The organism is Viridibacillus sp. NPDC096237 (genome assembly GCF_050278625.1).
In the GTDB taxonomy this organism is placed as follows: Bacteria; Bacillota; Bacilli; order Bacillales_A; family Planococcaceae; genus Viridibacillus.
The window spans coordinates 1-57,671 of the sequence record NZ_JBNNTI010000008.1 but is presented as its reverse complement, the minus strand read 5'-3'; the positions used below and the strand labels follow the sequence as shown (position 1 = coordinate 57,671).

Below are 57,671 nucleotides of genomic sequence, written 5' to 3'. Positions count from 1 at the left end.
ACTTTTATACCATCCATCGTCCCTTGGTCCAGGATCAACTTTTCTTCCCATTGATCAGGATTACGTGCAATAACAGTTGCTTGAATTGGGTTGAATTTCTTCAAATCCGCTTTTTTATCAATTATAGCTCTGACCTTGTCATTTTCAATCTTTAAATCATTGACTTCGCCCTGCAGTACTGCAAATTCTTCCAAACGCGATTTTAATCTTTTGTTTTCATCATACGTCTTTAATAATGCATCGACATTATTAAAGATTCCTGTTATATAATGCGCCGGCTTGGACACTATAGATTGTCCAAAACCGACCGTATCTTTAATGATTTGTTCAGGAAGCGAGGCGTTTTGACGATCGCGTAAGGAGAAGCTAATCAATGCCACGAGGAAAATTACACCGACAAGCAGCAAAATTAATCGCTTATTCGAGAAAAACTGTGGCATTGCCTAAACCCCCTTAACCTTTCGTTTGTTGACGACGTACTAAATCGATATGATCTAGCGCCATACCAGTACCAACTGCAACACAATCTAGAGGATTTTCAGCAATAAATACCGGCATATTTGTTTCGCTACTAATAACTTTATCTAAGCTTTTCAGTAAAGCTCCACCACCAGTTAATACAATACCGCGTTCCATAACATCAGCAGAAAGCTCTGGAGGAGTTTGTTCTAATGTTTTCTTCACGCCATCGATAATAGCAGAGATAGATTCACGTAATGCTTCAGCAATTTCGATAGAAGAAATTTCAATTGTTTTTGGTAAACCAGTTACTAAATCACGACCGCGAATTTCCATGCGCTCTTCTGGACCTTCAGTGCTAGCAGAACCAATTTCCATTTTAATAGCTTCAGAAGTACGTTCACCAATTGTTAAATTATATGATTTACGAATATAAGCTGTGATAGCTTGATCCATTGCATCACCTGCAACACGTACAGATTCACTTGTCACAATACCACCTAATGAGATAACAGCCACTTCAGTCGTACCACCACCGATATCAACAACCATACTACCTGTTGGTTCCCAAACTGGTAAGTTAGCACCAATTGCTGCTGCAAATGGCTCTTCAATTGTGAAAGCATCTTTCGCGCCCGCATGACGAGATGCATCTATAACAGCACGTTGTTCAACAGATGTAATACCATAAGGTACACAAATCATCACATTCGGCTTCTTCCAGTTTCCACCTGAAGATTTCATAGCCTCACGCAAATAATACTGAATCATAGTAGTAGTAATATCAAAATCAGCAATAACGCCGTCTTTCATTGGACGGATTGCTACGATTGAACCTGGAGTACGTCCAATCATATTTTTTGCATCGTTACCTACTGCTACGATTTCACCTGTTTTTGTATTTTTCGCAACTACAGAAGGTTCTCTGAGTACGATTCCTTTTCCTTTAATAAATACCAATGTATTTGCTGTGCCGAGGTCAATCCCGACATCTTTCCCACCTAATCCAAACACTATTATGTTCTTCCTTTCTCTATAGCCATAACTTTCTAGCTGTCATTAAATCATAAGTTTTATTATAACGGAAAGGAATGAAAAATTACAGTGTTACATGTACCCTTTCTCCTTTAAACTTATAAATTGGTGATCTCCAATTATGACATGATCTAAAAGCTCTATACCTATTATATAGCCGGCTTCTTGAATTCGTTTCGTCACTTCAATATCTTCTGGTGAAGGAGCGGGGTTGCCAGAGGGATGATTATGCGCACAAACAAGCGAAGCAGCAGATCGTTTAACAGCTTCACGAAAAATTTCGCGTGGGTGGACGATACTCGCATTTAAACTACCAATGAAGATCGTTTGCTTATGAATAATTTGGTTTTTTACATTCAAAAACAACACTACGAAATGCTCTTGTAATAAAGCAGTCATATCAGCCATTAAGTATGTAGCAGCATCTTGAGGAGAACGGATAGTATAGCGGTCTTCTATTCGCTGTTGCGACATCCTCCTACCAAGTTCAATAGCTGCAAGTAATTGAATCGCTTTGGCCTCTCCAATCCCTTTTACAGACATAATTTCCTCAATGGCTGCATGCTTTAATTCGTGAAGCTGTTCGAAAGAGGTTAACACTCGATTTGCAATATGTAAAACAGATTCTTCTTTTGTTCCTGTCCGTAATAATATTGCAATAAGCTCTTGGTTCGATAAACTCTCTGCCCCTTGTCGTTTTAAGCGTTCCCTAGGGCGGTCATCTTGATGTACATCGCGAATCATCATTGATTTAATAGTGTCAGTAGACATCGACTACCTCCCCTTCCTTTGCAACGAGAATCTTCTTGCTAATTAAATGCTCTTGCAAAGCGTTAATCGGTAATCCCGCGACATTATCAAAATCACCTTCAATAGATTGCGATAAATTTGCCCCTAATCCTTGTATATTATAACCAATATCATGTTCAAAAGGTTCCCCCGTTTCAACATAATGTTCAATTATTTTTTTAGAGAGCTTTTTCATCCTCACTTTAGACTCCACCACAAGCATTGTTACCTGCCCAAGATACCTAACAGCAATAGCTGTCGTTACAATATGTTGACAATTTGATAATTTAGCTAAATAACGATAAGCCGCCCGTCTAGTAGTAGGGGGGCATAAAATTTCCCCATCGATACTAATAGTTCTTTTCACTGAAATATATGCCTTATTATGATCGACCATAAATTGCCGCCACAAAGTCACAAAAGAACAATACACAGTAAAATCCAAAGGCGATGTAGTCGAAGGATAATCTATGGCTATATGATGATACTCAACCTCATAAGGTACCTGAATACTAGAAAAGATATCCTCTGCGTTGCCTCTTGGACTCACTAAAACAATAGTCGTAACTGGATTTAAAGTCATTCCAATTCCCTCCTTTTTTGACATCATAATCGAAACGACATTTTTTTCAAAAGTGTTAAAATCATGATTTGACCGTTATTAACACCTTAAAATCCAATTTTGAGACATTTGTTTTGAGCTGTATAATGGCTAATTAGCTGTAATCTAATCACTAGAATATCATCAGAAACCTTTGACACCGCTTCAATGTTAGAAGCCCAATTAGAAGGTGGCTCTATCTTTTTCTTAGAACCATCAAAAGTAAACTTTGACACTTTTGAAGCACTCAGTACTTTCGGCATTTCGACAAGTGCAGCATTTTCACACTTAGCACCGCTAAAGCTAATCTCTTTTACGAAAGAATCCTTATCTACTCTTTCTTTAATTTCTTTCTCTTTTGTCCCAACAGCAGACCATACAAAATATTGACCACCAAATGAAACGATAGCACTGTTATATAGCTTTGGATTAGTACCTAGGAATTCCGTTGCTGATTGCTCACTTGAAAAAACACCATACTGCTGCGCATAAAAAGTATATGCTTTGTCATCAACCTTAGCAGTTGTTGCCGTTTTTGTTGCAGTTTTCTTATTATTACTAACTTGTTCATCTGCTTGTCCATCAAAAAAATGCAATGCAATGAAAAATAGAAATACTCCTGCCACACCAATAATCACACCATGAACCATAGACAAGAGCAGCATTTTTTTATTATTTCTAGATTCAAATTTCATCTCATCACCCCTCTAATAACCGTAGCATGATGACCATAAAAAAAGACAAGACTCTTGTCGTCTTGTCTACAAAATTTATCTTGTTAAAATAACAAATTCATATACCATTCGAGAATTTGTTCACCATAGAAGTAAGCAAGTATACTTGCAACTGCAATCGATGGACCAAAAGGAATCGGCGTTTTACGTCCCTGCTTTCGGTAGATTAATAGTATAACACCCGCTATTAAACCAATGACCGAAGCTAAGAATAACGCAAGTAATGTCGAAAAAACACCTAACACTAGTCCTATAATGAAAAATAATTTAATATCCCCGCCCCCTATTCCACCTTTCGACAGGATAGACACAAGTAATAATATTAAAAAACCTCCAAATGCACCAACAATACTATTCCACCATGGATCCGACTGGATAAATATACGCCCCACCGCTAATAACACACCAAAAAACAATAAAATCCTATTAGGTATCAACATATACGCAATATCTGAAACAGTAATAATGATTAACATCGAAATAAACAATAGTGCGATAATTAATTCAGGCTTCAATCCCAATTCCAAATACGCCAAGGCAAAAAAAACACCTGTCAAGAGTTCCATTAATGGATATATGCAGCGAATTTTTTCATCGCAACTTCTGCATTTGCCTTTCAAAAACAAAAAAGATAAAACAGGTACTAAGTCCTTATATGTTAGACGCCTTTGACAATTTGTACAATGTGAAGGTGGTCGAACAATCGACTCCCCTTTAGGCACTCTTAAACCAATGACATTAAAAAACGAACCAAAAACTAAACCAAATATAAAAAAGAATAGCGCATAAATAGTTATCATTTATATCCCTCTTATTATAGTTTTATTCTCCTAGTGGGCCCTCATAATAGAAGAACCGTGAGTTGTACGGTTGCCTGAAGATCTTCCATTGTCTCTGAACTTTGTACATCTATATTTGGCACCTCATACTCAACAGAGTCAATACACATAATACGAGGCAATATTTTCTCCTTCTTCTATATAAGAAGAATATCTATATATAGTCCGCGGCCTAATACTCTTTTCGCCATTGTCAAAGACGGATACTTTTGGATTTCCTGGAAGTGAATATAGCTCAATTTTTAATTTACCTGATTTTACTTTGGCTACAATTTTTGCAGGTACTTTACTATGAGATACAAATCGAAAGTCCCTTTTAAATACTGGATTAACAACCGCCTCATAACCTGCATTCACATAGATTGGAATTTCGTTAGCTTGAGCCTTTCCAAAATTTCAAAGCTACTTTGCAGCACTGCACTATGTACTACACTAAGTTCATATTGCTTAATAGAGGCACTTACATCAAAAAGGAAATCTTATCCAGATAAAGTAATTTCTTTTTCTCCAACAGTTATATATATTTCACTACCTTGCCATTCAACTATAGCTGCATTTAATTTTTTCTTCATTTCTCCCTTAGACAAATCCTCGATAGATACATTACCAATAGTAGATCCTTTAGGAGCAGCTAATACTTTACCCCCCACATATACAAGAAAACTGAATACCAGTAGGGTAATTGTGATTTTCGTAAATAACCTCATATTCCAATTCTCCTATTATAAATATTTTTGTAGACAAGGCTTATCCTTATAGTAGAAAGTCGTGAGCTGCAATGTCGTTTGAATGGTTTCTTTTAGACCATTTAAAACTGCATCTCCATTTGGTACCGAAAAACTTATTTTATCTATACGAACTATGCGTTCTAATCTTTCTACTTCTTTAATAAAATCATAAACATCATCATAATTTGGAGAGGTTAGTAATGCATCAAATGTTATACACTCAGGCTTAATTAAGGTCGCTTCAGATGCATTTGTAAATACGGGAGTTTCATACTGCATTTCCTCAACTTGTTGTTTAGCTGACGGAAGATTAAGGGGTATTGTTTCATCAGTAGTTATTGATTCGCTATTATGATTAGTTATTCCTTCAAATAAATCTTTTTTAGACAAATTAGTTACAGTAATGGTCTCATCATTTTTTATCACAATGCGATTAATCTTGGTGATAGTTAATTGTTCAATATTCTGGAGTGCTCGAAGGACCTTTTCTAACTGTCTTTTTCCAGGATCTTTGCTTAGATATTCAAGTTGATTGATTTTAAGTACATCCTTTCATTTAAATTACACGTTTTCTTTATGCATTTCCAACAGTATATTAATAGTAATACAGGCATTCATATTTTAAAAAAATGTTTGACGGATATGTATACTACTATTCATTATATGCTGCAATAGCTAAGAGAATTCTAGAATCCCCTTAGCTTTTGTTTAGGTTTTTAGATACTCTGCTACGCGATTTCGACCTTTTTGTTTGGCTCCTACATACAAAGCTCTATCAGCATTTCGTAATAGCGCCATAGAACTATCACAATCCTCAGGAGCAGTTGAAACACCAACACTAGTCGTGATTGTGACATGTTCTCTTATATGATTCACACTCAAATCCGATTCAATTTCAAATGATTTAAATTGCACTTTCATACGAATTTCTTCTGCTAATTGAAGAGCCTCACTTTTAGACACGTTAGGCAGCAGAATTACGAACTCCTCACCACCAAATCTAGCAAGTACCCCTCTATTTCCCACTTCCTCCTCTAATGTTCGAGCAAAGTCACATAAGATATCATTGCCGCTTTGGTGACCGTATGAATCATTAATAAGCTTAAAATGATCAATATCCAGCATGATTAACGATAGCTGACGCATTTCTCCATCTAATAATTCTTGCATTTTAGATGTAAGTTGTTCCTCAAAGTACCTGTAATTATATAACCCAGTTAGCCCGCAACGTTCACTTTTGTTTAACGTTGCCTCAAGATATCGTGAGCGCTCCACAGAAACAGCGAAATACGAACATAGTAAGTCCAATATACGAATTTGATATTCTTCAAAGGATTTCTTCTTATTTGAAGCTAACAATAAAACCCCTACCATTTTTTGATTTCTCGAAATTGGCATCATGACTATACTTTGCGTGGCAAAGGGTAAAAAGCCAGCCCCCATACTTATCCATTCGGACTGTTGGTTATATACTATTGTTTGCTCTGTATTCATTATTTCTTTGATTGGAGTTTTTAAAATATTTTCGTGAGAAACATTAACAGCTGTATCTACACCATTTTCATGTGACCTGGCGAATTGTAGTTGACCATTAACTATATCGATAATGTAAGCATGATCTACAGGCATGATTTCAATTGTTTTACCCATAAATAAATCCACAACTTCATCACTCGTTAAGCTATCCCCTAACTGATGACCAAAATGCGCTGCCATCGATAAGTATTCATTTACTCTTTCTGAAGTACTATACATTCTTAAAATCTGAGTCACTATCAAAAATGGCATACCTAGTAAAACAAATGCTATTAATCCCACATATTCTGACAGTAGATATAGTGTTAATCCCATAGGAAAAGTGAATAGCATACTATTATAATCCCAATAATCATCTTTTGTTAGAAATGGAGCTCTTTTTTTCATAAAGATTAAACTTAATTTCAGTAATACATGATTTATAAAAGTATTCACTAATAAATAAATCATTCCGAATACGACAATATGAGGTATACTAAGCGAACCAAATTTTCCACCAATTAAGATAAAAAATAAACCACTAATAAATGATACGAGGAAAAACATAATCGAATTCCAAGGAATACGGTATAAGTCTGGCTTTAGTAGTTTAGCTCGATATAAAAATGGAATTAGTGCAATTTGGAATACAATTAATTCTATAAATAAACCATATTTCAAAAAAACCGCTAAGTTTACCCATTGCATAAAAAATAAAGGTACCCCGTTTATAACTATAGGAAAAATGGTTGTAATGATTGCCAACACTATTAAACCTATAAACTCAGACCAATCAATATTTGTTGGCGGAGGGAAATAGAGGTATACCACATATAAACTAATTGGTACAGTGGCCAACCATACTGCAAAGACGGTCCATTTGAACTTTAGTGACAAATTCACTTCTCACACCCCTCACCGTGAGTATTTATGCCTACTTTTAAGCAATTATAGCAAATCGTTTTACCAAAGTCATCCATTTAATGCAATTCAATTAAATGTTTCATGCAATATTTTTCGCCATTTTGCTAACAAATATAAGGAACCAGTCATGATAATTACTTCATTCAACAGCAACTTTTGTTGAATAGTAGTCAAAATGTCATATGTTGTCGATTTATTTTCTACATTACTCATTTTCACAATTTCATCAGCAGCCATTGCACGTTCATTAGCAACATCTACAAAGCTAAAAGTTGTACCCACTTTTTCTAATTCCTCAAGAACTCCTCGGACATCCTTGTCCTTCAACATACCAACGATAAAATGGATGGGTTCATTAGGAAATTGCTCATGGATCGCATCGACTAAACTTTTTGCACTTGCTGGATTATGTGCTCCATCAATATAGAGCTTCGGCGCGAGTTGTTCAAAGCGACACGATAACTGAGCGCCTTGCACCCCACTCCGAAATGCATCGACATTTGTTTTAACTCCATTCACTTGTGCAATGATATTAAATGCCTTAATTGCAAGCGCCATATTACTACGCTGGTGTAACCCCTGCATTTTACGTGTTAAATTCGTTATTCGTATATCATTAGCAATATATGTTTCCGTCGCATTTTCCTCAATAACATTGAAATCTTCCGTGTAGATAAGTAATGCCGCGTGATGTTTCTTGGCTTCTTGTATAAAAATATCCATCGATTCAACTGGTAGAATACCTGTCACTACTGGTTTTCCTTCTTTAATAATACCTGCTTTATGCATTGCAATACTTTCAAGGGTTGAGCCTAAAAAATTCGTATGCTCTAATGCAATACTCGGTATAACAGACACAATAGGCATCACAACATTTGTGCTATCAAAACGCCCCCCCATACCACATTCAATAATAGTAATGTCAGGTGCAAATCGCTCGAATGCCAGAAAAGCTGCTACTGTTAGAAGTTCAAAATCTGTTAACTTACCGTCTAACCCTGCATTCGCCATAATGCGAAATACTATATCCATCTCTGCTGGCGAAATCGGCTGTTCATTTAACCTAATTTGGTCATGTACATCTTCTATACACGGTGACATAAAAGTAGCAGTCGAAAGTCCGTGAGCCTTACTTATATGCTCTAAAAAGGTAATGGTTGAACCTTTCCCATTTGTACCCGCCACATGGACTACTGATAAGTTTTTATGTGGATTTCCTACTAATTGCAATGCTTCAGTAATTGCTGTTAACCCTGGTTTTATCGAGGCATCACTACATACTCCCCATCTGTCTTTATAATGATCTAATTTTGGAATCATGTCAGCACCTCATTTATTTTGCTTCACTTTATTGTTTAAAAACGCGCGCACTTCAGAAATAAAATACAGAGATCCTGTTATGACTAATACATGCTCTTCCTCTTTTTCCTCGGTTGCTCGTTTCACTACTCGTTCCCATTCACTATCAAAATGAGTATGGTGGTGTTGTGATAGTGCAGCTAATTCAGCAGCTGGTGCGGCATTAGGCATACTTATTTGCGTAAATGTCATAGAGGATGCTACTTCCTCCATCATTTGAATACTTTTCAGATGATCCTTATCCTGCAAAGCAGCATAGATAAAATCGTATTCCCTTGTTGGAAATTTCGCTTTTAAAGTAGTGATTAATGCCTCTGTACCTTCAGGATTATGCGCACCATCAATTATGATATGATGGGCATATTCTTCAAAGCGACCAGCCCATTTTGCTTCTTTTAAGGCTTTTCGAACGGCTTCTTCTGTAATATCAAAGTATCCAGCATCTCTTAATAATAATGCCGTCGTAATAGCTAATGAAGCATTGTTAATTTGATGGGGTCCTGCCATACGTAATTCAACATCATTTATTACGTATTCCTCTTTAGCATAATTAAAAATCTGCGCATGTACCTTTTGAGTGACTTTTGTAGCCACAAAGTCCTCTTTGAAGATTGCTATAGGTGCGTGCTTCTCTTCAGCTATTTTCCGCAGAACTTTTAACGCTTCTTTATTTTCTACCGTTGTCACAACAGGTCTATTTTCTTTAATAATGCCACCTTTTTGATAGGCAATTTCCTCATAAGTGTCACCTAATATTGCAGTGTGCTCTAAAGAAATCGTTGTAATAATTGAAATGAGAGGATTAATAACATTAGTTGAATCTAATTTGCCCCCAATGCCAGTTTCAATTAGAGCCACATCTACTTCTTCATCTGCAAAATAGAGGCATGCTACAATCGTCAAAATTTCAAAAAAACTAGGATAAACACCGTTCTTTTCATCTATAGCTGCAAATACTTTATTAACGTAATAGAGGAATTGCTCATCTGATATTTGCTTGTCACTTATTGTAATACGCTCATTTATCCGCTCTAAGTGTGGAGAAACAAAGCAACCTACTTTTTTAACTTGGCTGTACTTTAATATTTCCTTTAGTGCATTTAATGTAGAGCCTTTACCGTTTGATCCTGCTAAATGGATTGTCTTAAATGTATGTTGAGGGTCCCCAAACTGATGTAAAAGTGATTTAACGACTTCTAACGGAATCGAAGTACTACTACCTTTTTTTAATGAGGATAAAAACTTAACGCACTGTTCTATATTTGTAAACACTATTCAACACTCCTGGTATGTATATTGTGCTTGTTTTCTTCTTATTTACTTTCCTATTATAAGCCATTTTAAAGACTAATAACTACAATACATCCTGGTTATAGTTACCTCTTGATTTTTATGATAAAATCGTAATCAATGGAACTGAAATATCTATCAACTTATATCCAGAGGGTTTTACTTATTAAACGTTTATCGCATATCGTTTGTTTTAGTTAACAAAAAAACCGCTCAAGTTAAACACTTGAGCGATTTTTTTGATTACATATTTTTCAATTCGTTAATACGTTTCTCTACTGTTGCATATTTTTCAATATAGTCTGCTTCTTTTGCACGTTCAGCAGCTACTACATCATCTGGAGCTTTAGATACGAAACGCTCATTGTTCAGTTTACCTTGAACACGTTTCACTTCTTTACCCCATTTCTCAAGTTCATTTGATAAGCGCTCAACTTCAGCCGCTACATCGATTAATCCTTCAAGAGGTAAGAATAGTTCAGCACCAGATACAACAGCTGACATGCATTGACCAGGGGCTTCAATACCTTCGCCGAGCGTTAACGGCTCTGGGTTACAGAATTTTTCTAGATAAGCTTTGTTATCTTCTAGTACTGCAAGTGTTGCTGCATCTTTAGCTGAAACGTAAAGAGGTACCTTTTTGCTCATTGGCGTTTGTACTTCAGCACGAATGTTACGAACGGCACGAATAATGTCCATTAATAATTTCATGTTATCCGATTGTACTTGTGAAGTTAATGTTTCATCCACTGTCGGCCAAGCAGCTACTGTAATAGATTCACCTTGATGAGGTAGGTTTTGCCAAATTTCTTCAGTGATAAATGGCATAAATGGATGTAACAGGCGCATTGTATTATCTAAAACATATGCTAGTACTGAGCGCGTTGTTTTCTTCGCTGCTTCATCTTCACCGTATAATGGTAATTTCGCCATTTCGATGTACCAGTCACAGAAATCATCCCAGATGAAGTTGTATAATTGACGACCTACTTCACCAAATTCAAATTTCTCAGCTAAAGTGGTTACTTGTTCGATTGTTTCGTTTAGACGAGTTAGAATCCATTGATCTGCCACTGATTTTTTACCAGTTAAATCGATTTCATCGAAAGTCATGCCTTCCATGTTCATCAAAGCAAAGCGTGAAGCATTCCAAATTTTGTTTGAGAAGTTCCAAACAGCTTCTACTTTTTCATTTGAATAACGTAAATCTTGACCTGGAGAAGAACCAGTTGCTAAGAAGTAACGTAATGAGTCAGCACCGTACTTTTCGATAACATCCATTGGATCAACGCCGTTACCTAGAGACTTAGACATTTTGCTACCTTGTTCGTCACGAACTAAACCGTGAATTAATACGTCTTCAAATGGACGTGAATCAGTAAATTCAATACCTTGGAATATCATACGAGAAACCCAGAAGAATATAATATCATAACCCGTTACTAAAGTATTTGTTGGGTAATAACGTTTAAATTCTTCGTTTGCTTCATCTGGCCAGCCCATTGTTGAAAACGGCCATAACGCAGATGAGAACCAAGTATCTAATACATCCGTATCTTGATTCCAGTTTTCAGCATCAGCTGGTGCATCCGTACCTACGTAAATTTCACCTGTTTCTTTATGGTACCAAGCCGGAATTCGGTGTCCCCACCAAAGTTGACGAGAAATACACCAATCACGGATATTCTCCATCCAACGAGAATACGTATTTTCAAAACGTGAAGGTACAAAGTTTACTTTGCCCTCTTCATCTTTTTGAAGTTCTAGTGATTTATCAGCAAGAGGTTGCATTTTTACGAACCATTGTGTTGAAAGATAGGGCTCAACAACTGCATCAGAACGTTCTGAGTGCCCTACTGAGTGCACATGCTCTTCAATTTTGAAGCAAACATCCATGTCTTGTAAGTCTTTAACGATTTCTTTACGGCATTCAAAGCGATCCATACCTTTATATTTACCAGCATTATCATTCATTGAACCGTCTTCGTTCATTACTAGAATACGTGGTAAGTCATGACGGTTACCTACTTCAAAGTCATTCGGGTCATGAGCTGGCGTAATTTTCACAGCTCCCGTACCAAATTCCATTTCAGCGTAATCATCTGCTATGATTGGAATTTCACGACCTACAATTGGTAATGTTACTGTTTTGCCGATTAGATTTTGGTAACGTTCATCTTTAGGGTGAACAGCGATTGCAGTATCACCTAGCATTGTTTCAGGGCGAGTAGTTGCAATTTCAATTGTTCCAGTTCCATCAGTTAAAGGATATTTGAAGTGATAAAAAGCACCTGGAATGTCTTTGTAAATAACTTCAATATCAGATAACGCAGTTTTAGTTGCTGGATCCCAGTTGATGATATATTCACCGCGGTAGATTAAACCTTTTTCGTAAAGTTTTACGAATACTTCTTTTACTGCATCAGAAAGTCCTTCATCTAGTGTGAATCGTTCACGAGAATAATCTAGCGCTAAACCCATTTTCGCCCATTGCTCACGAATATGACCTGCATACTCTTCTTTCCATTCCCATGTTTTTTCTACGAACTTTTCACGGCCTAAGTCATAACGAGTAATGCCTTCTTCACGAAGTTTTGCTTCAACCTTTGCTTGTGTTGCAATACCTGCATGATCCATACCTGGTAACCAAAGTGCATCGTACCCTTGCATACGTTTCATACGAATTAGGATATCTTGTAATGTTGTATCCCAAGCGTGGCCTAAGTGTAGTTTACCTGTTACGTTTGGTGGTGGAATTACGATTGAATACGGCTCTTTACCACTTTCAGGTTGTGCTTTAAAGAAATCTCCCTTTAGCCACCATTCATAACGTCCTTGTTCGATTGACTGTGGATCATATTTCGTTGGCATTGATGTCGCTTGTTGTTCTGTCAAATTGACGACCTCCTTTTATTTTTTTGTTAACAACGAAGTATCTTGTAGTTTTTTGCAAATAAAAAACTCCTATCGCCTAAAAAGGACGAAGGAGTTGAATTCGCGGTACCACCTTTATTTCAACACAAAGAGACGTGCTGACACTTCATTGTATAACGGCTTCTAACCGGCTTCTGCTAGTTTTATCAGGTTCACAGAAACTGCTCCAGGGCGACCTTCAAATGTGTGTATGCGGAAACTCTCACCAAACGTTTCCTCTCTTTGGCAAACACAATGCATTTTACTCTTCCCTATCTATGCATCTATATTAAGATGACCTAATTGTATCGAAAAAAAGATGCATTTTCAAGTTTTTTAGAAAGGAGGGCTACATTTCATGTCACGTAGAAAATATAATCCTTATTTCCTCCCACCTTGGCTACGGAAAACAAGATTTTACTGTAGACATATTATCGTTCCTATTTGTCTCTTCCAAGGTATACGTGTAATTATTATCCCGACAACAGGAGACATTATCTTACTTTTTATTTTAGCGTTATTGTGGTGGTTACTGTTTACGGATTTCCTTTAAATGATAAGTTTTAATCGTATAGGCTTCTGCTAAATCCCATAAGAATGCATTGGATTCTAGTTTTTCTTCCGCGCTTGCCTCTGCAGTTGTAGTAGATGGACTTTCTACTACCTCTGCTTCTGCTTGCGCAGTAGCAACTTGCGGCTCTTCATACTGACATGTTGCCTGCCAGTTAAAATGACAGCTACCATCCTCTTGGAATGTTGTCGTTATATGATCTACTTTGATTTCCACAGGGACGTCTTTATTCACTCGTTCTCGTGGTAAATTTACATGTAATGGCACAGCATATTCAAAATAACCTGATTCACCTTGCATGTCTAGATCTTCTATTGTTGTCCAAGTTGAAGTCCCATGATGTGGTGCTTCTCCTTCCGCAAATGCTACATTGGCAGAAATATGATATATACCTGTTAAGAATACTGATTCACCTGACTCTTCCTGTGTCCAACGAGGTGTAATTTTAACATTTGACGTATCTTGCGGTTTACCAAAACTTTCAGGAAAGTTAAATCCTTCTGCAATTTCCCAGGAAATATGTTGCATAGCTTGACCTCCTTCATATATCTAATAGATTATATGCTAGGTAGTATAAAGATTATGCATTATGTTATGTTCATGGTTTGAAAGGTTGTAGTTAGTTAGTCGTTTGTCGAGTCTGAAATTAAAGAAGATGCTCTAAATGAAAAAGATTAGCTATTTTATGTACAATATCTATGTATTTATATGCATTGAAAAGGGCTTTCTCAAAATAGAGAAAGCCCTTTTCTTATAGTATAAAATTAGCGAGCAAGTTGTTTGAATACTTTTTGGAAAGCTTGGACTGTTTTTGCAATGTGTTCTTCAGTATGCTCTGTAGAAACAAATACACCTTCAAATTGCGACGGCGGTAAGAAGATTCCTTCATTCGCCATTAATCCGTAGTATTCAGCAAACAATTGTAAATCAGAAGTTTTTGCTGTTTCAAAGTTAATAACATTTTCATTCGTTAAAAAGTAACCAATCATTGAACCCGCACGATTTACTGTGTGAGGGATGTTATACGTTTCTGCAGCTTCACGGAAACCTGTTTCTAATTGATCACCTAACTTTGTAAAGTAATCATATGTTTCAGGTTTTAAATGACTAATTGTCGCTAAACCAGCAGACATTGCAAGTGGGTTACCTGATAATGTACCCGCTTGATAGATTGGACCTGCTGGAGCAATGTTCTCCATAATCTCACGCTTACCACCAAATGCGCCTACTGGCAGACCACCACCGATTACTTTACCAAGACAAGTTAAATCAGGTGTTACACCGAAGTGACCTTGAGCACTATGATACCCTACACGGAAACCGGTCATTACTTCATCAAAGATCAATAGTGAGCCAGCGTTTGATGTTAATTCACGTAATCCTTCAAGGAAGCCTGGAAGCGGAGGAACGACACCCATATTACCGCAAACTGGCTCAACGATTACAGCAGCAATTTCTTCTCCAAATTTTTCGAAGACAAGTTTAGCCGATTCTAAATCATTATAAGGAACGGTTAACGTGTTTTGAGCGATTCCCATTGGTACGCCTGGGCTGTCTGGTAAACCAAGTGTTGCTACACCTGAACCAGCTTTAATTAGTAAACTATCACCATGTCCGTGATAACTTCCTTCAAATTTTAAAATTTTGTCTCTTCCTGTAAAGCCACGGACTGCACGGATTGCACTCATCGTCGCTTCCGTACCTGAAGATACCATACGAATCATTTCGATTGAAGGAATACGATCAATTACTACTTTTGCTAGTTCATTTTCTACTAGTGAAGAAGCTCCAAAACTTGTACCTGTTTCAGCTACCTTTTGAATAGCAGCTACTACATCAGGATGTGTGTGACCAATAATTAGTGGACCCCATGATAATACATAGTCAATATAATCATTGCCATCGATATCAGTAATGATTGCACCTTTACCACTAGCCATGAAAATCGGATCCATATCCACTGCTTTAAACGCACGAACTGGGCTATTTACGCCGCCCGGCATTAAGTTCACAGCTTCTTTAAAAGCTTGTTTTGATTTTTCATATGAACGTGTCATGAATTATTTTCCCTCCATCCAACGAACTGCATCTTTTGCATGATAAGTAATGATTAAGTCTGCTCCTGCGCGTTTCATACCTAGTAGTGTTTCTAGAACAGTTTGTTTTTCGTCAATCCAGCCATTAATAGATGCTGCTTTGACCATTGCATATTCTCCACTTACATTGTAGGCAACAATTGGTAAATCGTAGTTATTACGTACATCGCGTACGATATCTAAGTAAGCTAACGCTGGTTTAACGATTAAGAAATCTGCCCCTTCTTCTACGTCTGAAGTGGCTTCACGCATTGCTTCCATACGATTTGAAGGATCCATTTGATATGTTTTACGGTCACCAAATTTAGGTGCGCCATCAGCAGCATCACGGAATGGACCATAGTATGCTGAAGCATATTTTACTGCATAAGACATAATTGGAACATCTTCAAATCCAGCATCATCTAAGCCTTTACGAATCGCTGTTACAAAACCATCCATCATATTAGATGGTGCAATAATATCTGCTCCCGCTTCTGCTTGTGAAACTGCTGTTTTTGCTAATAAATCTAGTGAAGGATCATTTAAAATTTGTTCTTTGCCATTCACAACACCACAGTGACCGTGAGAAGTAAATTCACATAGGCATGTGTCCGCAATAACAGCGATTTCTGGGTAATTCTTTTTCACAAAACGAGTTGCCTCTTGAACTATCCCGTGATTATGGAATGCTTGAGTACCAACTTCATCTTTTTCAGCTGGTAAGCCAAAAAGAATAACTGAAGGAATACCTAGTGATACTACTTCATCCATTTCTTCTCCTAAACGGTCAATTGAAAATTGGAAAACACCCGGCATTGAAGATACTTCATTTTTTATATTTTCGCCTTCCATGACAAAAATCGGATAGATGAAATCTTCCTTATGCAAGTATGTTTCTTTTACCATTGAACGCATAGTAGCAGATTGACGTAAACGTCTATTTCTTTTAAATGTTAAATCTTTCATTTTAGATGTTCCTTTCTATTAGCTAACTCTTGAACCAATGCTTTCATTGTATAAGTGGATGGCTTTACATCAACTTTAGCTCCTGCCTTAATTAGCGCTTGCTCAGTGATATGCCCTATGGATAGAACTTTAAATGAATGCCAACCAATCACCTTTGCAATATACTTTGTAAAAACCTCTACGGCAGATGGACTGGCAAAGGTAATACTTACATTTGTCGGTTCTTTTAAAAGAGTTAGCAGTTCTTTGATATGTTCTGTCGTTTGAACCGTTTCATAGATAGTCCATTCATCGACATGATAAGATAAACCTTTTACTATAGTACCCTTTGCCATCGAACCTTTAAAAAACTGACAAGATACTCCGTTTCCTGCAACAGCAGGGAACTCTTGTACAAATACATCTGCACTAAAAGTTGACGGCATAAAGTTTATCTCAAAGCCTATCTCCTCAAGAGCTTCCGCTGTTTTTGCACCAACAGCAGCTACTTTACATGACCACTCAGATAAATTGAAATGAAAACGCTGTATTTTACTTTTAAAAGCAAGGACCGCATTTTGGCTTGTGAAAATAAGCCAATCATACTGCTTACTTTTTTCAAGACACTGTCGGTCCATGTCACTTTTAATCTCATTAATAGTAATAAGCGGTAGGTGTATAGCCTGACCGCCTAATTGTTCAATTTGCTTTTCCACGGATGCTGTAACATGCGTGCCTGTTAAAACGATTTTGTCTCCGCTAAGAGGTAAATCATTTAGCATCTTGCTCAGCCTTAACTTTTTGAATTAAATCAAAGGCTCCTTGCTCTGTCAAAATACGAGCAACTTCCTCTCCAACTGCTTTAGCATCTTCCATCGTAAACGTTTCTTTATAAATAACAGAGGCATCTGGAGCTGCTACTAAACCCGTTAATTCAATTTGTTTTCCGTCATATTTTGCGTAACCCGCGATCGGTACTTGGCAACCGCCATCCATCGCTGCAAGATATGCTCGCTCCGCATGTGCTTCTTCCCAAGTTGCTTTGTCTGTTAATTTTGCAAGTTCAGCTAATAATTCTGCATCATCACTACGACACTCAATACCTAGAGAACCTTGTCCAACAGCTGGGATACACATTTCAGTAGATAAGTATTCTGTTACGACATCTTGACTCCAGCCAAGTCGTTTTAAACCAGCTGCTGCTAAAATAATCGCATCATATTCACCTGTTTCAAGTTTCTCCAAACGTGTATCTACGTTTCCACGAATCCATTTAATTTTGATATCTGGACGTTGAACTAATAATTGTGCACTACGGCGTAAGCTACTTGTTCCAACAACCGCACCTTTTGGAAGGTCCGCAAATTTCACATGGCCTTTTGAAATGAAAGCATCACGTGCATCTTCACGCGGAGGTATACAGCCGATTACAAGACCTTCTGGTAGAACAGCAGGCATGTCTTTCATACTGTGCACGGCAAAATCAATGCCTTTATCGAAAAGTTCTTGTTCGATTTCTTTTACAAATAGACCTTTACCGCCCACTTTAGAAAGTTGAACATCTAAAATTTGGTCACCCTTAGTCACGATTTCTTTGACTTCAAATTCAAACGGAACCCCCGCCTGTTTCAGTTGATTGATAAACCAATTAGTTTGCGTTAAAGCAAGTTTACTTCTTCTTGAACCTACTACTATTTTCCTCACAATAATCCAACCTCTCTATTAATACCAAAGATGAAAATCAGACAACCTGCTTCCTAAAAAGAAATTGATAATCACGAATAGAAATGCATACACATGAGCCCATGCATAATTCGTTGAATATAATTTTGCTTTTCGATTTCCATATATGATGAAACAATATATTAACAATGAAATAAAAGAACCGATAATTTTCACATCAAATACAGATACGTTATCTAATGTTAAATATGCCCATTGTAAGCCTAAAATTAAACTTATTAATAATAACGGTATACCCGTTAATAATGAAGCCGTCATCCCTTGCTCAGTTTGCTGTAATGATGGAAGCCTCGACCATTGTTTCGTCCATTTCTTTTTCTTTAATACATTATATAAGATCAAATATAATGTCGAAAAAACAAACGATAACGAGAATGCCACATACGAAAGTATTGCAAACGTAATATGGATAAATAAAAGTTCAGAACTTAAAGCTTCTCCTACTGGTGACTGTGCAATTTGCGATGGTGCAAATGTATGAATCGTCATGAAGATGAACCCAATTACGTTGATAAAGAACACAGGTAAATCTACTCGATACACACAATGTAAAAGAATAGAAATGGTAATTAATAACCAAGCATAGAAATATATCCCTTCAAACAACGATAGTATAGGGAAACGATGCGTCTCCACTATATACATTACTAAAAACACTGATTGTAAAACCCATACGATGGAAAGTAGCCAAAATGCAACACGGTGAGCTTTTGCATCCTTATTTAAATAATCTATAAAATAGAATACAAGACTGATTGCATATAAGACGACCATCGCTTCATGTAGTCTTGTCATCGTCAAATCAGCCATAACTTACTCCTTTATATTTAACTTTCGTCCGAAAAAAAAGACGATTTCGCATCTATTAGTTTACCATACAGATACGAAAACGCCTCCTAAAAAAATTTCATTAATATGATAATCCAGGACTAGAAGATTGTGCTTCTTCTGCTATTTTTTGCATTCGATTTTTTTCTTCAAGTTGGTGCTTTTCCACCTCATCTTGCACAGCATCTTCGATTCCGAAAATTTGTTGGAATAGCTGTAATTGTTCATTGGCTTTTGATGAACTCGCCATTTCCTTAGCTTGCAAAATTGGTTCTTTCAATAGTTGGTTAATGATTGATTTCGTATGCTTACTTAACACTTTTTTCTCTCGATCAGTTAAATCAGGCATTTTATTTTCAATACTTTGCATTGTTTCCTCTTGAATTGTTGCCGCTTTTTTACGAAGTGCAGCAATTACAGGGACAACACCGAGCGTTGTTAACCAATCTTGGAAGTCACCAATTTCTGTGTCAATCATTGACGAAATTTGCTTAGCAGCACGTTCACGCTCAGCAAGATTTGCCTCAACAATACCTTGTAAATCATCGATATCATATAAAAAGACATTTGGTAAATCGCCAATACTTGGATCTAAATCACGCGGCACAGCAATATCTACCATAAACAATGGTTTTCCTTTTCTTAAACGTTCTACAAATTGCATTAATTCAGAGTCAATAACATAGTTTGTCGCACCTGTTGAACTGATTAAAATATCCGCTTCAAGAAGTGTACATTGGAGCTCTTGCATTGATTTTGCTGTTCCTTCAAATTTAGAAGCAAGTAATTCTGCCTTTTCAAATGTACGGTTAACGACTGTCACTTTACCAACACCGCTACCATACAAGTTTTGAATCGCTAGCTCACCCATTTTACCTGCGCCTAAAATAGCAACATGCTTCTGTTCTAGTGAACCAAAGATTTTCTTAGCCAGCTCTACAGCTGCATAAGAAACAGACACTGCATTTTCGCCAATGGCTGTTTCACCATGTGCACGTTTTGCAAATGTAATTGCTTGTTTAAATAACTTATTGTATACCGTACCAGTTGCACCGATTTCTTGACTACTTAAGAAGCTTGTACGAACTTGTCCAAGGATTTGTGTCTCTCCAAGTACCATTGAATCTATTCCTGCAGTTACACGGAACAAATGCTCCATCGACTGTTCATCTTCACGAATATATAAATGAGCAGAAAAAGTTTCAACAGGCACTTTAAACCAATCTGCTAGGAATTGTTTTATATAGTGGCGTCCGGTATGCAATTGATCGACAACAGCATACACTTCTGTTCGGTTACATGTAGATACAATTACGTTTTCTAATATGCTTTTTTGATTTTGAAGAGCTCTCATAGCATTCGGTATTTCACTCTCAATAAATGAGAATTTTTCACGAATCTCTACGGGCGCTGTCTTATAATTCAAGCCTACTACGATGGTATGCATGAAATCATACACCTCTCACGTTCATCTAATTCACGATTTCTATTATAGCATAAATGTCTGTCACGGCTAGTTTTAATTGTGAACAGCGTATGAATGATAATAGAGTGTTTCTTATTTAGAATAATTATAATGTAAGTGTATCAAAAAAATTGTCGAACAACAACTATGTTGCTTTAGAAATTATTTTCCCCCAACGAACACATAACTATTCAATACATAATAAAAGAGCACAAGAAAATAACCTTGCGCTCTTTATATGAAACTCTTACATTCTTTTTTCTATCTCTGCCCAAGCTTGGTCCATACCCATACTTTTTTCAGAAGAGAATAAAATAAGTGGATCATTTGGATCCATATCTAAAACTTCTTTAACAACTTTTTTATGCTTGTCCCACTTACCTTTTACAATTTTATCTGCTTTCGTTGCAACAACGATAACTGGAATATTATAATGCTTCAAGAAATCATACATCATACAGTCATCAACTGTTGGCTTATGACGAATATCTACAATTAACACAACTGCCTTTAAAATTGGGCGACTTGTGAAATATTGTTCAATCATTTTGCCCCAAGCCTCACGCTCAGATTTCGAAACCTTCGCATACCCATAACCTGGAACATCCACAAAAAATAGCTGCTCTTCAATTTTATAAAAGTTTAGCGTTTGCGTTTTCCCGGGTTTAGATGAAATACGCGCCATGCTTTTACGTCCAATCATTCGATTGATAAAAGATGACTTCCCTACATTTGAACGTCCTGCCAAAGCGAACTCTGGCAGACCATCCTCTGGATATTGTGCTGGTCGAACTGCACTAATGACCATTTCTACATTATTAACTTTCATATTTCTCCTCCGTCTAACGCTATTTCCAGTACTTCATCTGCGTTTGACACTATCTTAAATGAAAGCTGTTCACGAACACTATCTGGTATATCATCAATATCGCGTTCATTGTCTTTCGGTAAAATAATTGTCGTTAAGCCTGCACGATGCGCCCCTAACGTTTTTTCTTTCAAACCACCAATTGGTAATACTCTTCCTCGCAACGTCACTTCTCCTGTCATACCAACTTCTCGTCGGATTGGACGTTTTGTAATAGCAGATGTAATAGCTGTTACGATTGTAATTCCCGCTGATGGACCATCTTTTGGTACGGCTCCTTCGGGCACGTGAATGTGAATATCATGTTTGTCGAAGAATTCCGAGTCAATATTCAGATCCTCTGATTTTGAACGTACATAAGATAATGCCGTTTGAGCAGATTCCTTCATCACGTCACCAAGTTTACCTGTTAACTGTAATTTACCTTTACCAGGAGTTAATGATACTTCAATTTGCAAAGTATCACCACCAACCGTTGTATAAGCTAATCCAGTCGCCACACCTATTTGGTTTTCTGTTTCAGCTTGTCCGTAATGGAAACGGTGTTTTCCAAGAATATCTTCAAGGTTTTTTGCCGCCATTACAACACGCTTTTTATCACCTGCAACTATTTGCATCGCCGCTTTACGGCAAAGTGTTGCAATTTGACGTTCTAAGCCTCGGACACCTGCTTCTCGCGTGTAAAATCTGATTAAATCAATAATAGCATCGTCACGAATTTGCAATTGAGTTTTCGTTAAACCATGCTCTCTTAGTTGCTTCGGAATGAGATGTTTTTTCGAAATTTCATGCTTTTCTTGCTCTGTATATCCCGCTATTGTAATGATTTCCATACGATCAAGCAATGGTCCAGGAATCGTACTTAAATCATTTGCTGTTGCAACAAATAATACGTTTGATAAATCATATGTTTCTTCAATGTAATGATCACTAAATGTATTGTTTTGCTCTGGGTCTAATACTTCAAGCATAGCAGCTGAGGGATCTCCTCGAAAATCATTTGACATCTTATCTATTTCATCAAGTAAAAATACAGGGTTTACTGTACCGGCTTTTTTCATACCTTGTATGATACGACCAGGCATTGCACCCACATATGTTCTTCTGTGACCTCGAATTTCAGATTCATCTCGTACACCACCAAGTGAAATACGGACAAATTTACGATTTAAAGCTTCAGAAATCGATTTAGCTAAAGAAGTTTTACCTACTCCAGGAGGCCCCGCTAAACATAAAATTGGACCACGTAAAGATTGTTTTAATTGTCGAACTGATAAGTATTCAAGAATTCGTTCTTTTACTTTATCAAGCCCTTCATGATCACGATTCAAAACTTTTTCTGCCATCTTAATATCGTGTCTATCTTCCGTCTTTTCCTTCCATGGTAAAGCAACAAGCCAATCAATATAACTACGAATAACGCCACTTTCAGCTGCTGCTGCAGGCAATTTTTCGTATCGATCTAATTCTTTATACGCTGCTTTTAATGTAGATTCAGGCATTCCTGATTCTTGAATTTTCTTTTTCAACTCAGAAACTTCACCGGTTTTACCTTCACGATCACCAAGCTCTGTTTGAATCGCCTTCATTTGTTCGCGTAAGTAGAATTCTTTTTGCGCTTTTTCCATTGCACGTTTTACTTTAGAGCTAATCTTTTTCTCAAGATTCAAGACTTCTTGCTCATCATGTAAACGTTGGATTAATATCTCTAAACGTTCCTTAACGTCGATGATTTTAAGAATCTCTTGTTTACCATTAATTTTCAACGGCAAATAAGAAGCAACCATATCTGCAAAGCGGCCTGGTTCTTCAATATCAGCAACAGTATCATATGTTTCTGTTGTTACTTTACTCGAAGCTTTTGAGTACTTTTCAAAATAAGTAAGAAGAGTGCGCATTAAGGCTTCTGTTTCAGCATCTACAGTGTTGGAATCTTCGAAGTTTTCTATTTCCACAACTGCAAATTCTTCAGCATCGCGATAATCAACGACTTTCGCACGATTTAACCCTTCAACAAGTACACGAATAGTTCCATTTGGTAACTTTAGCATTTGTTTTACATATGCGACTGTACCGACTGTATATAAATCATCCGGCGTAGGATTTTCAATGCTCATCTCTTTTTGAGTGACTAAGAAGATAAGATTATCTTCCAGCATTGCATGTTCAAGAGCTGCAACAGAACGCTCACGACCTACATCGATATGTAATACCATTGTGGGATAAACGAGTAAACCTCTTAAAGGCAATAATGGGATATTTTTCGTTTTTTTCACTTCAGTCATGCGGGTGATCACCTCCATTAGATTTTGTCCGATTTACCCGCAAATCAAACATTATTAATTGCAGAAATGATTACCATTTCAATTTTACTCTTCATAAGTGTTTATCGACTGAATTTTATTTAAAAAAAGCCGGCTTTCGAGTAGTGCTGATTGGCACTTATTCGAAGCCAGCTTTTCAATCAGTGATTAGGCAGATGTTTTTTCGCTGTCTGATTTTAACTCAGTTCCATCTTCAAGTAGAAGTTTTGGACGAGCTTTTTCTGTAATCGTTTCTTTCGTAATGATACATTTTGAAATATCATCACGAGAAGGTAGTTCAAACATAACATCTAACATAATGTTTTCGATAATTGAGCGTAAACCACGAGCACCTGTTTTACGTTCGATTGCTTCTTTAGCAATTTCCAATAATGCATCTTGATTGAACTCAAGTTCAACATCATCAAGAGCCAGCATTTTTTGATATTGCTTAGAAAGCGCGTTTTTAGGCTCAGTTAAAATTTGAACAAGCGTTTCAGCATCAAGCTGTTCAAGACTTGCTAATACCGGAAGACGACCAATAAATTCAGGGATTAATCCAAATTTCAATAGATCTTCTGGGATTAAATACTTCATCAAGTTATTATCTTCCGGTTCGTTTTTCTTACCATTCGAACCGAAGCCAATTACTTTTTGGCCTAAACGTCGTTTAATGATAGATTCAATTCCGTCGAATGCTCCACCAACGATGAATAGAATATTTGTAGTATCAATTTGGATAAACTCTTGATGTGGATGTTTACGTCCACCTTGTGGAGGAACGCTAGCAACTGTGCCTTCTAAAATTTTCAGAAGAGCTTGTTGTACACCTTCACCAGATACATCACGTGTAATCGATGGGTTTTCTGATTTACGGGCTACTTTATCGATTTCATCAATATAAATAATCCCTTTTTCAGCACGTTCGATATCGTAATCTGCAGATTGGATCAGTTTAAGCAGAATGTTCTCAACATCCTCACCTACATAACCAGCTTCAGTTAGAGATGTAGCATCCGCAATAGCAAACGGTACATCAATAATACGTGCCAATGTTTGAGCTAGTAATGTTTTACCACTACCAGTTGGTCCGATTAATACGATATTCGATTTTGAAAGTTCTACATCGTCAATTACACTGTTTGAGTTCACACGTTTATAGTGATTATATACCGCAACAGATAGGGCTTTTTTCGCACGCTCTTGACCGATGACATAATCATCCAAAATTGCAAGAATCTCTTTTGGTTTCGGAATATCTTTTAGTTCTACTTCTTCTTCTGTACCTAGTTCTTCAACTACGATTTCAGAACACAACTCGATACATTCATCACAAATATATACACCTGGTCCTGCAACCAGTTTACGAACTTGTTCTTGTGGTTTGCCACAGAATGAGCATTTTAAATTGCCTTTTTCGTCATTAAATTTGAACAATTATTTCACCCCTATTCAAGCAATAATGTTACAAGATTACGTTAACATTATCAAATATAATGATTTCGTAACTCATGTTTCAATTTGCTTTATGATTCTCTCTATGTATTACAAAGTATTACAGAGTGTTAATTATGTATGTGATAAAACAAGGTACGCTAAAAACCACGTACCTTGTCCTATCAATTCATGGTGCTATTTAAATATTACTCAGTAATATTTGCGTTATTAGCTAAGAACTCAACTGTTTTTTGGATTTTGATATCGTGTTCTAAAACATGAGTACCACCTAAAGCAGTTTTAATTTGTTCTGCGTCCATACCGAATTGAGCAGACATTTTTTCTAACTCAGCAGTTAAATCTTCTTCAGTTACTTCGATTTTTTCTGCTTCAGCAATTGCCTCTAGAACTAATGATACACGTACGCGGCTTTCAGCGTCAGTTTTCATTTGTCCACGAAGAGCTGCTTCGTCTTGACCTGAGAATTGGTAGTAAAGATCAAGATTCATACCTTGCATTTGAAGACGTTGAGTGAATTCTTGCATCATACGATCAATTTCAGTGTTAATCATAGCTTCAGGAATATCCATTGAAGCATTAGCTGCTGCTTTTTCTACTAGTTCATCACGTAAAGCTGTTTCAGAAGCAGTTAATTTTTCAGCTGCAGTTTTTTCTTTTAGTTTAGTACGTAGAGCATCTAAACCTTCAACTTCGCTATCGATTTCTTTTGCAAGATCATCGTTTAGCTCAGGAAGTTCTTTACCTTTAACTTCGCTAATAGTTACTTTGAAAGTTGCTTGTTTACCAGCTAACTCAGCTGCATGGTATTCTTCTGGGAATGTTACTTCAACTTCTTTTGCTTCGCCAGATTTTGCACCTATTAATTGTTCTTCAAATCCTGGGATAAATGAACCAGAACCGATTTCAAGAGAGTAGTTATCGCCTTTTCCGCCTTCGAATGCTTCGCCATCAACGAATCCTTCGAAATCGATTACAGCAGTATCGCCATTTACGATTGCTTCATCTTCTTTAACAACTAGCTCAGCAAGACGTTGTTGTTGTTCTGTTAATTGAACTTCGATTTCTTCATCAGTTACAGCAGTGTCTTGTTTAGTCACTTCTAAACCTTTGTAGTCACCAAGAGTTACTTCTGGACGAACAGTAACTTTCGCTGTGAATGTGAAAGCTTCGTTTTTATTGATAGCTTCGAAGTCGATTTCTGGTTGATCAACTGGTTCTACTCCAGCTTCATCAAGAGCTAATGGATAGTTACCATTTACTAAGATTTCTAATGCATCTTGGTATAATGATTCAACACCAAAGCGTTGTTCGAACATTTGACGAGGCATTTTACCTTTACGGAAGCCCGGTACGTTAATTTGTTTTACTACTTTTTTGAAAGCTTGATCTAAAGCTTCGTTTACTTTTTCAGCAGATACTTCTACTGTTAATAATCCAGTATTACCTTCTTGTTTTTCCCATTTTACTGACATTTATTCTACCTCCAAAAATAATTTCAAATGTTAGACATTCATTCGTTTTTACGATTTTGACAACCATTTTAGTATATCATAGATAGCTATACTTTCAACTTATTTCATACATCAGGCAGTTCAGAAAGTTGCTCAAGCTTGTGAAAAAAGTCCATCAAGTCATAGTCAGTTTCTTTTACTTCTCCGAACATTGCATGTACAAAATCTATGTAGCCATCCGCTATTTCCCGTGCTTCATAATCGAACCATTCGAATGGATAAGTTACGACAATATGTCGTTGTATTAAATATTGTACCATATCTAGTGCCGATGGTTCTTGCTGTAGGTCATCTTCAACAACAGCCATTACTACTTTTGTTACTGGTAAAGCAGTTGGTTCAGTTAAGTCAGCGGGATTAACCGTACACTGAACATTGAATTTAGTAACCGTTACAGTAGTATCTACCTGTTGATTTACTAATAACAGCAATGCCTCACTTTGAAGTAATGGATGAATCCGCTCATCTTCAATAATAGCTACAATTTCCTCTTTTATATGACGAATATTCACTTGTCGAATACTCTGTAACAATTGAAATTGTTTCATATAAGATAAAGAGAAAAAGCGCTCCAGTTGCAACTCTGTATTGTCAATCTTCATATCGACAATAGGCTCATCTGTCTGAATAAGATTTTCTGCTATGCGGGCGTTAAGTTCTTGTAAGCGAATAAACTTAGGAATAGATTCCTCAGGAATGACCTTTTCTTCAAGTAACGATCTGATTAACTCTTCTACCTGATTGAACTCTTTCAATTCCATGCAGACAGTGAGATATAATTCCATCGCTTCTATGTATTTATGAGGACCTATTGCGAGCAATTTCTCACATGCCTCTTTCGCTTTTTCAAAATTTCGTATTTCATATAAGGAGAAAGCATATACACTAAGCGTACTTTCATCACCTTCAGTATACTGCAATGCTTCACTAAGTGCTTGCACAGCTAAGTCGTATTGATAATGCTCTGCAAAGTGATGCCCATCAGCTATTAGTTTGTTAATAGTTCCGGGAAACACAATGACATTATCTTGTTTTTGAATATTGTGTCGTTTTTTTCGCAAGTGTGCTCACTCTCCCATTCTATTTTATCATATGTTGTATATACAGAAAAACATTTTATACCTCTATATTCCCTATTAGACAATGGAATATTGAAATAAAAAGGATTTTACTTCCATTATTATATAGGTAGAAACTCTGCCTATTTCTTTCTAAAAATAGGCGTCTTCCACCCATTATAACCGTCTTCTTTGCTATATAATCGAGGACTCCTTGTTAAATATACTACAAGGGCTTATTTGTTGAAAAATGTTCCTCAACTGATTGCAAAAATTGTTGTATTGCCACTGGTAGATGGCGATTTTTCATATATGCTAGATAGACAGTTCTTTCAAGGAAGGGGTGATCGATCGGTCTTCGAATAACTGTCTTGTCAATTGGCTCCATAACATAATTTTCAGAGACAATTGTAACCCCTAAATGATTTCTCACTAAGGAAACTGCTGTTTCAAAACGATCTATCTCAAATTGAATATTCAACTTTAATTGCTCTTCCTTAAAAGCGTTAATAATATCTATTCGTGTTTGAAAACCTTCTGTGCTAATAATGAAGGACTCCTGCTCTAAATCAGCTAAGCTTAAAGTCGTTTTTTTTGACAGTGGATGTTCTTGCGGCAATACGGCTACTAATCGTTCTTTATAGAGTGGAATCGAATCTATATCCTCCTCATAAATCAATTGATTCGTAATGATTGCATGTGATTTATATGTTTGAAGAGTTTGTTTAACATGCTCTACACTCAATACATCAAAAAGCTTAAATACCATTGCAGGGTAGCTTTGTTTATAGTTATAAATCAACTTAGGTAGCCAAGTCTTAAGTGAATCAATAATACCTAATACAACCTCACCTTTTCCTCCAACAATTACTTCTTTCATTTCTTTATTCATAATATCCATTTGAGATAACATAATTGTTGCTCTCGTATAGAGCAGTTCACCGGCATCAGTTAATGCAAATTTCCGAGTACTTCTTTCAAGTAAAGGTGCTCCAACTTCATGTTCAAGCTTCTTCACCGCATTGCTTAAGGAAGGTTGCGAAATATGCAATTTTTCAGCTGCTTTTGAATAACTTTTGTTATTCACAATTGTGATGAAATAATTTAATCGTTTTAAATCCATACTAATTATCTCTCTCCACTTATAGTTTTTAACTATTATTTTATAATAATTATATATTAGAAATTATAATTAATGAAATATATAATGAATTAACAATCAATTTTCATTATTCTAAACGTTGAGGTGAAATATATGTATACAACGATTACTAAAGAACAATGGCAAGGACGTACAGACCATCCGACTAACAGAGTGAGTTTTAGATATCATCAAGTAGTCGAACCAATTAATATTCAAGAAATTGAGGTAAGTACAACGCCCACTTCAACTATTATTGGCTTTGAATGTGAAGAAGGCGTAAGAAGAAATCAAGGGCGCCTTGGAGCAGCTGCTGCTCCTAATGCTATAAGAACCTCATTATCAAGTTTGCCTTGGGTACTATCAACTGAACATCGGTTACAGGATGCTGGTAATATAGCTTGTATAGCGACAAATCTTGAAGAAGCTCAAATAGAGTTAGGTAAAGCTGTCACAAACATTGTGAATTCTAAATCTAAGTGTATCGTAATTGGAGGAGGTCATGAAACTCTATACGGTCATTACTTAGGCATTAGAGAAGCAATTGGAGCAAATAAAAAACTCGGCATTATCAATATAGATGCGCATTTCGATTTACGATCATATGAAGTTGAACCATCATCTGGCACGATGTTCCGACAAATTTTGGAACAAGATACGAATGCAAGCTATTTTGTACTTGGTATTCAACGTTATGGTAATACAATGGAATTATTCGAAAAAGCTGATGAACTTGGTGTTCACTACATCTATGAAGATGAGCTAATTACTGATACATCTCAATTTTATAATAACGAGATACAAGAATTTATCGATAATCATGACACAGTGTTGCTGACACTATGTACCGATGTATTAAACGCTGCATATGCTCCTGGTGTTAGTGCACCTTCTCCGTTTGGTTTATCTCCCCAAATTGTGCGTTCTATTATTCAATTTGTTACAGCTCATGAGAAAACAGTATCATTTGATATTTGCGAAGTAAATCCATCGTTAGACGAAGGGGGAAGAACGACTAAATTAGGTGCTTATTTCGTCAACGAAGCGATAGTTTCATTTAAAAAGGGGTATGGTAAATGTTAGAAATCAATCAAATTACAACCGTATTTTTAGCGGTTGCTCTATTAACGTTAGGTAGCTTTTTCATAAAAAAAATAGGTATATTACAGCGTTTTTGTATACCTGCACCTGTTGTTGGAGGCTTATTATTCGCAGCACTTACAACTACATTACAAGCAACAGGTACTTTAGAAATCTCACTAGATACTTCTTTACAAAGTTTATTTATGATTACTTTTTTTACGACAGTTGGCTTAGGTGCAAGCTTTAAATTAGTAAAGCTTGGTGGGAAACTTTTAATCATTTATTGGCTAGCTTGTGGCTTTTTAGCGCTTATGCAGAATGTAATTGGTGTCTCACTCGCATCATTATTTGGCATCGACCCTCTAATAGGGATGATGGCAGGCGCCGTATCAATGGAAGGCGGGCATGGTTCTGCCGCCGCATTTGGACAAACATTAGAGGATCTAGGGATCTCCTCAGCGATGACTATTGGCGCTGCAGCTGCAACATGTGGTCTTGTAGCAGGTGGCATTATCGGTGGTCCGATTGTTAAATATTTAATTACTAAACATGACTTAAAACCTGCAGAAGAAGAAGAAGTTGCAAGCCACGAGGATGATGACTATCCGATTACTTCTGAGTCTTTCTTATTCCAAATATTTATCATTACATTCTGTATGGCAGTTGGTACATTTTTAGGTACACTATTCTCCGAAGCTACAGGATTTGTTCTTCCTGGATATGTTGGAGCAATGTTCACTGCTGTCATTGCGCGAAATGTGTTGGACAAAATTAAACCACATTCTGTTCATATGAAGAGTATAAACTTAATTGGTGATGTGACATTAGGCATCTTCCTTTCAATGGCATTAATGAGTATTAAACTTTGGGAAATTGCAGATTTAGCATTACCATTATTTGCGATTGTATTTATTCAAGTATTATTTATCGTCGTATTTAGTATCTTTGTATTATTCCGTATACTTGGAAAAAACTACGACGCCGCTGTTATGGTTGCAGGATTTGCCGGACATGGACTAGGTGCGACACCAAATGCAATGGCCAATATGACTGCAGTTGTAAACCGTTTTGGTCCATCTCGCAAAGCATTTTTGATCGTACCGATTGTTGGCGCATTCTTAATTGATGTCTTTGCAATTCCAATCATTATCACGACCATTAATCTATTCAAATAAAAACTGGACCGTTATCACTTAGGTGACGGTCCTTTTGTCTTTTCCTACCGAATTCTATAGCTATCTTGTTATGCCCAAAATTGCTCTTATTGCTGTTGGAATTATTAAAAGGTAACTATTCTAAAAAAGACAACTAAGCACCCTTTCTTTCGACATTGTTAATTTCACTTTTTTTCGATATTGTCCTTTATTTACTGTATTTACGAAAGAATTTTTGATTTTATACATGAGCAACATGCAAAGAATGATCAATGTCCTCCTCCATAATAATAAGGATTCTGTACCGCATTATAATATGGTTGATAATTTGTCATTGGGGTACTTGGTTGTTCTATGTTCGTTTTTCTAGGTTGTTTTATACAGTTGTCTGTTGGTCCAATAAGAATTGATTCATTATTTAATGGTGCGAGTGTTTTTGTTAATTGATTAGGATCTAAACAATAAGCATATGCAAGCACTTCAGTTGGTGTTTTTGTTAGGAGATCTGACCCTAATATATTCTGGATACGGGGCATCAAATATCGCCAGCAAATGTGTATTTTCTTTAGTAGCTATTTCCCAATGCCACCAACCCTGCGGAACATTCGCAACTTGCCCAGGAGTTATAGGTATATGTGACACTTTATTAGTAAAAGGATTAATCAAAGAAACGACAGCTGATCCTAAAATACAATATACTAACTCCGAAGCATTTTGGTGATAATGCGGTTCTATTATTCGATCTTTGCTTAAAAATATATCAAAGAGCGACACGTCACCAAGCGTATTTAAATTATTTCTTCCTAAACTATTAATAAAATTTTCATTGTTACGTGTAAATAATCTGTTTTTATTTAGATCAAAAAAGAATTCTACATTCGGTTGTGTAAAATCCATGTAAGAAATAGACATTGAGCAAAAACCTCTTTTCTTTAAATAATTCGTTTCATCGTATTTTATGCGAATGGCAACAATGCGTGACAAATGCCTATACGAAAAAAGGAAACCCTTTAATTTAAGGATTTCCTAATTCTTACACTATTGATTTCATACACGTTGCCAGAAACGTTGAATGGTCATCGCTTCTATAAATTCCTTTGCAAATGTTTGCGGATTTTCATCTACTAAAACACCTGGCTTCCCTAAAATTCCTAGTGACTCTAAAATTTGTTCAGCCGCTTTCGAAGCACCAATTGGTTTGAAATGATTATACGTATCTATTAAAAATGACTTAGTTTTCCATAGGAAGTTTTCATTTGCATTTGGACTCACTCCTACATACAATCCATCATAAAGTAAAGGCGAACCCGTTAAAAAACTTTGATCTACTTTCAATTCACTTCCATCAGTACCTTTCACTACACCTAATTCTTCGTGAACAATGACGGGTTGGAGTCCGACTTTCCTCCACTGCTCCAATAAATAATTTGTTTCCCTACCATTAAATCCACTATCTAAAATAACACCCACTTTTAGAGTTTTTGGAGAAAGTTTAGTATTAAAAAGACTTAAGGCTGGTGACGACTTTTTCACCTGCGATTCTTGCACTTTTGGAACCTCTACACCTAACGAATTAGCTACAACAGTAGCTAATTCCGTACTAATATGCCCTAGCATATTCACAACTTGTTGCCTTACAGAGACACTTTGTACTTTACCTAATTCAAAGCTAAAGGCTTGCATAATATGGTCTTTTTCCACTGGTGTCATACTATTCCAAAATAAACGTGCTTGCGAGAAGTGATCTTCAAAACTTTCCGCTGTTTCTCTCACTTTTCTTCCATTTACCAAAGAAGGGTAAGTGACAAATCCTCCTTTCGCTCCTGGTACTGTGTGTGGTGTATTATCTGCTAATGAGTTTTTATGATAAGCTATTCGATCTTTATCGATAATATAGCGTGAAGCACCATCCCGCTGATTATTATGGAAAGGACAAATAGGACGATTAATCGGTAACTCTTGATGATTCGTTCCTACACGATAAAACTGTGTATCAGAATAAGAAAATAGTCGCCCTTGTAGTAATGGATCATCTGTAAAATCAATACCACGCACAATATTTCCAGGATGTAATGCCACCTGCTCCGTCTCAGCAAATACATTATCAACATTTCTATTCAAGGTAATTTTCCCAATCATTTTAACTGGTATATCTTCTTCCGGCCATAATTTAGTGGAATCTAATATATCAAAGTCAAACTTAAATTCATCTGCTTCTTCTAACACTTGAATACCTAGTTCATACTCTGCATAATTACCATGTTCTATATTTTCCCATAGATCTCTTCTATGGTAATCTGCATCAGCACCACCTAACTTTTGTGCCTCATCCCAAATGAGTGACCGTAAGCCAAGTACGGGCTTTATATGAAATTTCACAAAGCGAGTTTTACCATGCTTATTAACAAACCGGAATGCATGAACGCCAAAGCCTTGCATCATGCGGAAACTTCTTGGAATAGTTCTATCAGACATGATCCACATTGCCATATGGGCAGATTCCTGATTATTTGCTATGAAATCCCAGAATGTATCATGCGCAGTCTGCCCTTGAGGCATTTCATTATTAGGCTCAGGCTTAACTGCGTGGATTAGATCCGGGAACTTAATACTATCTTGAATAAAAAATACAGGAATGTTGTTTCCTACTAAATCAAAATTACCTTCTTCTGTATAAAATTTTGTTGCAAAGCCGCGAACATCTCGATTCGTTTCATTTACCCCTTTAGAACCTGCTACTTGCGAAAAACGTATAAATAATGGTGTTTTGACTGCAGTATCATTAAGGAATTTAGCCATCGTCAACTCTTCTAGTGACTCATACAATTCAAATTCACCATACGCTCCGTATCCACGGGCATGCACAACTCTTTCAGGAATTCGCTCTCGATCAAAATGTGCCATCTTTTCACGGAAAAGAAAATCTTCAATTAGAGTCGGACCTCGGTCTCCTGCCTTTAAAGAATCTTCATCGTTGGAGATTTTCGCTCCTTCATTTGACGTCATGATTTTCCCTTCATTTTGGCGTACAAATTGCTGTAGTTGCTGTTCCTTTTTATCCATCTTATCATTATTATTATTTTTCAAAAAACCACCTCACCCATACTCTATGCACCTGTTCTTTTCATTAGTAGTAAAAACTGGATAAAAAAATATATACAAACAAAAACACCTTTTAATGAGGAATAAAAGGTGCTAAGTCTAGTTATAATTCTTTTGCCATAGTGGACACTATTTTATCAATGGTTGGAATGGTGTCTTCTTTATTCTGCACAAGCACGCTAAAAATGTACCACTCCCCACTATCAGCTTGCACATATCCGCTTAAAGTATTGACGCCATTTAGTGATCCTGTTTTCGCAATAACCTTACCTGCTGTTAAAGGCTCTTTAAAACGATTACGTAATGAACCTCCGACCATGCGTTCAGCATTTGCTGCTACAGGAAGACTATTATAAAATGTTTTGTACCACTTTTTTTCATTTTGAACTTTGGAAAGCAGATCTGTTAATGCCTTACTTGAGACACTATTCTTATGAGACATGCCTGAACCATCTTCAAAGTTCCATGCACTCATATCAAGCTTTAATGATTTGCCATACGATTTTACAACTTTTAAACCAGCTTTTGTGCTGCCATCATGCTTTTTTACTCGCCCCATTGTTTTCACTAAAATATCAGCAATTCCATTATTACTAAGTTTCATATATGGAATCATAATTTCTTTTAATGGCATTGATCTTTTTTCAACCAATAAAGTAGTCTTTTTAGGCACCTTCATTACTTTAAGCGTATGACCGCTTTTTAACTGAATTCCGGTTTCTTTTAAAGCCAATTGGAACAATGATAATGTGTGTATAGTCGGGTGTTTCACTGTAATCCACTCTCGCCCAGTTTTACCTATTGGCAGGTTCCCGCTAATCGCAATTTGATTGGAATTATACAATCTCGTAATATCTAATGTATTCTTTTCATTTTCTTTTACTGTTTTTGCATCATTAATGACTTCCATTTCACCGATATATGGTGTGACTTTGATGGTAGGTGCTGTATCAATTGACTCTGCAGACACATCTACAATAACAGTTCCCGTATCATAGTCAGTATTAGGTGAAGTTGTTAATGCTGTAATCGGCGCAGCATAATAGTATGGTTCATCATCCCATACAATGCCTGGCGTAAGTAATTCACTATCAAACCAAGTGTCATCACCGATAAGATCCCCTTCCACTGAATGCACACCTTTTGACTTCAACTTCTCCGCAAACTGCTCCAAATCTTCTTTCATTAAAGTGGGGTCCCCTTCTCCCCTTATGTACAAATTTCCTTTTAAAAGACCATTCATAATCTTACCGTCTGTAAACAATTGTGTTTTAAATCGATAATTATTACCTAATACATCTAAAGCGGCTGCTGAGGTTAACAACTTCATATTCGATGCTGGTTTGATTTCTTGACCGCCTTGGTATGAATAGATCAAACGCCCAGAATTTTTTTGCTGAACGGAAATACTCACTTCTGCTCCGTCAAGCTGCTCTTTTACAATCGTTTCAATATTGTCTCTTAAATGATTTAGATCTTGGGTACCAGCATCAATTGTCTGGCCAAACAACAAAAAACTGACCATGAGCATGAATACTTTCAATAACAAGGAAAACCTGCCCCGCATACTTATCCCCCTTTTCTAATTTGTTAAAGTTACGTAAATTACACATCGGTCCAGTAGTATATGCTATATTCTCCCTCTCAATTCCCATTTACTATTATTGATACATACTCTTTTCAGAAGTAAGAAATTGTGTGATTGCTATTTCGTCTCATTAAACCACTTGAATACGTTGTTCAGCTCCTACTTTTGCCATAAAAAAAACCGTAAAAGTTGAGGGCACTGAGAAATTCCATAAAATAGCTTTTTCTTCGATGCCGTTAATTTCCGTTCCGGCGGACGCTTTCCTGGGGACGAACCTTGAGCCTCCTCGTCACTAACGTTCCTGCGGGGTCTCAAGATGTTCGCTAGTTCCCCAAGGAGTCACCGCCTGCACTCCAATCAACTAGTTTTATCGTTTTTCTGAGTTTTTCATTCTTTCCAATTCACACCTAACTCTTTATAATGAAAGGACTAATTCAGGGTGGTACTATCCATGATTTCCAAACAAAAAACATTCACTCTAAACCCTTATATGGCCTTTACGATTTAATTGTGCCTAAAGATGTCACCAAAAGAATTTTTACAAGTAAAATCACAGAATGTCCGAAAAGCCGTCTATCAATTCGATGGAATAATGAAAGAAAAATTTACATTAAAACCAACTTCAATTGAAATCACAGAAATAAAAAAGAAGTAGGTAAAAATCAGACACAAACTTATCACTTTGACATAGAAAAATGTAAGGTTTGTCCATTACAAGATGGCTGTTATAAAGGCGGTGCCAAAAGCAAAACGTATTCAGTTTCCATAAAATCAACCGAACATGAAGAGCAAGCAACTTTTCAAGAAACGGAAAGATTCAAAGACTTAGCGAAAAAGCGCTATAAAATTGAAGCGAAGAATAGTGAGTTGAAAAATCCACATGGCTACAATACGGCAAAATCGGCGGGTTTATTTGGCCTGGAAGTCCAAGGAGCTACAACAATATTTGCGGTGAATTTGAAACGTATCTTGAAGCTAATAAATGAAGAATAAGGGAAATACCAAAAAAACACCGGCACTTTCTGTTCAAAATCGAACAAAAAGTGCCGGTGTTTACTATTGAAGAACATGCATTTTAAAAACGTAAGTTTTTCAGTGCCCTCTAAAAGTTAGATTGGTGTCTAACTTTTACGAGGCAGTTCATTTTAGGTGTGCTTCAACATATACAATGGATTTAAAACTTAATTGACTTAATTGCTTTTTGCATTTCAAAACGACAAGCGTCAATAATTGCGTCTTCTAATTTGATATTCCTTACCTCATACCAAGGTATAGCTACATTTTTCCCACTAGTTGTACATTCCATCCTTACTAAAATACTGTCTTTTTTATCTACAATATAAACATCCCAAATCCAAGTATCAACACTTTTGCCAGATGAGACATATGGTACATCATAATTCATCTCTAGAATTCGATGTTTTACCGTATAGAATTTCCCTTCCAACTCAACACCTCCCTCTACGTTAAAGTATTGAACAGATAAGAGGTGTATATACACAAATCAAAGTTACGACTAGAGGATTAGTTTAATTATTTTTTAATTCTAACAAATAATTAAATTGTCTCTAGTATTCTTGCCACTCAATCAATTGAGGATTTCCGTCTAATATTGAGGTATATTGCCTAATATCCCCATACTTAGCTCCGGGATCTAAAGTTTTATACCTTTCAAATTTTTGCAAACGCTCTTGCTCGTTCACCCAACCTAGATGTTTTAAACGTAACTGACTAATGCTATTTGGTAAATCAAATATATTTTGCGGATAACGACCACAGTGCTGAGGTGTATCTTTCCAAGTGTAGTCAAAATCTTTGCGATATCTAAGTAAGAACGGCCGATAATATAGATGAGCCTGCCAGTATTCATCTTCTCTATAATGGGTCAAATTCCAGAAGTCATATAACCGAAAACTATAAAGATCGAATTCATCCTGCTCCAATAATTTATGCACTTCATCAGCGAACTTATCCTCAAAAATTTCATCAGCATCTAAGTTTAAAATCCAATCAGGATTCGTACTTATCGTCTCTTCCCACTGCTGTTTTCTAAGCTCTACTTCATTTCCAAATTTAGATTCTTCGTTTTGTACCATCCGAATAGGAATATCTTTTAATACTTCCAAACACACTGCCACACTATCATCAGTACTAGCATCGTCAATAATAACTGCTTCATCAATAAACTTCCGATGCGCTTCAAGTGCCTTTTTAAGATAACGACCACTTTCATTTTTCACTACCATAGAAAGCGTTAGTTTTGGCTTTCCCTTAGTTATGACCTGTACTTGGCTATTTGGTGTTTTCCAACTTTTTTTATATGCTTCTACTTGTTCCAAATCTGATGCGCGGTATAAATGCAATGGGGGGACATGCGTATCTACATGCATGGATAATCCTAGTGCACCAGCTCTAATACAGAAATGACGGTCTTCTCCCCAGAACGAGAGATTTTTTATCTGTTTAAAATTCACACCTGCTAGAAGGGCTTTCCTACTGATTAATGTACAAGCCCCTAATCCACCAACCTCATAAACTCCAGGTATCCTTAACTTTGTGAGAAATTGCATATAACGCGCCTCTTTTTCTTGCTCAGTCAAATGCTCTCCTCTTTGTTGGTCAAATTGCGTATACTCATTTGATACCCACACTTGTGGCTGTGCATGTGCCTCTGGTTGCCACTTCGTCCAGAAGATCTCCGAAATAATATCCTTATCCGCCTTGAGAAGCCAGTCAATTGTATCCGGATGAAGGATTAAGTCCGAATCAACTAAAAATAAATAATCATAATTTTCATCAATAGCCAAGTCAATTATCTGATTTTTGTAATCCGCTACTTTCCAAATAAGCTGTTCATTCCAATAATGTGTATGGTCGTTCCGAGCATACACATCAGATACTTTCACTTGTTCGATTCGTGTATTATTATTCTGCTCTTTAAATTCTAGCAGCATATCGGTCGAGAGAGATTCTTCATTATTTTCAAGAAAAAAAATATCGAGATTAAATTGATCTTTTGGCAAATTAGATACCGATGACAAAAACTCCTTAAGAACCTCAGGACTTTGACGAACAGGGCTTCCCAGCAGAATATTAGGTTTACTTGCTATCAAATGACCATCCTCCTTCAATAATACTTAACAACCCATTGTAGTATAGAAATTCTACCGGTCTATCAGTCGATGATTAAAATCCTTCTTTATTTATACACTTAAATACATATGTTTAATTTGATTAACTCGACATAACAGGTTAGTCCTTCTTTTTTTCAATTAAACACAGGCTAACTATGCTAAAGGGAGAGCATATTTTAGAAACACCCTTTTTTAATCAGACTACAATTTATCTCTAAAATCCCTTTAAAAAACTAATTACGGTTCATCTAAACCTTATATACAATATATGTTTGAGTTATTGAACCGTACCGGGCTTTATGTTTTTTTCAGGACTTACTCAATTTGGGAGAGCAACACTTAAGGTTTTGGATTATTCAAAAGTTTTTTCAGGAAAAATGTCTATATTTATTTCAATGTCTGAGAGAAGCTATAATTATTTTCTATTGAGGAATTATTCTAAGTTAAAAAACAAAAATACTCACTGCGATTGCAGTGAGCATCATAAAATTCTTCATTTAGACATCCACTCAATTATGGATTGGATACATAAATACAATAATCCTCCTGTACCAAGTAACTTCATAGCCAATTCTGTTCGTCTTTCAAGGTTGCTTCTTGCTAGTTCAAAATTTCGACTCTTGTCATTTTCTATTGCTGCATCACGAGATTTAATAAGATCCCACTGATTTTGAATGGTATTTTGAAATAACAGACGTGTATCTCGATTTTCTTGCAGTATCGTATTTTCTAATTTCAGATAAGACTGCTCCACTGCTCTCAAACGTTTTTCTTTGTCTAAGTCATTCTCTTCTAATTGTTTTATACGCCCCTCATGATTATCTAGAAGATGATCAACCTCTGCAATTTTCTCCAATTTTTTGCACTCACCTTTCCTGAGTAGGTAAAAAGCACATCCATTTGGATGTGCTTTTTATGACATTTTTTTGCTATTTCACTCTTAAAATTTGTCCTACATAAATTGCATAGTTGCTATCAAGGCCATTCCACGATTTGATTTGATCGACCGTGCTGCCGTATTTCACACTCAGTGAATAAACTGTATCACCTGAAATAACAGTATGATACGTAGCAGAGTCTTTCTTTGGAAGATTGAAGCAGTTTACTAAGCCGTTTACATGCCCACGCGCTACACTCGTAATCCACGTATCATTCTTCATCTTTGTAGCATCGCTTGCAGTATCGATAAATCCGTTTTCAGTTAAAAGTGCAGGCATGTTTGACTCTCGTAAAACATGTAAATCGGATTGTTTTTTGCCACGGTCCGTTAACTGATTCACTTTCATAATTTCCGAGTGAATATTGGTTTGATATGTTGTAGAGGGTGCCCCAACCCCTGGATACACATAACTCTCAAACCCAGTTCCCCCACCAGCGTTGATATGGACTGAGAGGAAGAAATCCGCACCCCATGCATTTGCTGTATTTGTACGATCCGTGAGACTTGGATACGAGTCACTTGTTCGAGACATTAAAATCGTTACATTATTATATTCCGCTGTGAGAATATCTCGAATCCTTGTCCCAATTTTTAGCGTAATGTCCTTTTCTTGAATTCCGTTTCCTAAAGCCCCCGAATCGCTCCCACCGTGTCCTGGATCAATAAAAATTTTCACCATACTAACATCCCCTTTGTTTGTTATTAGTAAGTACTTACAACTCAATAATATACGAACAAACGTTCTAAATCAAATACTTATTTTATATTATTGGAAAAATAGATAAAAATACCCAATTAACTCATTTAAAATATATTTATTAATTCGCATTAATATCAAATGTCAAAAAAAACGTAGAAAAGGATGAATTACATCATACACTCTATATTCCTAGCATACTGAATAAAACCCACCTTTTTCTTCGAAGATCTTGATAGTAAAATCCACTGAGGCCCTTTTCGATAATTTTCTATAGCTTAAGAGCATAAAAAAATCCCCCAATCTGAAGGAGGGCACTGAAAAAGTCTATACAATGAATTTTAGCCATGGAAATGATTAATCGTTTCCATGGCTTTTTCCTCGATGCCGTTATTTTCCGTTCCGGCGGACGCTTTCCTGGGGACGAACCTTGAGCCTCCTCGTCGCTAACGCTCCTGCGGGGTCTCAAGATGTACTTGTTCCCCAAGGATCGCCGCCTGCACTCCAATCAACTAGTTTTATCGTTTTTCTGAGTTTTTCATTCTTTCCGATTTACACCTAACCCCTTATCGTAATCGTCGATGCCACGATACAAAAGCTCGTTATAATGTCAGAAAAGCCGTCTATCAATTCGATGAAATGATAAAAGAAAAATTCCCATTAAAACCAAGTACGCACATTGCGATGAATGATGATCGAATTAGTAGAGAAAAGTAAAGATACTGGCATGGAAATTAATACGGTTATTGGAGACACAGCCTATTCAGGAAAAGATAATTTACAGTCTGCACAAACTGAAGAGATTCAACTGATATCACAATACGGCAAAATCGACGGGTTTAATTTTGCCTGGAACTACAAGGAGCTACAACAATATTTGCGATGAGTTTGAAACGTATCTTGAAGCTATTAAATGAAGAATGAGGGAAGTACAAAAAAACACCGACACTTTCTGTTCAAAATCGAACAAAAAGTGCCGGTGTTTACTATCGAAGAACATTACATTTTAAAAACGTAAGTTGCCCTCATCTGTAAATTAGGGGGATAAATTGTATTAATTGTTCAAACGAATATGAGATTCATAGTTTCTCGGCCGCTTTGCATTAAATCACTTCGAAATATCTACAATTCTACCTTCTGTTGTTGGTTTAATTTCTTTTAGTGATGTTAAATGCTCTGCTAGGTTTTCCCAATCTGATAGGCCTAGATCTGTTACACGGCCTTCTGCATATGCTTTGGCAAAGATATCGTAGCCGTCTCCACCTTTTGCTGTGAAGGCGTTAGTTGCTACTGTGTAGTTTTCGCCGTCTTGGATCGCAGTATAATTGCCACTTGCATCTTTGTATTTAATCGAAACTACGCGTTGCCCTGCTGGTTTGCTTGAGTCAAATTCTACTTTGGCACCAGATACGTGAAGGAAGCCACCGCTTTCTGCCGGGTACTCTTTAAAACTTGTTTCGAATCCTAGTTTTAAATCAGCACCTGTTAGTGTCATTATTGCTAATGTATTACCAAATGGTAGTACTGTAATTACTTCGCCTACAGTTATTTCACCCGCGTTAATACCTGCTCGAATGCCACCTCCATTTTGAAGTGCCATAATAACATCTTTATTTTTAGATTTTGCTTTATTTAGCATACCGTCAGTTATAATGTTACCAAGTGCTGTTTCATTGCTACGTACACTAATACTGCCCGCTTCTGAATTTGTTTTTCTTGGGTTTGTCAGTTCACCTTTTGCTTCTGCGCCAATTGGTTTACTATTTACTTCAACGAGTTTATCAGAATATGTTTTTAATATTGCAGCTGCTTCTGGATCAGCTGCTACAGGTTCTAAATCGATGAGCTTACCATTTGATTTGACTACTGTACCTTTATCATCAAACTCTACATCTAACGTGCCTAAAAAATCGCTATATTGGTAGGCTTGAACAATTACAGTTGGATCTTTTTTCTGTTTCTTGATATCTTGATCTACAATAACAGGTTCAGTTAATTTTGTATGGCTATGTCCACCAACGATGACGTCAATGCCTTTTACCGTTGCTGCTAATGTTAAATCATTATCTACTTCCGCATTGTCATCAAAACCAATATGTGTTAGCGCAATAATTTTATCGACGCCTTGACCTTCAAAGGCTTTTACTGCCTTTTCGGCCTCTGCAATATAATTTTCAAAGACGATGCTTCCAGGACTCGCAATATCTGCTGTTTCTTCAGTTGTTAATCCGAAAACCCCTACTTTTTCTCCATTAATTTCTTTAACAATACCATTATAAATCTTTCCTTTTTCAGGTTCACTTGAAATTAAATCTGTAAATAGACCTGTAAAACGCTTATCCGCGGAGAAATTCACGTTTGCGCTAATGAATGGGAAGTTTGCTCCTTTAATGAAGTCTGCTAATGCTTGATGCCCTTCTGGACTTGAGCCTAAATCGAACTCATGATTACCAAAAGTCATGGCATCATAACCCATTAAATTCATCAATTTCAGGTCTGCTTGTCCTTTAAATTCATTGAAATACAGGGTTCCACTGAATACATCACCTGCATCAAGTAGTAATGCATTTGGGTTTTCGGCTCTAATATTTTTGATCGCAGTTGCTCTTTTTGCCGCTTTGTCTAAATGAGCGTGCGTGTCATTTGTATGCATGATTGATAATGAGTAGTTCTTTTCTACGCCATTAACTACTGTAATTTCTTTGCCGTCAGGTGTTGTGATTTTGCCGTTCGCAATCGTAGAATCTTTATACCAGATGTCTTTGTATTTAATGACACCTGTATTTAGCTTGTCACCGTTATATAATTTTCCTTTATATAAAGCTAAGCCTACATTTAACTTACCTTTGACAAAGTAACGCCCCGTTTTTTCTGAGACCCCTGTTAATGGTTTACCCTGCACATAATAAGTGCGTTTTGCTCCGTCACCATACCAACCTGTACTTAGTTTACCTTTTTTAAAATATCGGCCCGTACCGGCAGCTATTCCTGTGAGCGGTTTGCCCTTCACATAATAAGTGTGAGCTGCGCCTTTACCATACCAACCTGTCGCTAATTTTCCTGCTTTATAGTAAGTGTTGTTTTTCAATCCTGTATAAGCTCGTCCTTTTGAGTAATACACTCCTTTGTATTTACCGGTACCCTTTTTGCCACCTTTATAATAAATGCCACCTTTTAATCCTGTATATAGCTTGCCGTCTTTATAAAGTTTACTGTTATATTGCTTATAGCCCTTTACAGATTTACCCGTTTTTTTAACTACTAATTTACTATTAGAAACTTGATATTTTGAAGAGGCAGCATCCGCTGATTCCGTCGTAGCAAGAGATCCTATTAAAACGGTTGCTCCTAGTATTAATGATGCAGCTGGTTTTATAAATTTATAATTATGTTTCGCCATTTAAACATCCTCCTAAATTATCCTTCTATTGGTTTTGTACAATCCAGAATCGATGACTCTACCTTTATCATTATATAACTCTTTGAATATAATTACATAATATTCTTAAAGTTTTATGAAACTGACATTTTACTACGAAATACGATATAGTTTTATAATGCTCTTTATTTTATGAAATCAAGACCGTTGATTTCCGTTACGGTGGACGCTTTCCGCAGGTGGGCACCAAGCCGCTTCGTCGCTACGCTCCTGCAGGGTCTTGGACTGTTCCACTTTTCCCGCATGAGTCGCCACCTTCTCTCCAATCAACTACATATGTAATAAAAACAAAAATACTTGGTAGGAAATCAATTTCTTATAGTTATTAACAAAAGCCGAGGGACATTCCCTCGGCTTTTCTATTTATCACATATCATTATCATTTTATCGATTGATAAATTTCGACAAACAAAAGGCTATTTAAAGCTATTTTTCTTGCAGACAAAATAATTCAACACCATTTATCAGAGCGGTTAATTTCATATACTGATCATCATAATTTTCGAATGTATAATCTGAAAAAATTGAAAGAAAAGCATCTTCTGTTAGCTGTATACTCGCACTATCAAGTCCAAAGTAATAATTGATTACCTGAGGCTGATAGATTTCTTTATACATATAAAACTGTTGTATTCTGCTTACAATTTCATTCAGTATTTCTTTTGTTAATGTATCCTGTTGATTATTAACAATTTTTGAAGGAATATAAGGTGCCTTTTCATACACACCGCATATTTCATATACATCTGGAATCGGATTTCTCTCCCAACCAAGGACATCTCTTTCAATTCCTTCTTCATCAAAATACACTCCTCCATCTTCATACCCACCTGACTTGAACACTTTATACAATTTCCCGTTTATTGTATTAACTTTAAATTCATCTGAACGGTGTAGGTTATGGAAACGAATATAGTCGCCAACTTTAGCTTTACGAAATACTTTGCATAATAGTTTACCTTTAAGATGGATTACTTCATCCTCTTTTTGCGCGTCATTTTCTATAAAATCCATCTTTGCTAAACGATTAAATTGCTTCATGCTACTACCTCCCAAATGTATTTAGTTATAAATGTGTAAGATAATTTGCCAAGTACGAATAGAGTAGCTACATCTATTATTCCTATAAAGAACTGATAGTATTCTTCCATCAACTCACTATTTCTATGTAGTTGTATATTATCCGATTTTTTTCGGATTGTAAAACGATTATTTTCGAATTTTCTATATTATTTCCGATTTTTTCCGGATTTATAATTGCACATTCAAGTGTAATCGATTATGATTAATTTAACTATTTTGGGTAATTGGAGGAAATAATATGTTAGACAGAGATTTACCTCTTAAAAAGGAGATTGCCAAAAATATTAAAGACCTCCTTAAAAAGTACGGTTTAAATCAAATCAAACTTAGTGAGTTATCTGGTATTTCAAAAAGTACGCTTTCTGATTATTTAAATTGCAAAACGCTCATTAATATTAGCAATGTAGAGAAGATTGCCGCTGCCTTAAACGTCAAAAAATCGAGAATTGACCCATCATTTGCGACTCATAATGAATTATCAACCAAAGAAAAAACGATAGAGACCATTGCAGCACATATAGATGATGATGTAACTGAGGAAGAAATGGAGGTTATCAAAAACTACATAGACTTTATAAAATCACAACGTAAATAGTGAGGTGAATTTATGTTATACGAATCACTTATGTCGCAATATAGACATTTAACATTCAAAGAATCCTTGTTAATGCCGAAAGGGCTATCCGGACTCTATATAGATAAACAAATCATAATAAATAACCGACTAAGCTTTTACGAAAAACATTGTGTTTTAGCAGAAGAAATTGGACATTATGAAACAACTTATGGAGACATTACGAATTTAGAAAGTGTCAGCAATCAAAAATTAGAACTTACAGCTAGAAGATGGGGTTATGAAAAGATTGTTTCCTTGGATAAATTAATTGAATGCTATGTAGGTGATCACAGAACCGAAGATGACATTTGCACTTATCTTGAAATAACCCCACAATACTTATATAGTGCTATAGATAGATATCTACAGCGCTATGGCTTATCTACAGTTTATAATGGTTATCTTATATTTTTTGATCCTTTGAATATTGAAAAGGATTTTTTTTAGTCTACGAGTAGAACGTATGTTTGTTTTTACGATAATTTAAATTGGACAGTTCACGACTGCCCATCTGGTCAGATGTCGATATAGAAGCCTGTTCAGAACTTGTTATGCAAATAAAGATGCTTAACAAGGCTTTTTACTAATTTAGCAAACCTAGATAAATTAATTTCCTACACAAATAGTAAAGGAGAAGAGTTTAAGAATTCAGTACGGGATGTTTTAACCCATGTATCATCGCATGGTCAGTATCATCGAAGACAGATTAACTCACGACTACGAGAGAGTATTGAACCAATATTAAAAAAGTAACATACAATTTTTCACTAACGGGGCTTTAGTAGAAGAAAATCTTTGAGCTGTTCAGACTACGGCTCTTTTTTCTTATTAAACTAACGGTTCAGGTTAGCGGAAGAAGGAAATTTTAAAAAAGTAAAGAATTTTTTTAAAGGGGTGAAATTAAATGGATATACTACTTCAAAAATTACAAAGAGTTGGCGTGCATTACATAAAAGGTGATAATGTAATCATTTTAGAAATTTTAGAGAATAGACATAATCAAGCTGCTGAAATAGATATGCTTATAAACCAGCTTTTAACTCAACTAAAAAGCAGTAAACTGAAAAAAGTAAAGTTTGAGTGTCCTAAAACTTTTTTGGATAGCTTAAATTGTACTAGAACTAAAATGAAAAGTATTGGCGAAAGGGTTATATATACGAGATCTTTTACAACACCAGTAGATGTATCGATACCGAATTATGAGGTATGGTCAATTTCTGAGAATAACTCTATCTCTTTTTTATCTGAAGTAATGGGTAAAAATTATATTGATACAGAAAAGTTTTTAACCGGAATGAGGACTGAGCTTCCATCACAAGTAGAGAAAATGTATACAGTGTATATAGTTAATAATGAACCTGTTGGTGTAGTTTTTCCTCATATAGAACCAAATACAGATAAAGAAAAGAATAGATAAGTAGGATAAGTATTGAGCAGAATTAAAATAAAATTCGTGAAAAAATGTACTTAAACTATCGGGTGCGTTGATCCAAGAAGGATTAACGCTTTTTTTGTTGAACTTATTGTACTAAAGGAGCAGGTTAGTTGAAGAGTATTGTTTAACTTGTATTCAACAAACAGGCCATATTGTTGAACAACACCCAAAAAATAGATATTATTTTTTGGGATTTAAGGGGGACTAAAAAGAATAAATGCATCGAATCATTTGACTCGATGCATTTGTTTTATAATCTGTATGTTTCATCAAAAGTTCCAAACACTCTGGAATACCTTCAGTAATTGTAAAGTATTTAAACCGGTTATCTTTTGTAGCCGTTTTAGACCATGTTAATAACATCACTAGCTTTTTATAAAGTATATCGCTCCATTAAGGAATTTAATTCACGATTTAATTCCGTTAGTTTTTCAGCAGCAATAGCAACATCAGCAATTGCTTTAATTTGCTCATCTATGGAAGAAGCAATTTCCTGTACTGAAGCGGCCGTCTGTTCTGATACGCTGGATGCACTTTCGATTCCTTCACTCATCAAGTTATTATAGGATGCCATAACGTCCATTTCTTTATTAACTGCTAATATCGATTCTACAATTTGTTTAACAGAATCAGACATCTGATTGAATTTACTTTGTGTTAGAATTACATCATCATTTAACTTTTTAGCAGTCTTCATTGTTCCTTCTACAGTTTCAACTGTTTTAGTAGTTTCTGAAACAATGGATGAAACCACTCCTTGTACTTGGTGAGTTGCATTTTTCGATTGTTCTGCTAGTTTCCTTATTTCATCGGCAACAACTGAAAATCCTCTACCATACTCACCTGCTCTTGCTGCTTCAATACTCGCATTTAAAGCTAGTAAATTTGTCTGTTCTGCGATTGTTTCAATTGTTTCCATTACCTGTGTAATTTGATTTATTTTACTATTTAAATTCTTAATTTCATAACTAACTTCTTGTGATGCTGCTAACGAATCAGTATTTGATTGTTGTAATTGATGAACTATTCCAATTCCCTCGGATGATATTTTTTCTGCATGTTTTGTAATGTCGTACATAACTTTACTTTGTTTTTCCATGGTTTCTATAGAACTTGATAATAGCTCTACTGTTCGGTTTATCTTATCCAAATCATGGGCTTGTTCTTGTGTACCAGTAGCAATTTCTGTAATTGCTCTACCAACTTCATCACTACTAGCAGATGTTTCTTCTGAAATTGCTGATAAGTTAGTCGCTGAATCCAATAATTGCTCACTAGTATTTTTAGTCTTTTTGACGAGAGTGCTTAATTGCTGTGACATTTTATTAAAAGCAGTCGCAAGTTGTCCAATTTCATCACTAGATTCAGGTAGGTTGGTAACAATTATATGACCATCAGCAATTTTTGTAGATGCTTCAGCTACTTCTTTTAGTGTATTTATTTTCCTCCGAATACCTAAATAAAACACAAGTGAACTTAAAATAATGAGTACAACTGTTGCACCAAAGATAATATATTGTAAAATGTTTAATCCTTCATAAAATTCATCTTGAAAAACAGCAATTCCAATAGTCCAACCCCAAGGCTCAAAATATTCTGTATAGGCTGTTTTATCTTTAAAAGAACCATTTGGCTGTCTGTCAGAATAAACGACATAGCGATCTGATTCATTTTTGGACTTGCCGCCTGCAACTATCTTTTCTCGATTACTTCTGTTTAGTTCATCGGCAGGAGCTCCACCTATTTTAGAAGGATGGATTTGTAACACTAAATCCTCGTCAAAAGCTAAAATATAACCATTTTCTTTGTAAGTAAAACGGGACTTTTGATAATCGTACTCTCCATTTTCATTTACTGGTCCATTTAGAATAATTCTCGCTTGTTCTTTTCCTTCTTCTAGTGTTATTTTGCCAATTTCCACTTCTTCATTAATCAATTCTAATGAAGTATAGGACCCCTCGACAATGCTTTGTAGTTCTCTTTGACTTGATTCTAAGAGCTGATTTTTGGCAACAAAATAAATTATTGAGCCAATAATCAGAACTGTCACAAGTATAATAACTGTGATTAGTAGCATTAACTTCCCTGAGATGCTTCGTAACTGTAAATTTTCCTTCTTCATTTGCTTTCCCCCACAACTATATATAGATATATTTCGACAATAATTCACATAATTCAATGATATCAAAATTTTTTTTATATTTGGCTAATGGATCTATGAAAAGCTAGAAGCAAATTCTTCTTATTATTAGGCTGAGTGAGATTCCATGATTCACCAAATAGGCTGCTGAACAAACATGGTTCGGCAGCTCTTTTTCTTATTGTAGTAAGTCTTATTAACCTATCAGGGCAGAAATTACAAAAGAGGCATTTGTAATTTTATGTAGAATTAGTATATGTAGGGCTATTTAGTTTTTATAGCCGAAACTTAAGGAAGGGGTGACATATTGAAAATGATAGAATTTCAAAATAGCATGCTAATGAGAGGGATTACTTCTTAACTAAAGTTTAATCCTCTCAAAGGTAATGGGAGGAAAAATAAAAGATGATGAATTTAGGAAACATGGTAAGAGGAGTAGCTTCTGATGCAGTCGCTCAGAGTCTCGTTCAATTCTGGGAATATGACGAGGGAACTTTGGAGTTGTGGCGTGCAAGTACAAACTTTGTGTATGCTTTTGAACGTAATCAGGTTCAATATTTTTTGAGATTTAGTTTTGAGCAGGATAAATCTATTGAACAAATAAAAGCTGAGTTAGAGTTTATGCAATATTTACAATTAAATGGATTTCCATCGGTAACACCAATTCAATCAATAAGTGGAAAACTAATTGAAACACTAAAAACACCAGAAGAAACGTATATTGCCGTTGTCTTTAGTGCAGCAAACGGAATCAATTTGGATGCCGATACAATTACTGCAAAACAGATGGAGGAATGGGGGAGATCACTTGCCTCACTTCATTTTTTGTCAAAAACTTTTGAGCCAGTGTCTGAAAGAAGAAAGAGTTGGCTGGACACAGTACAATTCATGGAAAGTGTATTTAAAAAGCATACAGGAGAACAAATAGCCCTTCAAGAGCTAAGTAGGGTGACGAATTGGCTTCAATCGTTACCTACTAACAAAGATGTGTTCGGATTGATACACTATGATTTTCAATTGGATAATATCTTTTTTGAAGAGGATAAGGACCATAGTTTCAATATAATCGACTTTGATGATGCGATATATCACTGGTATGCACTTGATATTGTAACAGCACTTGATGATTTTATTGACGATGACAATCCTCATTCAAAATTACTGATCCAATCTTTTTTGAACGGATATCGCTCCAAAATAGATTTAGAAAATGATGTAGTAGCTCAATTTCCTCAGTTTCAAAGATATGCAAACTTATATAAGTTCTCCAAAATATTAAAGTCTTTGGATTATGGTGAAATAAATGAAACGCCATTTTGGTTTGTTGGATTGAGGGGTAAATTAGTTCGTGTTGCAGATGAATTAAGACAAAGCTTTCAAAAACCATGGCAAAAGGATAACATGAAATAAATAAATAAACAAATAAATAAATAAGCCATTCCAAACTTTTGGAGTGGCTTTTACTTTTATCTCATAAATAACTGTACAGCTCGAAAAATAGGAATTGAGTTCTTTTTAATAAAATGAATAGTAGTACACAAATTATCTAAGATAGTAATGATTTATTATATTCATTAGACGTTCAGCTTCTTCTGATGATACATTTTCAGCTAATCTTGCTCCTGCAATGATCGGAGCCCATTGAAAAACATCGTATTTAAAAAATCCACACTTCTCGCAGTAAAGTCGTAAATACATCTCAGCTATTTCCGTTGAAAATTCCGAATACAAAAGGTACGTTCGATAAATGTCGGCAAGTATATCTCCTGCGCTGGCATCAACCCAATCTATAATTGTCACTTTGTTATCTGACATAATTAAATTAAATAGATGATAATCTCCATGGCATAGCCTATTCTCAAATGTCATCGAATTCAATTTTTCTATTAAATCCGACTTATGTTTTTTATCCAGATTATGGGCTGATTCAATTTGACGGCGAAGCCTTACAGACATTGGTTCAAGTGAATCTGCAGTAACCGTATGGATTTTTCGTTGTATATCAATGGAAACATTTATGTAATATTCTGCTTGTTTCATGTTTTCAGACAAGAGATTTCCCAATGTTCTTCCTTTAATATACTCCATTATTATAGCTTGTTTCCCATCTATCTTCGTTACATCCAACACTTTAGGAACAGCAATGCCGCACGAATAAGCATATTTTTGCTTATTTGCTTCATATAACGATTCTGTATCCGGCAAATAGTCTTTAAATACTTTGACAATCTTATTTTCGAAAAGATATATTTTAGCTGTGTTTCCTATTGCTATTGGATCCCCTAAATTCATTTATAACCTCTCCCTAAATAATTTTTCTAAACAATAGCACGAACAATTCCATATCAACATCAGATAGAATAAAACGAGACCTTGATGTTTTAACAGATATCATATCTTCCAGATTTTAAATTTACTTCACTATTATTTTATAAATGTATAACACATCCATTCACAAAATTTTTCCTGCTCAAAAGTAATAAAATTCTTGTTAATCGGCTTCAATCATATTTAGGCAAGTTTCTGAAATAAGTGGAGTAATTAAGAAACCGGGCAGTAACTTGCAACTTTTTCCTTTTTAAAGTATAGCATTTGTGAGAACGCTAAAAATGTAAAGAACACACATTATTGACATAAGAAATTAAAACTTTTGTTCAACTAAACCGGCTAATAGGCTGTCAATAAAGACTTTTTAAATCGAAAAACACTTCATTCTATACTAAAAAAACACAATTCAAATAACCCAAATCAATCTATGTGGAAGTTTTTTTAATACTGTTATTAACCAGTGGTTTGGAATTATGTCTTCGTTTTTAAAATAGCATAAATCCATTATAAAAGCTTATAAGCACAAGCAATAATGGCTACTTGGATCATAATCGTTTATTTCGTACAATGGTTTCATCTGTTGTTTTTCTTTTTGCTATCTCGAATTGAACAGCGAACAGCTGTGTGAAGCATTTAACAATTGCTAATCAATTTGTCTCATTTGCAATTAGTTTTACATTAATTAAATTCATTGATGTTAGACCGTTCAATTAAACGGTCTTTTTATTTCCCTTCTGTAAAAAATACCTTTCATATTAATTTATAGAAAGAATTCACATATAATTTTTCCAAAAGATTTTGCCTAAAAGCAAGAAAATGTGGTTATTCATAGAAGGCATTTGTTTTATTTTCCATTTCATCAAATTGTTATGGTAACAACAGATATAGAAGACGTTACCAAAGAGTTGCATTAGCGCATCCAATCATTAAATCGTAGTTACTTCTTACGAAATAGGAACTCTTCAAAAAAAATCACATACGATATTGCGATATTGTCTAAACAAAGCATAGATGGACAGGATTTAGCTAAGCAAGGCTGTTATTATTCGATTAAAGAGTGAGCGGTATGGATTGTGTTGAGTCATTAAAGTAAGTAATTGAGTGAATGGAAAAACATTGGTCCTGAAATCTTATTGTCGCTTAGTGATCCAGGTTAGTCAGAAAGGAGTAACACATGAAAAATAAAATTGTTAAAAATGAAGAAAACATTAAGGATATCCTTGATTTCGAGGATGAAGTTAATGTAAATGGAATAGATGGTTTATTATTCGAATCGAACAATGGAGAAAAAGAAGTTCTTGGTAAATGTGTAGACATTAGAGTTATACAACCTGAAGTTAAAATGAATTATTGGAAAGCCAGAGTATATTTTAGAAACTGCTATTAATGATCAAATATTATAGCCTCACATCATTACCTAACTAGTCAAAGTTATGGAGCAACAAGCCACTTCATTATGAGTGGCTTTGTTTTTTACTGTAAACTCTAATAAAATGCTAATACAAATCAACATAGTTCAATTGCAGACACTATATACTGTAAGGCACTTTTACAGGCCCTATTAGCCTTATCCTTTGTAACGTTTATGTAGTTTTTCTTGATGAACATTAAAAACTTCTTCGAGAGGTATATCGTATTTATTTGCAATAACAATAATATTCCCTAAAACATCGCCAAGTTCTTCCACTAATTCTTGTTTATTTTCCTCATAGGAACTTACTACTTCATCTGGGCGATCTCGTCCAATTTCAATTGCTCTAATTGCACGTGCTACTTCACCTGTTTCTTCCGCTAAGAAGCCTATTCTTGTAAAAATATTGAGATCAGACCAACCTCGTTCTTTATAGTAATCCTTCACCCATTGCTGAAATACATTTAACTCCATTGATTTAAACCTCGTTTCATTTAAAAAAACTTAATATACTAATCTATTATAATAGAAAATAGTGGGAAATGAAAAAGAGCGATGACCACTAAAGTCTACCACTCTTTAACTATCTCAATATTTCAACCCATTTCTTGGCTTAACATCTTCACTTTTTAGGGTTAAAAAATCTGTATATATGAAATGCTGCCTAGATTGAACTTGTTTTTTATCTCTTCTTTCCATATGTCATATAACGCCATACTTTCTCCAATGGTCCCATAGGAAAGAACTTGAACCAGATATTACTAAAAATAATTTGGATAACATAAATCAGGGTTGCGATATAGACAACATCCTTTGGCGAAACGACATCGAGGCCTATTAGTGAAATGATTATCGTTCCTATAATGCTTTGTGCAATATAGTTTGTAAATGCCATTTGTCCCACACGTGCAATTGGTTTCAATATTTTTTCGATACTTTTATTTTCTAACATTAAAAATAAAGTTGATAAGTAAAACATTGTTGTTGGAATTACTCCAAATTCAACAAATAATTTCATATTATTATAACCGCTGTGCTCAGCGTACCAAATGCAGATGGAGGAAATAATGAACAATACAAAAGTAATCATTTGAATCCATCTAATCTGTTTTGACAATTCTTTTATCTGTACTAGCCATCCTGATTTAGCCGTTAAAAACCCAGCTAAAAACATGATAAAGATTAGTATAAAATCATTAGAAAAGAAATCTAGTATAGGTGAGACTATTTTGATAGATGGTAAGAAAACTTTCGCTATCAAAGAAAATACGTAAATAGTTACTATACCAAAAAGCCACTTTTTCACTGTAGAAACCTTTGTAGCATAAAATGGAATTAATATTAGTCCTACTATTGAGTATATTGGTAAAATTGTGCCCCAAAAAATAAAAAAATGAACAATTCCAAGAAGTAAGAGAGCTAGTAAACGTCGTACCATTCGTAATTTAGGTTTATCTCCGCGACTTTCAGCTCTTGAAGCGAAAATATATAGACCTACTCCAAATAGAAAAGAAAAAATAGAAAAGAATTTTTTTTCAACTAGGATTGTTATCGACGTACTAATAATTCCATTAACGCCACTGTAGTCTGTCAAGGCGCCACCTTCTGTTATAACTATAAACGCTCCAACATTAATAAGCAGTATGCCAAAAAGAGCAAGTCCACGTATAATGTCCAATGAGATAATTCTATCTTTTTTTGAAATGGATGGATTCATATATGTCTCCTTTAAAATTTTTTGTTTTGTAATACCCAGTATAGCTTGCTAATCTTACGGCATATTAATGCTAACCTTACAGGAACCTTAAAACATTAGCTGAACTCAACTTAAGATTACCTCCGAACTTATCTAAAAAACTCCATCGACTTAAAAATCATAATAAAAAACCCAATCCTCCATGTGTATATGGAAGACAGAGCTATCCAACATAAGCGTTATCTCGACAAAACACTCATGTACTAGTCGAATTGAAAGAGTGTAATAGCGAAAAAGCATTTAGGGCTATGTGTAATTGTGTAATGACTTACAATTTTCAATCGAATCCATTTTAAAATAAAAAAGAACAGCTACAGGTTAATGTAACTGCTCTCTAATTAAAGGTACTTGTTAGAAACATCTATTATAATTGATTTTCTAAATTTCTTTTCAGCTGGAGCTAGAGTCCATTCTTTGATAAATGTGCTAAGACTCTTTGCAAACTACTTTTAAAGCTTTCGATTTTAATCAATAACAAATTTATTTCCTATTATTGTTGAGATAATTTACCGAACTCTTCTACAAGCTCACTGAATATCTTTAATGCATTTTCAATTGGTTCTGGTTTCGTGAGATCCACGCCCGTTTTCTTCAATAATTCAAGTGGATACTCGGAACTACCGCTTTTTAAGAAGTTTAAGTAGTTTTCAAGTGTACCCTCTTCTCCAGATAGAACTCGATCAGCAATATCGATTGCAGATGCATAACCTGTCGCGTATTTATATACGTAGAAAGGGCGATAGAAATGAGGAATGCGTGACCAGCCATACTTCACTTCTTCATCAAAAACAAGATTTACACCATTATATTCGCGGAAAATCTTTTCAAAAACGGTATTAAAGGCTTCTGCGTTTAATGGTTCATCATTTTCAGCTTTTTCATGTGTGATTTTTTCGAACTCACCAAACATAACTTGCGTGAAAAACGTGCGTTTAAAACTATCTATGAAGTGATTCAAAAGATACTTTTTCTTATTTTCATCGGTTGTAGTCTTTAATAGGTAACGAATTAAGAGAATTTCATTAACAGTTGAAGCCACTTCGGCAACGAAAATTGAATATCCCGAACTGATTTGCGGTTGATATTTTGAGCTATAATAGGAATGCATCGCATGGCCTGATTCATGAGCTAGCGTAAACAAACTATCTAAATCATCGTGATGATTTAGTAGAACGAACGGATGAACACCATACAACCCCATATTATAAGCACCTGAGCGTTTTCCAGGTGTTTCTCTTACATCGTAATAACGATTTCCCTTAAAATCTGCAAGTGTTGACACATATTCATCCCCAAGTGGTTTAAGCGCTTCAAGCATGATAGAAAATGCATCCTTGTAGGAAATTTCTTCTTTCGCCTCGTGAACAAGTGGCACGTTTAAATCATAAGCATGCAACTCTTCAACACCTAGAATCTCCTTACGTAATTTTATATAGTCATACATCGGCTGGATATTCGCTTTCGTAGCTGCGATTAAATTCTCATAAACCGTTGTCGGTACTTCATCAGAGAACAGTGATTTCTCAAGAGCTGATGGATAATTTCTAGCTTTTGCAAGTGTCACATTGTTTTTAATAGCAGATGACAGTGTACTAGCAATCGTATTTTGCAATTGCAAATATGGCTGATAATACGCTTTATACGCTTCTTTTCGTTTATCGCGATTCAAATCTTCCGTTAATTTGCTGTACATGCCCCGAGTAAGCTCCACTCTTTCCCCTTCATCATTTGTAACCATACCAAACTTGATATCGGCATTATTAATCATACCAAACGTTTTTTGCGGAGAAGAAAGTGCTTCTCCGAGTTTGGATAGAATCGCTTCTTGATCCTTATTTAGTACATGTGCCTTATATCGGTAGGAATCCAGTAAATCATCCTCGAAATAGCGCAGCCCCTGAACCTCTTCTATGTATGATTTCAATGTATCTTCCTCAAGGCTTAATAAAAACGGCATAAAAAATGAAGTGGCACTGCTTATTTTTTGCCCTAATTGACTCGAACGATCTACCAAAGCTTGTGATGTTGGTACTCTTGTGTCAAGGTCTGACTGAAGCATAGCGTATACATAGAGCTTCTTATACTTGTAGCCAAGTTCCTCACTTAGAGTTAGATAATCGTAAAGTGACTGAGCACTATTAATTTCCCCATCGTATTGCTTTAATTTTTCAGTATCCTTTAAAACTGATTGATAATCCTGCTCCCATGTCTCCATATTCGGATAAATATGTTGAAGATTCCATGTTTCTTCAACCTTCACATCTGCTCTTGATTGATATTGCGTCATTGTTAGTCCCCTTTTTTAAGTATTATCTCCATTATATAGAAAAAACACCAGACAGTATAACTGGGAAACGCTTTTCATTCAATCTTGGCAAAATAATTTTTAGAGAAACAATAGAACTACATATAAAAAAATAAAAAGCCCAACCAAAAATTTCTGGCTGGACTTTTGAATATGTTCACACCTGAGTTAATTTCATAATTCTGAGCTCAGTCATATCAACGTCTTTCGGACAATAAAAAACAGGCACCTCCCCAAATTCGGTATAATGGTAGCGACAAAACAACCTAAACCGATTGGAGCGAATGCCTTATGACTATTGTAAA

General features: G+C 35.7%; 46 protein-coding genes, 2 pseudogenes and 1 other annotated feature (1 of these 49 running past the window's edge). Of the genes and pseudogenes, 9 read left to right on the top strand and 39 right to left on the bottom strand.

Features of this window, described 5'->3' with window-relative positions; genetic code table 11:
* The 25 genes from mreC to ACQKMD_RS07030 form a co-directional block, all read right to left on the bottom strand.
* Positions 1 to 440: the 5' portion of a rod shape-determining protein MreC gene (gene mreC, locus ACQKMD_RS07150; RefSeq protein WP_427750698.1), read on the bottom strand. 475 nt of this gene lie to the left of the window's left edge; the window shows 440 of its 915 coding nt (coding positions 1–440); it begins with the start codon at positions 438 to 440; its stop codon lies beyond the left edge, outside the window.
* 13 nt (positions 441 to 453) lie between these two features.
* Positions 454 to 1,473, bottom strand: coding sequence for a rod shape-determining protein (locus ACQKMD_RS07145; protein WP_427750696.1), 1,020 nt, complete (start codon positions 1,471 to 1,473; stop codon positions 454 to 456).
* A 93-nt stretch (positions 1,474 to 1,566) separates the two neighbouring features.
* A complete protein-coding gene (gene radC, locus ACQKMD_RS07140; protein WP_427750694.1) occupies positions 1,567 to 2,265 on the bottom strand; it encodes a RadC family protein in 699 nt (232 codons plus the stop codon).
* Positions 2,255 to 2,866, bottom strand: coding sequence for a Maf family protein (locus tag ACQKMD_RS07135; protein ID WP_427750692.1), 612 nt, complete (start codon positions 2,864 to 2,866; stop codon positions 2,255 to 2,257). Before ACQKMD_RS07135 ends, radC begins: the two co-directional genes overlap by 11 nt.
* 86 nt (positions 2,867 to 2,952) lie before the next feature.
* Positions 2,953 to 3,579 carry a hypothetical protein gene (locus tag ACQKMD_RS07130; protein ID WP_427750690.1) on the bottom strand — a complete coding sequence of 209 codons (627 nt, stop codon included), beginning with the start codon at positions 3,577 to 3,579 and terminating at the stop codon, positions 2,953 to 2,955.
* 83 nt (positions 3,580 to 3,662) lie between these two features.
* On the bottom strand, positions 3,663 to 4,418 hold the full coding sequence (locus ACQKMD_RS07125) for a prepilin peptidase (RefSeq protein WP_427750688.1): 756 nt from the start codon (positions 4,416 to 4,418) through the stop codon (positions 3,663 to 3,665).
* 518 nt (positions 4,419 to 4,936) lie between these two features.
* Entirely contained in the window at positions 4,937 to 5,164 is a 228-nt protein-coding gene (locus tag ACQKMD_RS07120; RefSeq protein WP_427750686.1) for a hypothetical protein, read from the bottom strand.
* 15 nt (positions 5,165 to 5,179) lie between these two features.
* Positions 5,180 to 5,611 carry a type 4a pilus biogenesis protein PilO gene (gene pilO / locus ACQKMD_RS07115; RefSeq protein WP_427750684.1) on the bottom strand — a complete coding sequence of 144 codons (432 nt, stop codon included), beginning with the start codon at positions 5,609 to 5,611 and terminating at the stop codon, positions 5,180 to 5,182.
* A gap of 282 nt (positions 5,612 to 5,893) precedes the next feature.
* Positions 5,894 to 7,603, bottom strand: a complete 1,710-nt coding sequence (locus ACQKMD_RS07110) for a sensor domain-containing diguanylate cyclase (protein ID WP_427750682.1) — start codon at positions 7,601 to 7,603, stop codon at positions 5,894 to 5,896.
* An 87-nt stretch (positions 7,604 to 7,690) separates the two neighbouring features.
* Positions 7,691 to 8,944 (bottom strand): bifunctional folylpolyglutamate synthase/dihydrofolate synthase, encoded by a 1,254-nt coding sequence (locus ACQKMD_RS07105; RefSeq protein WP_427750680.1) that lies wholly within the window; start codon positions 8,942 to 8,944, stop codon positions 7,691 to 7,693.
* 9 nt (positions 8,945 to 8,953) lie between these two features.
* The gene (locus ACQKMD_RS07100) at positions 8,954 to 10,255 is read right to left on the bottom strand and encodes a bifunctional folylpolyglutamate synthase/dihydrofolate synthase (protein ID WP_427750678.1); all 1,302 of its coding nucleotides are present in this window, start codon (positions 10,253 to 10,255) and stop codon (positions 8,954 to 8,956) included.
* 261 nt (positions 10,256 to 10,516) lie between these two features.
* The gene (locus ACQKMD_RS07095; RefSeq protein WP_427750783.1) at positions 10,517 to 13,144 is read right to left on the bottom strand and encodes a valine--tRNA ligase; all 2,628 of its coding nucleotides are present in this window, start codon (positions 13,142 to 13,144) and stop codon (positions 10,517 to 10,519) included.
* Between the two features lie 102 nt (positions 13,145 to 13,246).
* Positions 13,247 to 13,474 (bottom strand) — a binding site (T-box leader).
* A 241-nt stretch (positions 13,475 to 13,715) separates the two neighbouring features.
* Complete coding sequence (locus tag ACQKMD_RS07090) at positions 13,716 to 14,285, bottom strand: hypothetical protein (RefSeq protein WP_427750676.1); 570 nt, start codon at positions 14,283 to 14,285, stop codon at positions 13,716 to 13,718.
* Positions 14,286 to 14,521: 236 nt separating this feature from the next.
* Complete coding sequence (hemL, locus tag ACQKMD_RS07085; RefSeq protein ID WP_427750674.1) at positions 14,522 to 15,814, bottom strand: glutamate-1-semialdehyde 2,1-aminomutase; 1,293 nt, start codon at positions 15,812 to 15,814, stop codon at positions 14,522 to 14,524.
* Between the two features lie 3 nt (positions 15,815 to 15,817).
* The gene (gene hemB, locus ACQKMD_RS07080) at positions 15,818 to 16,801 is read right to left on the bottom strand and encodes a porphobilinogen synthase (protein ID WP_427750672.1); all 984 of its coding nucleotides are present in this window, start codon (positions 16,799 to 16,801) and stop codon (positions 15,818 to 15,820) included.
* Complete coding sequence (locus tag ACQKMD_RS07075) at positions 16,798 to 17,562, bottom strand: uroporphyrinogen-III synthase (RefSeq protein ID WP_427750670.1); 765 nt, start codon at positions 17,560 to 17,562, stop codon at positions 16,798 to 16,800. Before ACQKMD_RS07075 ends, hemB begins: the two co-directional genes overlap by 4 nt.
* Positions 17,552 to 18,484 (bottom strand): hydroxymethylbilane synthase, encoded by a 933-nt coding sequence (gene hemC / locus ACQKMD_RS07070; RefSeq protein ID WP_427750668.1) that lies wholly within the window; start codon positions 18,482 to 18,484, stop codon positions 17,552 to 17,554. The genes ACQKMD_RS07075 and hemC overlap by 11 nt, the downstream gene beginning before the upstream one ends.
* An 18-nt stretch (positions 18,485 to 18,502) precedes the next feature.
* Positions 18,503 to 19,333, bottom strand: a complete 831-nt coding sequence (locus tag ACQKMD_RS07065) for a cytochrome C assembly family protein (RefSeq protein ID WP_427750666.1) — start codon at positions 19,331 to 19,333, stop codon at positions 18,503 to 18,505.
* A gap of 100 nt (positions 19,334 to 19,433) precedes the next feature.
* Positions 19,434 to 20,798 (bottom strand): glutamyl-tRNA reductase, encoded by a 1,365-nt coding sequence (hemA, locus tag ACQKMD_RS07060; protein ID WP_427750664.1) that lies wholly within the window; start codon positions 20,796 to 20,798, stop codon positions 19,434 to 19,436.
* A gap of 265 nt (positions 20,799 to 21,063) precedes the next feature.
* On the bottom strand, positions 21,064 to 21,645 hold the full coding sequence (yihA, locus tag ACQKMD_RS07055) for a ribosome biogenesis GTP-binding protein YihA/YsxC (RefSeq protein ID WP_427750662.1): 582 nt from the start codon (positions 21,643 to 21,645) through the stop codon (positions 21,064 to 21,066).
* The gene (gene lon / locus ACQKMD_RS07050) at positions 21,642 to 23,969 is read right to left on the bottom strand and encodes an endopeptidase La (RefSeq protein ID WP_427750660.1); all 2,328 of its coding nucleotides are present in this window, start codon (positions 23,967 to 23,969) and stop codon (positions 21,642 to 21,644) included. Before lon ends, yihA begins: the two co-directional genes overlap by 4 nt.
* Positions 23,970 to 24,155: 186 nt before the next feature.
* The gene (clpX, locus tag ACQKMD_RS07045; protein WP_427750658.1) at positions 24,156 to 25,424 is read right to left on the bottom strand and encodes an ATP-dependent protease ATP-binding subunit ClpX; all 1,269 of its coding nucleotides are present in this window, start codon (positions 25,422 to 25,424) and stop codon (positions 24,156 to 24,158) included.
* 206 nt (positions 25,425 to 25,630) lie between these two features.
* Entirely contained in the window at positions 25,631 to 26,917 is a 1,287-nt protein-coding gene (gene tig, locus ACQKMD_RS07040; protein ID WP_427750656.1) for a trigger factor, read from the bottom strand.
* 104 nt (positions 26,918 to 27,021) lie between these two features.
* A complete protein-coding gene (locus ACQKMD_RS07035) occupies positions 27,022 to 28,017 on the bottom strand; it encodes a tetratricopeptide repeat protein (RefSeq protein ID WP_427750654.1) in 996 nt (331 codons plus the stop codon).
* Between the two features lie 223 nt (positions 28,018 to 28,240).
* Positions 28,241 to 29,137: a LysR family transcriptional regulator gene (locus ACQKMD_RS07030; RefSeq protein ID WP_427750653.1), complete on the bottom strand. Its 897-nt coding sequence runs from the start codon at positions 29,135 to 29,137 to the stop codon at positions 28,241 to 28,243.
* A 132-nt stretch (positions 29,138 to 29,269) separates the two neighbouring features.
* On the opposite strand from ACQKMD_RS07030, the gene hutG reads away from it, so the two are divergent.
* Together hutG and gltS are read left to right on the top strand one after the other, a co-directional pair.
* Positions 29,270 to 30,238, top strand: coding sequence for a formimidoylglutamase (hutG, locus tag ACQKMD_RS07025; RefSeq protein ID WP_427750651.1), 969 nt, complete (start codon positions 29,270 to 29,272; stop codon positions 30,236 to 30,238).
* Complete coding sequence (gene gltS, locus ACQKMD_RS07020; RefSeq protein WP_427750649.1) at positions 30,232 to 31,413, top strand: sodium/glutamate symporter; 1,182 nt, start codon at positions 30,232 to 30,234, stop codon at positions 31,411 to 31,413. The genes hutG and gltS overlap by 7 nt, the downstream gene beginning before the upstream one ends.
* Before the next feature lie 248 nt (positions 31,414 to 31,661).
* Here gltS and ACQKMD_RS07015 read toward each other — a convergent pair.
* The 3 genes and pseudogenes from ACQKMD_RS07015 to dacB form a co-directional block, all read right to left on the bottom strand.
* Positions 31,662 to 32,304 (bottom strand): annotated as a pseudogene (locus ACQKMD_RS07015) (cupin domain-containing protein).
* 135 nt (positions 32,305 to 32,439) lie between these two features.
* A complete protein-coding gene (locus tag ACQKMD_RS07010; RefSeq protein WP_427750781.1) occupies positions 32,440 to 34,455 on the bottom strand; it encodes a catalase in 2,016 nt (671 codons plus the stop codon).
* 142 nt (positions 34,456 to 34,597) lie between these two features.
* The gene (gene dacB, locus ACQKMD_RS07005; protein WP_427750647.1) at positions 34,598 to 36,061 is read right to left on the bottom strand and encodes a D-alanyl-D-alanine carboxypeptidase/D-alanyl-D-alanine endopeptidase; all 1,464 of its coding nucleotides are present in this window, start codon (positions 36,059 to 36,061) and stop codon (positions 34,598 to 34,600) included.
* Positions 36,062 to 36,727: 666 nt separating this feature from the next.
* On the opposite strand from dacB, the pseudogene ACQKMD_RS07000 reads away from it, so the two are divergent.
* Positions 36,728 to 37,075, top strand: a pseudogene (locus tag ACQKMD_RS07000) (transposase); the annotation flags it as partial.
* A 181-nt stretch (positions 37,076 to 37,256) separates the two neighbouring features.
* Here ACQKMD_RS07000 and ACQKMD_RS06995 read toward each other — a convergent pair.
* The 4 genes from ACQKMD_RS06995 to ACQKMD_RS06980 all read right to left on the bottom strand — a co-directional run bounded on the left by ACQKMD_RS06995 (position 37,257) and on the right by ACQKMD_RS06980 (position 40,835).
* On the bottom strand, positions 37,257 to 37,529 hold the full coding sequence (locus ACQKMD_RS06995) for a hypothetical protein (RefSeq protein ID WP_427750645.1): 273 nt from the start codon (positions 37,527 to 37,529) through the stop codon (positions 37,257 to 37,259).
* Between the two features lie 121 nt (positions 37,530 to 37,650).
* Positions 37,651 to 39,195, bottom strand: coding sequence for a glycosyltransferase (locus ACQKMD_RS06990; RefSeq protein ID WP_427750644.1), 1,545 nt, complete (start codon positions 39,193 to 39,195; stop codon positions 37,651 to 37,653).
* Positions 39,196 to 39,709: 514 nt separating this feature from the next.
* A complete protein-coding gene (locus ACQKMD_RS06985) occupies positions 39,710 to 40,072 on the bottom strand; it encodes a hypothetical protein (RefSeq protein WP_427750642.1) in 363 nt (120 codons plus the stop codon).
* A gap of 73 nt (positions 40,073 to 40,145) precedes the next feature.
* Positions 40,146 to 40,835: an N-acetylmuramoyl-L-alanine amidase gene (locus tag ACQKMD_RS06980; RefSeq protein WP_427750641.1), complete on the bottom strand. Its 690-nt coding sequence runs from the start codon at positions 40,833 to 40,835 to the stop codon at positions 40,146 to 40,148.
* A 706-nt stretch (positions 40,836 to 41,541) separates the two neighbouring features.
* Here ACQKMD_RS06980 and ACQKMD_RS06975 point away from each other — a divergent pair.
* Entirely contained in the window at positions 41,542 to 41,739 is a 198-nt protein-coding gene (locus tag ACQKMD_RS06975) for a hypothetical protein (protein WP_427750785.1), read from the top strand.
* A gap of 222 nt (positions 41,740 to 41,961) precedes the next feature.
* Here ACQKMD_RS06975 and ACQKMD_RS06970 read toward each other — a convergent pair whose 3' ends face one another.
* Both ACQKMD_RS06970 and ACQKMD_RS06965 read right to left on the bottom strand, forming a co-directional pair.
* On the bottom strand, positions 41,962 to 43,575 hold the full coding sequence (locus ACQKMD_RS06970) for a bifunctional metallophosphatase/5'-nucleotidase (protein WP_427750780.1): 1,614 nt from the start codon (positions 43,573 to 43,575) through the stop codon (positions 41,962 to 41,964).
* Between the two features lie 1,143 nt (positions 43,576 to 44,718).
* A complete protein-coding gene (locus tag ACQKMD_RS06965; RefSeq protein ID WP_427750639.1) occupies positions 44,719 to 45,333 on the bottom strand; it encodes a hypothetical protein in 615 nt (204 codons plus the stop codon).
* A 280-nt stretch (positions 45,334 to 45,613) separates the two neighbouring features.
* Between ACQKMD_RS06965 and ACQKMD_RS06960 the strand changes: the two genes are divergently transcribed.
* From ACQKMD_RS06960 to ACQKMD_RS06950, 3 genes are all read left to right on the top strand, one after another.
* Positions 45,614 to 45,970 carry a helix-turn-helix domain-containing protein gene (locus tag ACQKMD_RS06960; protein WP_427750637.1) on the top strand — a complete coding sequence of 119 codons (357 nt, stop codon included), beginning with the start codon at positions 45,614 to 45,616 and terminating at the stop codon, positions 45,968 to 45,970.
* 12 nt (positions 45,971 to 45,982) lie between these two features.
* Positions 45,983 to 46,438, top strand: coding sequence for an ImmA/IrrE family metallo-endopeptidase (locus tag ACQKMD_RS06955; protein WP_427750636.1), 456 nt, complete (start codon positions 45,983 to 45,985; stop codon positions 46,436 to 46,438).
* A gap of 457 nt (positions 46,439 to 46,895) precedes the next feature.
* Entirely contained in the window at positions 46,896 to 47,408 is a 513-nt protein-coding gene (locus tag ACQKMD_RS06950) for a GNAT family N-acetyltransferase (RefSeq protein WP_427750634.1), read from the top strand.
* Between the two features lie 391 nt (positions 47,409 to 47,799).
* On the opposite strand, the gene ACQKMD_RS06945 is transcribed toward ACQKMD_RS06950, so the two are convergent.
* The gene (locus ACQKMD_RS06945) at positions 47,800 to 49,548 is read right to left on the bottom strand and encodes a methyl-accepting chemotaxis protein (protein WP_427750632.1); all 1,749 of its coding nucleotides are present in this window, start codon (positions 49,546 to 49,548) and stop codon (positions 47,800 to 47,802) included.
* Between the two features lie 423 nt (positions 49,549 to 49,971).
* On the opposite strand from ACQKMD_RS06945, the gene ACQKMD_RS06940 reads away from it, so the two are divergent.
* The gene (locus ACQKMD_RS06940; RefSeq protein WP_427750631.1) at positions 49,972 to 50,976 is read left to right on the top strand and encodes a phosphotransferase enzyme family protein; all 1,005 of its coding nucleotides are present in this window, start codon (positions 49,972 to 49,974) and stop codon (positions 50,974 to 50,976) included.
* A 132-nt stretch (positions 50,977 to 51,108) separates the two neighbouring features.
* Here the strand turns inward: ACQKMD_RS06940 and ACQKMD_RS06935 are convergent, their stop codons facing one another.
* Positions 51,109 to 51,858 (bottom strand): aminoglycoside phosphotransferase family protein, encoded by a 750-nt coding sequence (locus ACQKMD_RS06935; protein WP_427750629.1) that lies wholly within the window; start codon positions 51,856 to 51,858, stop codon positions 51,109 to 51,111.
* A 1,210-nt stretch (positions 51,859 to 53,068) separates the two neighbouring features.
* Here ACQKMD_RS06935 and ACQKMD_RS06930 point away from each other — a divergent pair.
* The gene (locus tag ACQKMD_RS06930; protein WP_427750627.1) at positions 53,069 to 53,281 is read left to right on the top strand and encodes a hypothetical protein; all 213 of its coding nucleotides are present in this window, start codon (positions 53,069 to 53,071) and stop codon (positions 53,279 to 53,281) included.
* Positions 53,282 to 53,461: 180 nt separating this feature from the next.
* On the opposite strand, the gene ACQKMD_RS06925 is transcribed toward ACQKMD_RS06930, so the two are convergent.
* The 3 genes from ACQKMD_RS06925 to pepF all read right to left on the bottom strand — a co-directional run bounded on the left by ACQKMD_RS06925 (position 53,462) and on the right by pepF (position 57,348).
* Complete coding sequence (locus ACQKMD_RS06925) at positions 53,462 to 53,779, bottom strand: MazG nucleotide pyrophosphohydrolase domain-containing protein (protein WP_427750625.1); 318 nt, start codon at positions 53,777 to 53,779, stop codon at positions 53,462 to 53,464.
* A gap of 208 nt (positions 53,780 to 53,987) precedes the next feature.
* Entirely contained in the window at positions 53,988 to 55,022 is a 1,035-nt protein-coding gene (locus ACQKMD_RS06920) for a DUF418 domain-containing protein (protein WP_427750623.1), read from the bottom strand.
* Between the two features lie 529 nt (positions 55,023 to 55,551).
* Positions 55,552 to 57,348 carry an oligoendopeptidase F gene (gene pepF, locus ACQKMD_RS06915; RefSeq protein WP_427750621.1) on the bottom strand — a complete coding sequence of 599 codons (1,797 nt, stop codon included), beginning with the start codon at positions 57,346 to 57,348 and terminating at the stop codon, positions 55,552 to 55,554.
* Positions 57,349 to 57,671 lie beyond the last annotated feature (323 nt).

Coding starts and splice junctions, on each gene's coding strand:
- radC (WP_427750694.1), bottom strand. CDS start 2,265: ATGTCTACTGACACTATTAAATCAATGATGATTCGCGATGTACATCAA.
- ACQKMD_RS07135 (WP_427750692.1), bottom strand. CDS start 2,866: ATGACTTTAAATCCAGTTACGACTATTGTTTTAGTGAGTCCAAGAGGC.
- ACQKMD_RS07130 (WP_427750690.1), bottom strand. CDS start 3,579: ATGAAATTTGAATCTAGAAATAATAAAAAAATGCTGCTCTTGTCTATG.
- ACQKMD_RS07125 (WP_427750688.1), bottom strand. CDS start 4,418: ATGATAACTATTTATGCGCTATTCTTTTTTATATTTGGTTTAGTTTTT.
- ACQKMD_RS07120 (WP_427750686.1), bottom strand. CDS start 5,164: ATGAGGTTATTTACGAAAATCACAATTACCCTACTGGTATTCAGTTTT.
- ACQKMD_RS07105 (WP_427750680.1), bottom strand. CDS start 8,944: ATGATTCCAAAATTAGATCATTATAAAGACAGATGGGGAGTATGTAGT.
- ACQKMD_RS07095 (WP_427750783.1), bottom strand. CDS start 13,144: ATGCCAACGAAATATGATCCACAGTCAATCGAACAAGGACGTTATGAA.
- ACQKMD_RS07090 (WP_427750676.1), bottom strand. CDS start 14,285: ATGCAACATATTTCCTGGGAAATTGCAGAAGGATTTAACTTTCCTGAA.
- hemL (WP_427750674.1), bottom strand. CDS start 15,814: ATGACACGTTCATATGAAAAATCAAAACAAGCTTTTAAAGAAGCTGTG.
- hemB (WP_427750672.1), bottom strand. CDS start 16,801: ATGAAAGATTTAACATTTAAAAGAAATAGACGTTTACGTCAATCTGCT.
- ACQKMD_RS07075 (WP_427750670.1), bottom strand. CDS start 17,562: ATGCTAAATGATTTACCTCTTAGCGGAGACAAAATCGTTTTAACAGGC.
- ACQKMD_RS07065 (WP_427750666.1), bottom strand. CDS start 19,333: ATGGCTGATTTGACGATGACAAGACTACATGAAGCGATGGTCGTCTTA.
- hemA (WP_427750664.1), bottom strand. CDS start 20,798: ATGCATACCATCGTAGTAGGCTTGAATTATAAGACAGCGCCCGTAGAG.
- yihA (WP_427750662.1), bottom strand. CDS start 21,645: ATGAAAGTTAATAATGTAGAAATGGTCATTAGTGCAGTTCGACCAGCA.
- lon (WP_427750660.1), bottom strand. CDS start 23,969: ATGACTGAAGTGAAAAAAACGAAAAATATCCCATTATTGCCTTTAAGA.
- tig (WP_427750656.1), bottom strand. CDS start 26,917: ATGTCAGTAAAATGGGAAAAACAAGAAGGTAATACTGGATTATTAACA.
- ACQKMD_RS07030 (WP_427750653.1), bottom strand. CDS start 29,137: ATGGATTTAAAACGATTAAATTATTTCATCACAATTGTGAATAACAAA.
- hutG (WP_427750651.1), top strand. CDS start 29,270: ATGTATACAACGATTACTAAAGAACAATGGCAAGGACGTACAGACCAT.
- gltS (WP_427750649.1), top strand. CDS start 30,232: ATGTTAGAAATCAATCAAATTACAACCGTATTTTTAGCGGTTGCTCTA.
- ACQKMD_RS07010 (WP_427750781.1), bottom strand. CDS start 34,455: ATGGATAAAAAGGAACAGCAACTACAGCAATTTGTACGCCAAAATGAA.
- dacB (WP_427750647.1), bottom strand. CDS start 36,061: ATGCGGGGCAGGTTTTCCTTGTTATTGAAAGTATTCATGCTCATGGTC.
- ACQKMD_RS06980 (WP_427750641.1), bottom strand. CDS start 40,835: ATGGTGAAAATTTTTATTGATCCAGGACACGGTGGGAGCGATTCGGGG.
- ACQKMD_RS06975 (WP_427750785.1), top strand. CDS start 41,542: ATGATGATCGAATTAGTAGAGAAAAGTAAAGATACTGGCATGGAAATT.
- ACQKMD_RS06965 (WP_427750639.1), bottom strand. CDS start 45,333: ATGAAGCAATTTAATCGTTTAGCAAAGATGGATTTTATAGAAAATGAC.
- ACQKMD_RS06960 (WP_427750637.1), top strand. CDS start 45,614: ATGTTAGACAGAGATTTACCTCTTAAAAAGGAGATTGCCAAAAATATT.
- ACQKMD_RS06955 (WP_427750636.1), top strand. CDS start 45,983: ATGTTATACGAATCACTTATGTCGCAATATAGACATTTAACATTCAAA.
- ACQKMD_RS06950 (WP_427750634.1), top strand. CDS start 46,896: ATGGATATACTACTTCAAAAATTACAAAGAGTTGGCGTGCATTACATA.
- ACQKMD_RS06945 (WP_427750632.1), bottom strand. CDS start 49,548: ATGAAGAAGGAAAATTTACAGTTACGAAGCATCTCAGGGAAGTTAATG.
- ACQKMD_RS06940 (WP_427750631.1), top strand. CDS start 49,972: ATGATGAATTTAGGAAACATGGTAAGAGGAGTAGCTTCTGATGCAGTC.
- ACQKMD_RS06935 (WP_427750629.1), bottom strand. CDS start 51,858: ATGAATTTAGGGGATCCAATAGCAATAGGAAACACAGCTAAAATATAT.
- ACQKMD_RS06930 (WP_427750627.1), top strand. CDS start 53,069: ATGAAAAATAAAATTGTTAAAAATGAAGAAAACATTAAGGATATCCTT.
- ACQKMD_RS06925 (WP_427750625.1), bottom strand. CDS start 53,779: ATGGAGTTAAATGTATTTCAGCAATGGGTGAAGGATTACTATAAAGAA.
- ACQKMD_RS06920 (WP_427750623.1), bottom strand. CDS start 55,022: ATGAATCCATCCATTTCAAAAAAAGATAGAATTATCTCATTGGACATT.
- pepF (WP_427750621.1), bottom strand. CDS start 57,348: ATGACGCAATATCAATCAAGAGCAGATGTGAAGGTTGAAGAAACATGG.